This is a genomic window from Lysobacter capsici (assembly GCF_018732085.1).
In the GTDB taxonomy this organism is placed as follows: Bacteria; Pseudomonadota; Gammaproteobacteria; order Xanthomonadales; family Xanthomonadaceae; genus Lysobacter; species Lysobacter capsici_A.
Genome location: NZ_CP076103.1, coordinates 56,714 through 113,772, shown reverse-complemented (window position 1 = coordinate 113,772; position 57,059 = coordinate 56,714). Strand labels below are relative to the sequence as shown.

Here is a 57,059-nt window from a genome sequence, read left to right as displayed (position 1 = left end):
CGCGCACAGCACCAGCGCGATCGCGACGATCGGGCCGGACACTTCCTTCATCGCCTGGTGCGCCGCTTCCAGCGGGCTCAGGCCTTCCTCGATGTTGCGTTCGACGTTTTCCACCACCACGATCGCGTCGTCGACCACGATGCCGATCGCCAGCACCAGGCCGAACAGGCTCAGGGTGTTGATCGAGAAGCCCAGCAGGTACAACGCGGCGAAGGTACCGACGATCGAGACCGGCACCGCGATCAAGGGAATGATCGACGCGCGCCAGGTCTGCAGGAACAAGATCACCACCAGCACCACCAGCAAGATCGCTTCCAGCAGGGTCGAGACCACCGCCTTGATCGAGTCGCGCACGAAGATGGTCGTGTCGTACACCGCTTCGTACTTGATGCCTTCCGGGAAGCTCTTGGCGATGCGATCCATGTTCGCGATCACCTGCTCCTGGATGTCGAGCGCGTTCGCGCCCGGCGCCTGGAAGATACCGATGCCGACCGCGTTCTTGCCGTCGAGTTGCGAGCGCAGGCTGTAGTCGCCGGCGCCCAGTTCCAGGCGGGCGACGTCGGACAGGCGCACGATCTCGCCGCCGGCGCCGCTCTTGAGCACGATGTCGCCGAACTCCTTCTCGCTGCGCAGGCGGCCCTGGGCGTTGATCAGGGTCAGGAAGTCGCTCTTGGCGATCGGCTCGGCGCCGAGCTGGCCGGCCGAGACCTGCACGTTCTGCTCGCGCATCGCGCGGACCACGTCGCCGGCGGTCAGGCCGCGCGAGGCGACCTTGTCCGGATCGAGCCAGGCGCGCATCGCGTAGTCGCCGCCGCCGAAGATCTGCGCGTCGCCGACGCCGCGCAGGCGCGCCAGGGAATCCTTGACGTGCAGGCGGGCGTAGTTGCGCAGGTACAAGGTGTCGTACTTGCCGTTGGGCGAGGTCAGATGCACCACCATCAGGAACACGGGCGATTGCTTCTGGGTGGTCACGCCTTGCCGGCGCACGTCCTCGGGCAGTCGCGCCAGCGCCTGGCTGACCCGGTTCTGCACGCGCACGGCGGCATCGTCGGCGTTGGTGCCCGGGCGGAAGGTCACGGTGGTGACCAGCACGCCGTCGGAACCGGCGACCGACTTGATGTACATCATGTCTTCGACGCCGTTGATCGCTTCTTCAAGCGGCGTGGCGACGGTCTCGGCGATGACCTTGGGGTTGGCGCCCGGGTACACGGTACGCACGACCACCGAGGGCGGTACCACTTCGGGATATTCGCTGATCGGCAGGATCGGTATCGCGATCAGGCCGGCGGCGAAGATCACGATCGACAGCACCGCCGCGAAGATCGGTCGATCGATGAAAAATTTGGAAAAGTCCATGACGGATTCCTTGGTGCGGTGTTTGGCCGCATGAGTCCCCGGCCTGCGCCGTGGGGGCGCGGGCCTTGATTACGGAAACCTTGTGAGTGCGTTTGTTTTGGCCCGTCATTCCCGCGAACGCGGGAATCCAGAGACTTCAAACGTTCTCGCCCGAAAGGCCCTGGATTCCCGGGTTCGCGGGAATGACGGGGTGGGGCTTCGCGGTTTCTTGCTGTTCGAGCGTCGCCGCGGCGTTCAAGCCGCGGCGCGTCCGTCATCGGTGGTTACAAAGCCCCGGCCGCCGCGCCCGGCGCCGTCGGCACCGGCGCCGCGGCGCCCATGGCGATGGTCTTGGGCGACACCGGCATGCCCGGGAAGAACACCTTCTGCACGCCGTGGACGATGACCTTGTCGGTCGGCGCCAGGCCCGATTCGACCACGCGCAGGCCCTGGATCATGCGGCCGAGCACCACGTCCTTGCGCACCGCTTCGTTCTTGGCGCCGAGCACGTACACGTACTTGCGGTCCTGGTCGGTCAGCACCGCCTTGTCGTCGACCAGCATGGCCTTGAACTCGGCGCTGCCCTCGAGCTGCACGCGCGCGAACAGGCCCTGGGTGAAGATGCGGTCGGCGTTGTCGACCACCGCGCGGGCGCGGATGGTGCCGGTGGTCGGATCGACCTGGTTGTCGGTGAAGTCGACCGTGCCCTCGTGCGGGTAGCCGGTTTCGCTGGCCAGGCCGATGCGGACCGGGTTCTTGTTGCCTTCGCGCTGGCCCTTGCGCGCCAGTTCGTTGTAGCGCAGGTAGGTCTGTTCGTCGCTTTCGAAGTAGACGTACATCGGGTTCTGCGACACCACCGAGGTCAGCACCGTGGTGTCGGCCGTGGCGAGATTGCCGACGGTGACCATGGCGCGGCCGGCGCGGCCGTCGATCGGCGAGCGCACTTCGCTGAAGGTCAGATCCAGCTGCGCCGAGGCCACCGCGGCTTCGGCCGCGCGCACCGCGGCGTCGCCCTGGGTGGTGGCGGCGCGGCGGGTCTCGGCTTCTTCGCGCGAGATCGCCTTGGCTTCGACCAGGGTCTGCGCGCGCTTGTCCTGGGTCTGGGCCAGGCGCGCTTCGGCGCGCGCCTGTTCCAGCTGGGCCTGGGCGCGGTTGAGCTCGGCGCGGTAACGGCGCGGATCGATCACGAACAGCAGGTCGCCCTTCTTGACCTCCTGGCCTTCCTTGAACGCGACGCGATCGACGTAGCCGCTGACGCGGGCGCGCAGTTCGACCGATTCCACCGCGCTGACGCGGCCGGTGAAGTCGTCCCACTGGCGCACCTGCTTGCTCAGCACCTGGGCGACGCTGACTTCCGGCGGCGGCGGCGCGCCGGCTTCGGGGGTGGCGGCCTGGCTGCCGCAACCCACGGCGGCCAGGGCGATGACGACGCTCGCGGTCAACGCGAGCAGCGAGAGCCCGAGGCCGGGTCGGCCGGAGCGGGCGGGAGAGTTGCGAGTGCTCATCGGGGGGTGGGTTCCTGTTTGGGATTATTCGTGGTCAACGACTTGAGCAATGCGCGCGCGTCCTGCAGACAGCGTTGCGTTTTTTCGTCGGCGGGGCTGCCCGGATCTTGCGGACACGCATCGCTGGAAGCCGTTGTGGCCGTGATCGTCTTGGGCGTGCTGGTGCGGCTGGTAGTGGTGGAATACGAATCGGCGTCGGGACGGGGCGGGCTGGCGAGGGCGCTGGCGGGCGAAGGGGGGAGCCGCGCGGCGCTGCGCGGCGGCAGTTCCGGTGGGGGCTGGCGCAGCGCGTACGGCACGATCGCGCGCGGCAGCTCGCCGCTGACTTCGTGATCGATCAGCGCCATCACGCGCTGGCCGACCGACAGCGCGCTGGGCCATTCGGGGCAGGAATGGCGTTGGTTGAACTCGGTGCACACCGGCGAGTCGACCGCGAGCAGCTGCACGCGCACGGCCAGCTGACGCGCTTCGTCGTGCAGCACGCGCGCGAGCATGCGCAGCGCGGCCGCGCCGATCGAGCGGTGGCCGTAACCGGCCCACGGGTGCTCGCTGCCGGGACCGCCGATCAGCACGTAGGTGCCGCCACGGTCGTATTGCGCCAGCAAGGGCAACAGGTGGCGCGCCGCGGCGAGGTGGGGGAGGAGATCCTCGTCGAGCTTGCGGCGCAGGAAGTCGGCCGGGTTGTCGAGCAGGCGGCCGCGCTCGGCGCCGCCGCAGACCGCGGCGACCACGCCCGCCAGCGGCCGGTCGAGCTTGCGCAGGGCACGCGCGAGCTTGGCGCCGGCGGCGTCGCTGCTGACCGAGCCCGCGATCGTGGTCAGGTCGGCGTGGGGGTAGCCGGCCTTGAGCGCCTTGAGTTCGCTGTTCTGGCGAGCGACCGCGATCACCGGGCGACCGCTGTCGATCGCCGCCTGCACGACCCCGCGGCCGACGCCGCCGGTGGCACCGAGTACAACCAGTGGAGCTTTCATTGTCCCGCTCCCGGGACTTTTTCTCCCACTCGCGGGATGATCGCGTGACGCTTGTCATCCCGGGTGTAGTAGCTGAGCACGGCGCTGACCGCCGGCATCAACAGCATCGCCGCGGGCAGGGCGATGGTGAAGGCCAGCACCCAGGCCAGCATCCAGGCTTCTTCCGGGCCCTGGGAAAGGCCCTGTCGGAAAACGACCACGGCCAGCCCGATCAGGGCGGACATGGCCACCAGCATCAAAGGTAGAAAGGCGAAACGGGCTTGGCGGGGGGTCAACATGGCGGGGGACTCCATCGATCTGCGGCACAGAGTAGAGATGGGAACAGCACTTGATTAGCCATGGATTAAGGGAATAATTGTCCCGGCAACGGTCCAATATCCCGATCACCCCCTTGAAAGCCCCGGCACGGCCCCCTAACCAGAAGGGATCGAGAAGCAAACCGGGGCGATCCAGAGCCATCGATACCATCGACCGCGACACTGTCGGCCTGCGCAGGCCGCGGCGGCAGTGGCCGGGATCAGCGGACATCGATGACACGCGTCACCCCACACCAGGCCGGTCGGAACCGGCGGGCGCCACGCCACGGACAGCGATCCATCGCCCTGCATTGAACCGGCGGCCGCGCCGGCGCGATATCCGGATTCCCCTGCTTTGGCTTGTCGACTCACCGGCTCGCCGCCGCTGCCGTAACCGCTTCCGCTCCGCCGTCCCCGCAATCGACCCTCTTTCTTTCGTTCCGCCTTCGAAGCGAACCTGCGCAGCCGTCGCCGACTCGCGCCGCTAGTTTCGATCTCTACCAAGGAGGCCATTCCCCATGGCTCACGATCTCAACGACACCCTGATCTTCGTGAAGGTGGTCGAAGCCGGCAGCTTCATTTCCGCAGCGCGCGCGCTGCGCCTGCCCAAGACCACGGTCAGCCGCAAGGTGCAGGAACTGGAAACCCGCCTGGGCGCGCAGCTGCTGCATCGCACGACCCGCAAGCTCGGCCTGACCGAGGCCGGCAACCTGTATTTCGAACACTGCCAGCGCATCGCCCGCGAACTGGCCGAAGCCGAAAGCGCGGTCGGCCAATTGCAGGGCGGCCCGCGCGGCTGGTTGCGCATCACCGCGCCGTACTCGGTCGGCATCACCTGGATCGCGCCGCTGCTCGGCGAGTTCCACGCGCGCCATCCGGAAGTGCGGGTGGAGATGAACCTGAGCAACGAAACCGTCGACATGATCGACAAGGGCATCGACGTCGCCCTGCGCGTGGGCGAGCTGCCCGACTCCAACCTGATCGCGCGCCGGCTGGCGATCTTCCGCACCCAGATCTACGCCAGCCCGAACTACCTCGCCCGTCACGGCGAACCGCTGCACCCCGACGACCTGCGCCATCACCGCACCCTGGCGATGCCCAAGTCGCGGCGCAACAACGAGTACGTGTGGACGCTCAGCGACGGCGAACGCAACGTCGATTACGTGATCGACCCGGTCATGGTCGCCAACGACCCCGGCCCCTTGCGCGGCGCGCTGCTGTGCGGCGAAGCGCTGATGCTCGCGGCCGACGTCACCGTCAAGGCCTTCGCCGAACAAGGCTACGTGCAGCGCGTGCTCGCGGGCTGGACCGGGCCGGAATACGAGTTCAACGCGGTGTTCCCGCGCGGCCAGGTGCAATCGCCGAAGGTGCGCGCGTTCGTCGACTTCCTAGTCGAACGCCTGAACTTCGACGCCGACTACATGCAGGTGCTGTGCCCGGACGCCAAGCGCTTCCGCAAGGCCTCCGAAGAAGCCGAAGCGGCGATGGCGCATGGTTTGGCGAAGGAAGCGGCCAGCGAACCGCGCACCATCGCCGTGCCGGTGGTCGAAGCGATCGAGGCGATCACCGAGGCGGTCGACAAGCGCGCGGCGAAGGCGCCCGCGCGCGGGGTCAAGCGTAGCGAGGAGGTCGTCGAACGCAAGGACGATACGCCGAGCGATGAGGATGCGGCGTTGGTGTAATCAATCGCCTCGACGTATGCAGTGACCGTCGAGGTGTTCGCTCCGTCCTTGCCAAGGACGGAGCGAATCGGCCGCAAACCGTTCGACACACAACGGATCAATCCGAAGCCGGCTGATCCTCGGCGGCATTCTTGCCCTTTGCGGACTTGACCGGGGTGGCGCGCAACGCCTTGTTCGCCGCCTTCATGATCTTCTTTCGGGCTTCGTCCGCCTTTTCCCCTTCCATCACCTCGCGCTTGATCACTTCTTTGATCAATACATCCCTGATCTGATCGCTGTCGATACGGACATCCGGCGACACACGCCTGAGTTCGCGCCGAACGACATCGATCACCGCATCGGTCTGGAGCATCGCCCCCACGAAGAAGCGCGACAGCGCCTGCTTCTGAATGTGATATTCGCCCAGCATCGAACGTTGCCAGCCTTCCTTGCACCACAGATACAGAAGTTCGATATCGCTTTCCAGGCGGGGACTCAATGCGCAGAAATCGATCTCCAGCACCAACTCCTGATCGATCGGCTTGGCGAAGACCAAGTGATACACGCGCCAGGTGATGCCATTGGTGAGCAACACCCAATCCACGCCTTGATTTGCCGCGTAGTCGATGGCCTGCTTGACGTGCTGATCCTTCAGCTCAAGACCGATTGCCTTGACTTCAATCAGCGTCTGCAGCTGATTGTCGATCTTTATGGCGAGATCGCAGAACGTTCCGCGAATCGAATGCTCGGAGGTGACATCCGAGTATTTGTCGTATCCGAAAACATCCGCCAACATGTCCTTGATGATGGTTACCGTATCGGCTTCACCGACATCACGCGCCTTGGCTGCTGAAAGAATGGGCTGATATCGCTTCAGGCCCGCGACCAGCCGTTCTGAAACCTTCTTCGGAATTGCCGCCATTTTTCACCCCTTGTGATGTGTGCATCCCATTGCCTGGCAGCCTGCGAATCCACGACCGCCGCGTTGTAGAGCGCTCCGTCCATTCAATTCGCTTGCCCAATCATGACCAGCATGGTCGATCTTAGCCCCGAGCGCGGTTCTATGCGCCCTGCTGATCCATTACGCAACTACCGTCGCTATCGCTCCGCCAACCGCCACGCCAACCCCGACACCCGCGCCGCATGCCGCGACAGCGCCAGCCGCAGCACCGCTTCGCTGCCGGCGATGTGCAGCTCGTGGCGGGCGCGGGTCATGCCGGTGTAGAGCAGTTCGCGCGACAGGTGGCGCGCGTCCTGGCGCGGCAGTTGCAGCCAGACCGCGTCGAACTCCGAGCCCTGCGCCTTGTGTACGGTCATCGCGAACGCGCCGCTGTGCGCGGGCAAGGCCGAGGGATGGAAGGGGCGCACGCCTTCGCTGCCGCCGGCGAACCAGGCGACGGTCGCCGCGGTGGCCAGTTCGCGGCCGTCGGCGTCGCGCGGCCGCAGGCAGATGCCGATGTCGCCGTTGAACAGGCCGTGGCGATAGCTGTTTTCGGTGATCAGCAGCAGGCGGCCGTGGAAATACGTCGGACGATGCACGCCGGCCAGCGCTTCTTCGATGCGCGCGTTCAACGGCGCCGCGCCCTGGCCGCCGTCGCGCAGCGCGGTCAGCAGGCGCAGCCGCGCGGCGGCCTGCAGTGCTTCGAGCGGATCGTCGATCGCGGCCAGCGCGCGCCACGCCGGCAGCAGCCAGTCGCGGCCGGCGCCGGCCAAGGGATCGTGCATGTCTTCGTGGAACTGCACGCCGGCCAATGTCCCGCTGCGCAGCAAGGCCAGCACGGTGTCGGCGTCGCCGGCGCGGGTGGCTTCGGCCAGCGGCGCCAGATCCAGGCTCTCGGCCTGACGGTAGCCGCGACGCAGATGCACGCGGTAGGCGCTCAACGGCGCCGGGTCGGCCTGGATCGCGATCTCGCCGAGCAGCGGTCGCAAGGAATCGGCCAACGATGCCGGCAGACCGTCGTCGTCGCCGGCCGCATCGACGATCGCCGCGAGCACGTCGCCGGCTTCCACCGAGGGCAGCTGATCGCGGTCGCCGAGCAGGATCAGGCGCGCGCCGGCCAGCACCGCCTCGACCAGTTTGCACATCAACGGCAGGTCGACCATCGAGGCTTCGTCGACCACGATCACGTCGAACGCCAGCGGATTGCGCGCGTCGTGACGGAAGCGCGGGCTGTCGGGCACGCTGCCGAGCAGGCGGTGCAAGGTGCTGGCCTGGGTCGGCAAGGCCTCGCACAGGCTCGGGTCGATGCCGTCGAGCGCGCTCAATCGCAACGCCGCCGCGCGCAGGCTTTCGGCCATGCGTTCGGCGGCGCGGCCAGTCGGCGCGGCCAGCGCGATGCGCGGCGCGCTGACGCCGTCGAGGCGCGCCTGCGCGATCAACAGCAGCAGCACCCGCGCGATCGTGGTGGTCTTGCCGGTGCCGGGGCCGCCGGTGGCGAGCAGCAGCGATTGCAGCAAGGCCAAGGCGGCCGCGCGCGCCTGGCGGTCGTCGTCGCGTGCGTTCGGAAACAGGATGGCGAACAACGGCGCCAGCGCGGCCAGGTCGGTCGGCGGCGGCGCGAACGCGGCGATCCGACGCAGGCCGTCGGCGAGACGGCGTTCGTACTCGCGATAACGGCGCAGATACAGCAGGCCGCGTTCGAGCACCAACGGCGCATGCGCGCTCGCGGCGATGCCGGGCGCGGGCGTGGCGACCCAGCGCGAATCGGCCAGCAGCGCGAGCCATTGCTCCGGATCGGGCCAGTCGGTGGTCGCTTCGCTGAGCCACTGCGGACTGCGCGGATCGAACGCGGCATGGCCGCGCGCGATCGCCTGCGAGGCCAGCGCGGCGGCGGCGAGCACCGCGTCGGGCGTGTCGCGGTCGAGCCGGCGCAGCGCCTGCGCGAACGCATGATCGACCGTGCGCAGGCTGCCTTCGCGATGCAGCGCTTCGAGCAGGCTCATGTCGCGGCTCCGGCGAACAAGGCATCGACCGCGTCGACCAGTTCGCGCGCGGGTCGGTGCGCATACAGGCCGGCCTCGGGATCGGCAGGGTCGAGGCCGCGGCAGAACAGATAACGCACGCCGCCGAAATCGCGCGCGTAGTCGTACGCCTCGCCGAGGCGGAAGCGCAGCCAGCGGTGCAGGGCGACGGTGTAGATCAGCGATTGCAGGGTGTACTCGCTTTCGCCCATCGCCCGCTCGACCTGGATCGCATCGTAGGACGGCAGGCGGTTGGTCTTGTAGTCGAGCACGTAATAGCGGCCTTCGAAGGCGTAGACCAGATCGATCTTGCCGGTCATCAGCCCTTCCAAACGGCGACGCAGGCCGAACGCCTGGCGTTCGCGCAACCAGCCGTGCGCGTGCAGGGTCGCCAGCAAGCGGTCGACCGGCACCGACTCCAAAGCGAAATGGAACTCCATCTCGCTGCGCCGCTCGCGCTCGGGCAGTTCGCACAGGCGCGTGCCTTCCGGCAGCGCCGCGGTGAGCGTCAGGCCGACCAGCGAAATCAGCAGCGGCATACCGTCGTCGATGTCGGCGTCGGTGTAGCCCTCGCCGCGCAACGCCGAGGCCAGCCACGCGGCTTCGCCGTCCGGCGCGGGCGCGTCGGCGCTCCATTCGCGCCATGCGCCGAAGTCCACGCGTTCCAGCGCGGTGTGGACGACATTGCCGAAACGGCTGCCGGAGTAACGCGCATCGCCGGGCGTGAGCACGGCCGCGGCGATGTCGGGCTCGTCTTCGGCGCCGCGCTCGTCGGCCACCAGTGCGCCCTGGCCGGCGCCGTCGTCCTCGTTGGTCAACTGGGTGAAGCTGTAGACCCACCAGTCGCGCGGCACGCTGTGGCGCGCACGACGCGCCGGCGGCACCGCGCCGGCCGCGGGCGGCGGCAGCGGCGCGGGCGCGTGTTCGAGCGGCGCGTCGTCGATGACGATCTCGCCGGGATGTTCGCGCGCGAGCGCGTCGGCATCGGCCAGCATCGCCTGCAACGGCGACGCGTTCGCCAGGTACAGCGGCCCGCTCGCCAGCCACAAGGCGTGGCGCGCGCGGGTCAGGCCGACGTAGAGCAGGCGCGCGTCTTCCGAACGCGCTTCGACCGCCGCGCGTTCGCGCGCGCTGTCCCAATCGGGCGCGTTCGGATCGAACACTTCGCTTTGCACCTGCAATACGCGGCCGTGCAACGGGTCGGGGTATTCGCACAGGCGGCCGCCGCGCGGCTCGCGCCCGATCGCGACGAACGGCAGGAACACCAGGGCGAACTCCAGGCCCTTGCTCTTGTGCATCGTCAGGATCTGCACGCGGCGCGCATCGGACTCCAGGCGCAGTTGCTGTTTTTCGTCGCTGTCGTCGGCCTCGGCGATGCGCAGATGCAGCCAGTCGCGCAGACCGTGCAGGCCGAGCGAACGAGTATCGGCTTCCTGCAGGGTTTCGCCGAGTTGCAGCAGATTGGTCAGGCGGCGTTCGCCGTCGGCCAACGTGAGCAGGCGCGGCGCGTGTTCGGCGCACAGGTCGCTGACCAACGCGAGTGGCCCGTGCCGCTGCCAGCGCTCGCGCCAACCCAGCGCCTGCGTTTGCCACGCCGCCTGTTCGGCCTCGTTCAACGCGAGTGCGGCAACCCGTTCGCCGTCCAAGCCGATCAACACCGTCGCCAACGCCGCGCGCAGACGCCCGCCGTCGCCGGGATGCAGCAGCGCATCGAACACCGTCAGCAATTCGATCGCCTGCTCGGTCGCGAACAGGCTGCGCCGGCCGGCCGCGACCGCGGCGATGCCGGCCGCGATCAACGCCTGCTGGATGCGCGCGGCTTCGTCGTGGCTGCGCACCAGCACCGCGATATCGCCCGGTTGCAGCGCGCGGCCGTCGATGCTCGCGCGGCCCTCGCGCGCGTCGCGCAACCAGGCATGAATCGCGGCGACACAGGCGCGCACCGCCAGTTCGCGCGATTCGGGCGCGCTCCATTCGGGCTTCTTGCGCTCGTCGTCGGGCGCCGGCAGACGCCGGATCGTCAATGCCGGTGCGATCGCGTTGTCGCGTTGCAGATCGGCATCGGCGACCGCGCCGCCCGGCGCGACTTCGCGAAAGCGGATGCGCGCATCGACGAAGGCGCTGTCGCCGGCCTGCGCGTACAGCGCCGAGATCGCGCGCAGCACGCTGGGCCGCGAACGGAAGTTGTGATCCAGCGGTGGCGCGGCTTCGGCCAGCGCCGCCGCCGACAGATAGGTGTGGACATCGCCACCGCGGAAGCCGTAGATCGCCTGCTTCGGGTCGCCGATCAGGAACAGGCCGGCGGCCCGCGCGGGTTCGCCCAGGCCCGATTCGAGCACCGTCGCTTCGCCGAACACGCGTTCGAAAATCCGCCACTGGCGCACGTCGGTGTCCTGGAACTCGTCGACCAGCGCCACCGCGTACTGCTCGCGCAACCGCTGCGCCAACGCCTCGCCATGCGGCCCATCGAGCGCCAGCGCGACATCGGCGATCAAGTCGTCGAAGCTCTGCACGCGCCGGACCCGCTTGAGTTCGGCCAGGCGCACGCGTCCGGCCTCGCGGATATCATGGACCAAGCGCAGCGCCTGCCGCGCCAGCCATTGCGCGCGCTGCGCGGCGACGTCGAGATAGCGTTCGACCGCGACGAACAGCGGCGACGACGGCGTCTGCGCCTGCTTGCCCTTGTTGGTCTTCTCCGTGAGCACCGCCGGGGTCAGCCGGTCGATGCGCGGTTCGATCGGTTCAATCGGATCGCCGTTCGCGCACCAGCGATCCAGCGCTTGCCGCAGTTGTGCGGGCAAGGTCGCGCGCCAGGTTTGTCCGTTGAGCACCTTGGCCGCCATCGCCGCTTCGATCGCATCGAACGCGCGCGCGCCGTGTTGCTCGTACACAAGCCGCAGGGATTCGGCCGCGTCCTGCAAGGCCGGCAACGGATCGGGCGACAGCTCTGGCGCGGAAGGCAGCAACACCGGCGCGCGCATCAGCGCGCCGAGGTCCGATGCCAATGCGCGCGGCCCGCCGGGCCATTGCAGCGACAGCAGTTCGGCCTGGCCGGCGTCGTTGCCGAACGCGCGCCACAGGTCAACCGCGATCTCGTCGATCAGTTCGCGCTCGCTGCCGATCATCTCCGGCGCGGCGAACGGCTGGCCGGTTTCCAGCGCGTGCTCGGCGAGCACGCGCGCGCAGAAGCCGTGAATCGTGACCACCGCGGCCAGATCGATCTCGCGCGCGGCGCGTTGCAGGCGCGTGCGCAGCGCCGCGGCGCCTTCGCGCTCGGCCTGCGCTTGCACCAGTTCGCGGGTGATCGCGCGTTCGCCGTCGTCTTGCGCGGCGATCAGGGCCGGATCGTCGGCGGCGATGCGCGCGGCCAACAGCAGACGGCGACGCAAACGCTCGCGCAGCTCCTGGGTGGCCGCGTCGGTGAAGGTCACCGCGAGGATGTCGCCGATGCGCAGGCCGCGTTCGATCACCAGGCGGGTGACCAAGGTCGCCAGGGTGTAGGTCTTGCCGGTGCCGGCGCTGGCCTCGATCAGGCGCAGGCCGTCGAGCGGCAGGTCGAGGAAGGGATCGCGCACCGCGCTCATGCCTGTCCGCCTTCGTCGCGACCATGCACGACCGCGTCGAACACCAACTTGGCGATGTCGCGGAATTGCTCGCCCGAATCGGGATCGAGAAACGGATCGCGTCCGCGCAGCGCCAGCCGCACCGCGGCCGAACTCGCCTCGCCCCAACTGCGCGCGCTGCCGTGCCACTGCGCTTCGGCCTTGTTCCAGCCGGCCTTGTTCCAGGCGTTCGGGTCCTGCGCCGCGGCTTCGTACCACAGCCAACCCGCGCGCGGCAGGAACGGCAGCGGCATGCGCAGGCCGTAGTCGCGCAGACGCAGCAAGGCGCGCAACGCCGCCTTGGCCTCGCGCTGCGACAGCGCGCCGCGCAGATGCGGGCCAGGGCCTTCGGTGGTGTGGGCGAACTGCGCCAACGGGCGCGGATCGCCGAGCGCCGACAGCACCAGCCAATCCAGACCATGCGCGATCTGCGAGGGGCCGTGCAGGCTGTCGAAACGCAATCGCGCCAATCCACCGGCATACACATCGTCGAGCCGGCCACGCAGTTGGGTGCCGCCCAGATCGAGTTCGAACGGCAGCACCTGACCCTCGCCGTCGCGCCAGCGCGCGAACGCATCCGCGTATGGACGCACCTGACCGAGCAAGGCATCGAGCTGGCGCCGTCCCAACGGACCGGTCGGCAGCAGCGCGCGCGCGCGCAGGCTCGCCTGCAAACGTTCGCGATCGATCCGGCCGTCGCCGGCGATCAGGTCGTCGAACACCGCGCGCTGCAATTGCTGGCGCATCAGGCCCGGGCCGGGCAGCACCAGCGGTTCGACGTCTTCGCCGCTTTCGACTTCGTCGGGCAGGCGCAGGCCCAGGCGCTGGCGCAGGAACGCGCTCGGCGGATCGCGCAGGAACGCGCGCAGGTCCTGGTACGCGAGCGTCGGCGCGTCCACATCGGCCGGCATCGGCGGCAACGCCTCCTCCAGCCACGGGCCGAGTTGCGTGCGCGGGCCGTAGCCGCCGGCGTCGGCGGCCGGTCGCCATTCGCCGCGATAACTGAAGCGGCGCGGATCGATCTCGCCGCCGCGGCCGTCGGGATCGGCGCCGAACGCGGCCGGCGCGAACGGCTGCAGCGGTTCGCGCACCACGAACTCGCCGCGCGCGCGCGCCGGGTCGGCGTGATAGCGCGCGGCGACATCCAGCAACTCCGACACCAGGGTCGACGGCTCACGCGCGCTGCCGTCGCGCGGATCGGCGCCGAGGTAACTCAGATAGAACGCGTCGGACGCGGCGGCGAACAACTGCAGAAACAAGAAGCGGTCGTCGTCGCGCAACGAACGGTCGCCGTGGCGGCGCGCGGCGGTGCCCAGTTCGGCGGCGAGCCGGTTCATGCCGCCGGCCGGGTCGCGGCGCGGGTAATCGCCGTCGTTCATGCCAAGCAGGCAGATCACCCGGAACGGAATCAGCCGCATCGGCACCATCCGGCCGAAGCTGACCCCGCCGGTCAGCAGCGGCGCGCGGGTGTCGGCTTCGGCCAGGGTCGCGCGGAAATGCGCGCGCACCACTTCCGGCGGCACGGTCGCGTGGAAGTCGGCGTGCTCGGCGTCGCTGGCGAAGCGTTCGATCAGGCTGCGCAGGCGTTCGAGGGTGCGTTGGTCGGCGGGGTCGCGCGGACGCTCCGGCAACAGCGCGCGCAGCAGGCCGAGCAGGCGGTCGGCCCATTGCGCGGGCGTCAGCTCGGCGGCCAGGCCGCGTTCGAACCGCGCCAGCACCCGCAGCAGGCGGATCAACGCATCCAGCGCGTCGAGCGACGCGCCTTCGAGTTCGGCGTACGGCGCGATCCCGGCGACCAGGCTGTCGGCGGCCTCGCCGTCGCCGGCGGCGTGGCCGATCAGCAGGCGATCGAGCGCGAATGCCCAGGTGTAGGCGTCGTCGCCGGGCGCGTCGTGGCGGCTGCGATGGGCCGCGTCGATGCCCCAGCGCGCGCCGGCCTGACCGAGCCACAGGCGCAGCCGTTCCAGGCCGGCGCCGTCGAGCCCGGCCTGGTCGGCGATCGCCGGCGTCGCCAGCAGGTCCAGCACTTCGCCCAGGCCGAAGCGCGACACCGGCAATGCGAGCAGGCGCAGGAACACTTCAGCCAGCGGCTCGGCCGCGAGCGGGCTGACGTCGGCCAGCGCATACGGGATGAAGCCCGGCCGCCCGGCCAGGCCGCCGAACACCGCGGCGATGTGCGGCGCGTACGGGTCGATATCGGGCGCGAGCACCGCGATCTCGCGCGGCTGCAGCGGCGGGTCGAAGCGGCGGCCCTGTTCGGACTGCGGGTCGAGCAGGCCCTGCAGTTGATCGTGCAGCACCTGCACTTCGCGCAATCGGGTGTGGCAGGCGTGGACCTGCACGCTGGCGTCGAGACGGTCGACCTGCGCGCGCCACGGCGTCGCCGGCAGCGCGCGCCGGTGCAGCAGGTCGCGTTGCAGGCGTTGCAGCAGGGTGTCGCGCGAGGGGTCGTCGTGGCGGCTGTCTTCCGGATCGGCGTAGGCGGCGATCTCGCCGGAGGGATGCACCACCTCGTAGCCGCCGAGCACCGCCATGAAGTCGCGCCCGGCCGTGCCCCAGGCCTGCAGCAGCGGGTTGTCGTCCTCGCCGAACGCGGCGTCCTCGCCCTGGCGCAGGCGTTCGGCCAGGGTGCCCAGGTCGCCCCAGTACTTGCGAGTGGGGGTCGGCAGATAGAAATGCAGGGTGCCGGCGATCGCCTGGGTCGCGATCACCCGCAGCACGTCGGGCGAGACGTTGAGGGTGGCGAAGGCGAACAGGCGCGAGGGCAGCCCGCGCGGGATCTGCGCCGGGCCGCGCTCACCGCCGTCGTCGTTGAAGCGGCCCAGGTAGTCGTCGATGCGCCGCGCGCGGTAGCGGCGGCCGGCGGCGATGCGGCGCCACAGCGCGGCCTGGGCATCGTTGCGGTCGCGGCCGGCGTCCCAGGCCAGCAGCCAGTCGCGGCGCCAGGCCTGGTATTTCTCGAACAGCGAGGCGAGTTCGCCCGACAGCGACCACGACTTGATCGGGTCGTCGCCATCGAGGTACGCCCGCAGCGGCGCCAGCGCCGGTTCGCGCAGCTGCGCCGGCTGCGACAGCACGCCGTACAGGCGCCAGCGCATCGCCGCGGCGTCGAGATCGTCGCCGCGCTCGGCCGGATCGGTGTCGGGTTCGTTGGCGTCGAGCGCGCGCTGGACGAATTCGCCCGGGGTCAGGAATTCCAGGTTGGCCGCGATCCCGTACGCCTGCGCCAGCGTCGCCTGCAGCCAGCGGCGCATCGCGACCTGCGGGATCAGGATGGTGTCGGGGGTCAGCAGCGCCTGCCCGGGCGCGGGCGTGCGCAGTTCCTGCGCCAGCAGACCGGCGAGGACGTCCAGCGCATTGGAATGGTAGAGACGGAAATCGGGACGCGCGGGCATTGCGCCATCTTGCCGGAATGGGTGCCAAGACGCCTGGAGAGGGTGTGGCGATTGGGGGTTGGTTGGAGAGCAAAAGCAAATCCCCCACGGTCCTCCTTTTACAAAGGGACGGGACGGGACGTATTTGCAACGCCTGCGCCGCACAGACGAAGCAGGAAACTGGCGCGCTTCCGACAAGCCGCGCACGGTGGGTGCGCAGCGACCCGTCCCTTTGAAAAAGGGGGGCAGGGGGATTTGCTTTGGCTCTCAGCCAGCACGCCCCCACTTAAAACCGTTTTAATCGCCCCCCATCACCATCGCCCCCACCCACCGACCCCATCGGTCGAACACCCCGTTGCGGTACAGGCACGAGCCCGGCCGGCTAAGCTGCGACAATGACCGACGCTCCACCCCCGTTCAGCCGCAGTGGGCCAAGCTGCGCCGCTTCGCCGGCCCTTACCGGCCGCGGCGCTTACGTCCGCAGCCCTGACCGGCCCATGGTTCCGCCGTTCGCCCATTCCCGCACGGATCGCCGCCCCGCATGACGACGCCAACGCCCATCGTCCGCCTGACCGACCTCCGCCTCGACCGCGGCGGCCGCAGCGTGTTGCGCGGGATCAACCTGTCGGTACCGCGCGGCAGCATCGTCGCGGTGCTCGGGCCGTCGGGCAGCGGCAAGTCGACCTTGCTGTCGGCGTTGACCGGCGAACTCGCGCCGGCCTCGGGCACGGTCGAAGTGTTCGGCCAGGCGGTGCCGCAGAACCAGCGCGACCTGCTCGAACTGCGCAAGGGCATCGGCGTGCTGCTGCAGGGCAACGGCCTGCTGACCGACCTGACCGCGGCCGAGAACGTGGCCCTGCCGCTGCGCGCGCACACCCAGCTGCCGCCCGCGCTGATCCGCCGGCTGGTGCTGATGAAGCTGCACGCGGTCGGCCTGCGCGCCGCCGCCGACGCCTACCCGCGCGAGCTGTCCGGCGGCATGGCCCGCCGGGTCGCGCTGGCCCGCGCGCTGGCGCTGGACCCGCCGCTGATGATCTACGACGAACCGCTGACCGGGCTCGACCCGATCGCGTCGGGCGTGGTCATGAGCCTGGTCCGCCGCCTCAACGACACCCTCGGCCTGACCAGCATCATCGTCACTCACCACGTCCACGAGACCTTGCCGGTGGCCGACCACGCGATCGTGATCGCCAACGGCGGCATCGTGTTCTCGGGCACTCCGGCCGAGCTGGAACACAGCACCGACCCGCTGGTGCGCCAGTTCCTGCGCGGCGAGCCCGACGGCCCGATCGGCTTCGACGCCGCCCCCCGCACCTCGGAGGCCGCGTGATGCCTTTCATCGAAGCCACCCGCTCGCTCGGCCGCGCCGGCCTGTTCTCGCTGTCGGTGCTGCGCGCGTCCAAGCCGACCGCCGACTTCTTCCGCGAGCTGATCCGCGAAATCTACAAGATCGGCGCACGTTCGCTGCCGATCATCGCCGTTGGCGGTGCGTTCGTCGGCCTTTCGGTAACGCTATTGGGTTACCGCGCACTCGACACCTACGGCGCCGCCAACCAGGTCAGCGCCATGCTCGGCCTGGGCCTGTACCGCGAACTCGGCCCGGTGCTGACCGCGCTGCTGTTCATCGGCCGCGCCGGCAGCTCGATCGCGGCCGAACTGGGCCTGATGCGCGCGACCGACCAGATCACCGCGCTCGGCCTGATGGCGATCGACCCGATCGGCAAGGCGGTGGCGCCGCGGTTCTGGGCGGCGGTGCTGTGCGTGCCGCTGCTGACCGGGTTCTTCTGCAGCCTGGCGATCACCGCGAGCTATTTCGAATCGGTCCACGTGATCGGCCTGGAGGCCGGCACGTTCTGGCAGGTGCTCAAGGACAGCGTCGATTTCTACAACGACTTCCTGATGGCGTTCGTGAAGTCGGCGGTGTTCGGCGGGACCGCGGCGCTGGTCGCGGCCTATGTCGGTTTCCATGCCGAGCCGACCATCGAAGGCACCTCGGTGGCGACCACCCGCGCGGTGGTGAACGCCTCGCTGCTGGTGCTGATGTTCAATTTCGTGATGTCGGCGTTCTTGTTCAGATAAGCAATGCCTTCTCCCGTAAACGGGAGAAGCCTTCAGATGTCCCTTCTCCCGCTCGCGGGAGAAGGTGCCCGCAGGGCGGATGAGGGACACGGCGAGGTTGCAGCGCGAAGCGCGCGCCCTCACCCCAACCCCTCTCCCGCAGGCGGGAGAGGGGCTTCAGCGCTGCCGCGGGCCGAAACCCTTCGCAGCATCCACACCGTTCCATGCATACCGTTCCCACAGCCGCGTTGATCCACGCGGGCTTCATCCCCAAGGTGGTGCCATGTCCATCCGCAGTCCCCGCATCGAATTCGCCGTCGGCGCATTCCTGCTCCTCGCCCTGGCGTCGCTGCTGGTGCTGGCGATCGCCTCGACCAACGGCAAGTTCGGTTTCGGCGGCGATAGCTACAACATCACCGCCAACTTCACCACGATCGGCCCGCTGCGCCCGAACGCGCCGGTCAAGATCGGCGGCGTCACGGTCGGCCAGGTGACCGACATCACGCTCGACCCGGTCAAGTACCAGTCGGTGGTGACCCTGGCGATCAACAAGCGCTACACGCTGTCGGCCGACACCTCCGCGGGCATCCTCACCAGCGGCCTGCTGGGCGAGAGCTATGTCGGGCTGAGCCCCGGCGGCGACCCGGAAAACCTCAAGCCCGGCGACAAGATCTTCCTGACCCAGCCGGCGGTCGACCTGATCCAGCTGGTCGGCAAGTACATGTTCAGCGGCGGTGGCGCACAAGGCGGCAATGGCGGCGGCGCGGCCGCGGCCAAGCCCGCCGACGCCGGCGTTCCCGATTACCTCCAGGGCGAACAAGCCGCCCCCTCCGACGAGACCAAGAAATGAAGCGCTCCCTGATCGTTACCGTCCTCGCCTCGGCCCTGATCGCCGGCGCTCCCTCCTTCGCGTTCGCCCAGGCCACCGCGGCCCCGGGCCAGGCCGCGCCCGCCGCCGGTTCGCCCAGCGCGATGGTGCTGGCCAACAGCACCCGCATCCTGTCGACCCTGGAATCGCGCCGCGCCGAGTTCAGCAAGAACCGCGCCGCGCTGAGCCAGTTCATCACCACCGAGTTCAACCAGGTGTTCGACCGCGACTACGCCGCGCGCCTGGTCCTGGGCACCCACGGCCGCGGCGCGTCCGACGCCGATGTCGGCCTGTTCGCCGACGCGCTGACCGGCAGCCTGATGCAGCGCTACGGTTCGGCCCTGCTCGACTTCAACACCCGCCTGCAGGTCCGGATCAAGTCCGAGACCCCGCTGCGCGGCGGCGCCATCGTCAAGGTCTCCAGCGAGTTCCTGCGCCAGGGCGGCGAACCGGTGCCGGTGGACTACCTGCTGCGCAAGAACGGCGCACAGTGGAAGGTGTTCGACGTGATGGTCGAAGGCGTCAGCTTCGTGCAGACCTTCCGCAACCAGTTCGACACCCCGCTCAACCAGAAGTCGATCGCCCAGGTCGCCGCCGACATCAAGGCCGGCAAGCTGCAGGCCCAGGCGAGCGGCAACTGAGATGAGCGCGGCCGTGGCCAGCCTGCGCAAGGACGGCGACACCCTGGTGTTCGCGGGCGCGCTCGATCGCGCCGCGGCCGCCGCGTTGTGGCCGCAGGCGCGCGCGCTGGTCGCCGGCACGCGCCGGTTCGACCTGACGGCGGTCAGTTCGGTCGACAGCGCCGGACTGGCGCTGCTGGCCGAGTTGGCCGAGCAGGCGCCCGGCGTGGACGTGCAGGGCGACCCGCCCGGCCTGGCCGAGCTGCGCGCGGCCTACCGGCTCGACGCCTCGCTCGGCTTCGCCAGCTGATCCGTACCCGGGAACACACGTACGCGTACACGTTCACAGTTGCGGTCGCCGACGCCCACGGACGTGGCCTGGCCGCCCCCACCGATGTAACGGAAGACTAGACTGCCACCATGCGCCCCCACGCACTCCCCTTAGCGCTCGGCCTGATCCTGGCCGCGCTGCACTCCGCACCGGCCCTCGCGCAGGACGCGAGCCCGGATTCGTACAGCGCCGCGGGCTTGATCGCGCCGACTACGGCGATGGTCGCCGCCGAGGCTTCGCCGCCGGCGGTCATCGCGCCCGCCCCGGCCGAATCGGCACAGGTCGCGGCCTCGTCGCAGGCGCCGGTGCAGACCGACTCGGCGAACGCGTTGTCCGCGGCCGGCGTCGCCGCGAGCGCGCCGATCGATGCGGATGCCAATGCGCTTGCCGAGGCTTCCTCGCTGCAGTCGGTTTCGGCCGCGCACCCCGACGATTTTACGGTGGTGCCGCTCAACCTGGATCTGGACTACAGCCTCGCCCAGGTCGATCCCGCACCGCCGGCGCTCGACCCGGCCGCGGCCCAGCCGACCGACCCGGTCGCCGACCCGCGCACCGCCGCCGAGCGCGACTTCGACGACATCTACGGCACCTCGCAGGCCTACGACCCGGTCGCCGATCCCACCCTGCCGGCCCCGGCCAACGTGCCCGGCGCCTACGATCCGTGGGAGAAGTACAACCGCAAGATGCACCGCTTCAACATGGCGGTGGACAAGGGCATCGCCCGACCGCTGGCGCGCGCCTACACCAAGGTGGTACCGCGGCCGGTGCGCCTGGGCGTGAGCAACTTCTTCAACAACCTCGGCCAGCCGGTGTCGATCCTCAACGCGCTGCTGCAGGGCAAGCCCAAGCAGGCCGCGCAGTCGCTGGGCCGGTTCGCGCTCAACAGCACCCTGGGCATCGCCGGCATCTTCGATCCGGCCAGCGACGCCAAGCTGCCCAACCGCAGCGAAGACTTCGGCCAGACCCTCGGCGTGTGGGGCTGGAAGCGCTCGCGTTATCTCGAGCTGCCGCTGTTCGGGCCGCGCACCGTGCGCGACGCGTTCGGCGCGCTCGGCGACGCGCCGCTGAGCCCGCTGCGCCAGGTCGAACGCGACCGCATCCGCATCCCGCTGCAGGGCCTGCAACTGGTCGACGTGCGCGCCCAGCTGCTGCCGCTGGACAGCCTGCGCGAAGGCGCCGAAGACGAATACGCGCTGGTCCGCGATTCGTGGACCCAGCGCCGCGACTATCAGATCTTCGGCGACCGCATGGACAAGAACAGCGACGACCAGCTGCCCGACTATCTGCAGGACGACAGCAACCCGAGCGTCCCGGCCGATGCGATGCCGGTGATGCCGACCGACGGCGGACACTGAGCGCCGCACGGCGTCGCCTCAAGCCTTGGATGTACGAACGGCCCGGATGCGAATCCGGGCCGTTTTGTTTTGCCGTTTTGTTGTTGTCGGGCGCGCGCTTTTCCCCAAGGCCGACGCTCCCGAGGCTGGGCTTGCCTCCTGCCTAAGCTGGTTTTCGCTCCCCCGAAGCAGCCCCCTCTCCGAAGCTGGCCCTCCCTCTCCCGAAGCCGGCCTTTCCCCCCTTTGAAAAAGGGGGGCAGGGGGGATTTGCTCTTGCTCTGCGATCGCCGCGCCAACCAGCAGCCAAAGCAAATCCCCCACGCCGCAAGCGATGCCCGTTCCATGGTTACGCAAGGCGCTCGCCCCCTTTTTCAAAGGGGGCAATGGATCGCGGCTTCGTCATGCAGATCGCTTGACCGTCGCCGATGGCGACAGGATTTCGGACTCACACACGCCACCGGCACCATCAGCGCCGAGGGCTTTTGTGGGAGGGCCTTCAGGCCCGACGCTTTTCGCTCCGCGGCGACGAAGTTTCGAAGCGACCGGAAACAAGAGCGTCGGGGCTGAAGCCCCTCCCACAAAAGACAGCCCTCCCACAAGAGACCTCGACAGATAGCTCAGACCTCGCTGCGGTCTTCGCCGACGCTGTCGCTATCGCCGTTGCTGTCGCTGCCGTTTTCGTCGGTCTCGAGGTCTTTTGTGGGAGGGCCTTTAGGCCCGATGCTTTTCGCTCCGCGGCGACGAAGTTTCGAAGCGACCGGAAACAAGAGCGTCGGGGCTGAAGCCCCTCCCACAAAAGACAGCCCCCCCCACAAAAGACCTCGACAGGCCGGTCAGACCTCGCTGCGGTCTTCACCAACGCCGTTGCTGTCGCCATCGCCATCGCTGCCGTTTTCGTCAGTATCGCCACGCTCGCTCGCACCATTCGAATCGTCGGCATCCGCGCTCAACAGCCCCGCCGCGCCCTCGATCGGCCGCGGGCCGTCGGGTTCGAGCCCATCGTCGCTCGCCGCATCGTCGGCCGACAACTCGACCAGTTTCGCCGGCAACGCGCGGGTCGGCTTGACCCCCATGTCGCGCAGCATCTCGGCCTGGCGGATCACGCTGCCCTTGTTGCGGCTGAGTTTGTCGCGCGCGCTGTCGAAGCTGACCTTGGCCTGGTCGATGCGGTCGCCGACTTTCTCCAGGTCGGCCACGAACGAGCACAGCCGGTCGTACAGCTGCGCGCCGCGCTTGGCGATTTCCTGGGCGTTGCGGTTCTGCGCTTCCTGTCGCCACAGATGGGCGACGGTGCGCAGCACGAACAGCAGGGTCGACGGGCTGACCACCAGCACGTTGCGCTGCCAGCCGTCCATGAACAGATTGCGGTCGTGGGTGACCGCGAGCATGAAGGCCGGTTCGATCGGCACGAACATCAGCACGAAATCCAGCGAACGCAGGCCGTACAGTTCCTGATAGCGCTTGTCCGACAGGCCGCGCATGTGCGTGCGTACCGAGTCGAGATGGCGCTTGACCGCGCGCGCGCGCTGCTCCTCGTCCTCGGCGCTGGCGTACTCCTCGTAAGCCAGCAGCGAGACCTTGGAGTCGATCACCAGATGCCGGTCTTCGGGCAGGTGGATGGTCACGTCGGGCCGGCGCTCGCCGTCCTCGGTGCCGTGGCTTTCCTGGACGTCGTATTCCTCGCCCTTGCGCAGGCCGGCCGATTCGAGCACGCGTTCGAGGATCAACTCGCCCCAGGCGCCCTGGGTCTTGCTCGAGCCCTTGAGCGCGGTGGTGAGGTTTTTCGCGTCTTCGCTGAGCGATTGGTTCAGCGCCATCAGCTGCCGCACCTGTTCGCCCAGCGCGGTGCGGTCGCGAGTTTCGTTGTCGTAGACGGTCTCGACCCGGGTCTGGAATTCGGCCAGCTTCTGCTGCAGCGGATCGAGCAACAGGCCCAGGTGGCTGCGATTCTGCTCGGTGAAGCGCTTGCTCTTTTCTTCCAGGATCTCGTTGGCGAGGTTCTTGAACTGGGTGGTCAGTTCGTCGCGCACGTCCTTGAGCTGGGCGATCTTTTCCTGCGACTGGCTGCGCTCGGCGTCGAGCTGGGTGCTCATGCGGCTGAGTTCGACGCTGCGCCGCTGCAGCTCGGCAGTGGCCGCGTCGCGCAGGCGTTCGGCGTCGTGCAAGTCGGCGCGCAGGCGTTGCAGGGCCTGCTGTTCCTTTTCCAGTTCGGTGGTGGCGCGGCCGATGGCCTCGCGCAGCTGGCCGCTGTCGTGGATCAGGCGGTCGCGCAGGTCCTCGAGTTCGTCCAGGCGCCCCTGCAGTTCGGGAATGCGCGCGCTGCGCTCGAGCAACTGCGCGCGCTCGGTGTTGGCCGCGTTCAATTGCGCGCCCAGCTCGCCGCGCGCGGCCTCCAGCGTGCGCGCGGCGCCGGCGCGCGCGAGCAGCCAGGCGAGCGCGGCGCCGATCAGCAACGCGAACACGATGGCGAACACGGCGGCGGTCAGGGGCATGGGGACTCTGCGGAAAAGCGGGAGGGGCGACGGCGTGGCCGGCGGCGCGGCGATGGGCCGCTGGGTGGGGGCAGGCGCGAATCGGGCGCCGGCGGCCTTAGTTTAAGGGGCCAGTCTAAGCGGGTGAGTCTCAGCATCTGCGACGCAGGGGTAGCGATGGCTGGATCGGGTCGGCGCGGGTGGGGCGTTGGGTCTTTTGATTGCCGCGCTGCGATTGTGTCGGTTCTCGATGCAGGACGCGGCCCATGAGGATTTCCTTCGGTCGCGGGCCGCGGCCGCGAAACCGCGCCTGCGAGGCATGCGCGGTTTCGCGGTCGCGACTTGCCTCGCTCCTACAGGGGGAGCGGTCGCGGCCAGGGTGGCGGTCGCAACCGGTGCGGCGCGCGTGGGCGAGGCTGGGTGACCGTTCCAGTGCCCGGAATAAACGTGACTTCAATCACATTTGACCACTCGGCCACGCCGCCTGTGTTCCGTACGGCACCCGATTGCGCATATCCAATGTGCCAATCTTGCCTGCCCACCGGTTCGGCACCTGCCGCCCCGTCCGTGCAAGGACCGTTCGCATGAACCCGCAAGATCCCAGGCTGTACGCCGATCCGCGCGGCGTCTGGCGCGACGACGGCGCCGGACGCATCCACGGCATCCGCTGGACCGACATCGACGGCATCGACGGCTACGCGATCGACGCGAACGAGCGCCGGCTGATCTTCGTCGAGGTCGGTACCGCGACCGGCGAGCGCCTGGAGCTGCGCACCGATTGGCCGGGTTACCGCGAAGTCGCGATGGCGATGAGCGTGCATCTGCCCGGGCTGGACGTGGGCGCGCTGCAGCGCCTGGAGCAGACCCGTCCCGAAGATCCGCCGACGATTCTGTGGTGGAAGGACTGAGCGGAAACCGACGCCGGCGTCCGATCGGTTCGATCTGTTGCCCTCCGATCGCGCGTGCGCCTACTCTGCTGCGATCACGCAAGCGCGCAGGGACACCCGGCCATGACGGCTTCGTCTTCCCGATCGTTGAACGATGGTTCTCACGGCCACGGCGCGCGAACGCCTTCGCTGCTCAAGTCGCTGCTGTATGCCGCTTGCATCGTGGTGGCGGTGGCGCTGGTCGTCGTGGTCACTTCGGCGACACCCGGCGCGTTCGACGCACTCCTCGGACCACCGCGCGCGGCGACGGCCGCGGAACAGCGCGCGATTCTGATCGCGGTTATCGATCACCGCCAGCTCGCCAAGCCGGCGACACGGGACGCTCACGGGGCGCAACGCCGCCTGGCACTGGTGAACACCACGGCGGCCCTTTGCGGCCAGCCTCGACAACGACTGGAACCTTGTGCCGAGCTCCCGTCGCAGTTGGACAACGCCCTGACGAACTCTCACAACCTGTCCGACGCGATGATCGATGCGTTGCCGCGCTTCAATGCCGAGCAAACGCCGCTGGACACCCGCACGCTGCCCGGCGTCGTTCCGGTCGACCGGGAGCGCGTAGCGGCCGACCTCGCGAAGGGGTTCTCGCCGGAGTTCCAGCAAGCGTACCCGCAGGTCGACGGCATCGTGCGGGTCAGCCGGCCGGTCGTGTCGGGACGCGGCGATCAGGCCTTGCTGTATGTCGAGACGGCGTCCGATTACCAGGGCGGCAATCAACTGGAGTTGTTCGCGCTCGAGCGAGGGCAGTGGAAATTCGTCGACGTCGTCGGTGTCGGCAGCTCGTGGATCCGCTGAACCGGTGAGCTTGACCCAAGATGCAACTCATCGACCAACGCGATTGGGCCTGGACGCTGTACGCCGACGGCGAGCGGCGCTATCTGTCGGTGCTGTGCGGCACGATCGCCAGTTATGAACTCACGCTCGAACTCGATGCCGGCGAACGCGCGCGGATCGGGGAGACGGGGTTTCTGGATGCGTTGGCGCGCGAGGTGGCGTACCGGCCGGACAGCTACAAGGCGCGGCATATGACGGGGTTTCGCGCGCCGGATTGATCGGTCTGCTCCCTCTCACCGCGTACTGCTCCCTCTGCTGCTTCTGCCGCGTACTGCTCCTTCTGCTGCGTACTGCTCCTTCTCCCGCTTGCGGGAGAGGGTTGGGGTGAGGGGCCGCGGCGTCCAGCGAAAATCAACAGCATTCGCGCCGTCGGCGCTTATACCCTCACCCTAGCCCTCTCCCGCAAAGCGGGAGAGGGAATACCTGCATCGCAAGCGGATTGCTGCGCGAAACCCCGCGCGCAACCCACCTCACCTCAATCCAGCACCCGGCAAAACACCGCCTTGAGGTACCGCGACTCCGGCACCTGCGCCAGCCACGGATGGTCCGCGCCCGCGCCCGACACCTTCAGCACCTGCACGGTGCGGCCGGCATAGAACGCGGCCCGGCGCAGCATGTCGAGGAACTGGTCTTCGCTGACCAGGCCCGTGCAGGAGAAGGTCGCGAACAAACCGCCGGGCTTGACCACGCCCAGCGCCAGCTTGTTCATGTCGAGGTACTTCTTCAGCGCGGCGATCACCTGCTCGCGGTCGCGGGTCATCTTGGCCGGATCGAGGATCACCACGTCGAACTGCTCGCCGGCGTTACCCATGTCGCGCAGGTACGGGAAGATGTCGGCCTGGACGAACTTGACGTTGGCGCCGTTGAGCTTGGCGTTGCCCTTGGCGATGTTGAGCACGTCGGCGTCGATGTCCACGCCGATCACTTCCTCGGCACCGCGCACCTTGGCGTAGACGCCGAAGCCGCCGGTGTTGCAGCACAGGTCGAGCACGCGCTTGCCGGCGACCTGCTGCGACAGCCACTCGCGGTTCTCGCGCTGGTCGGCGAAGAAACCGGTCTTGTGCGCGCCAGCCGGATCGGCGCGGAACTTGATGCCGTACTCGGTGATGGTCGACGGCGGGACCGCCTCGGTGCCGCGGAAGTCGAAGCTTTCCTGCTTCTGCACGTGCTCGTCGGCGAAGGCGTAGAAGCGGCAGCCGGGGAACTGCGCGCGCAGCGCGTCGTAGATCCATTCGCGATGGCGGAACGCGCCGGCGCTGAAGTATTCGACCACCAACAGATCGCCGTAACGGTCCACCACCAGGCCGCTGATCCCGTCGCCCTCGCTGTGCACCACGCGCCAGGCGTCGCTGACCTCGTCGAGCTTGAGCACGTCGCGGCGCAGCGACACGGACGCGGCAATCTTGCGCGCGAACCACTCGGCGTCGACTTCGACGTCCGGGTCGTTTTCGAGCATGCGCAGGGCGATGCGCGAATGGCCGTTGTAGAAGCCGCGGCCGATCCAGACGCCGTCGACCCCGACCACGTTGACGATGGCGCCGGGTTTGGGCCGCTGGGCGGGCTTGTCGACCAGGCGCTGGAAGATCCAGGGGTGGGTGGATTTCCAGGCGTTCTTGAGGCGTACGGTGGGGATTTCGTTATTCATCGGCCCATTCTACCGGGGCGGGGCGATTCCTCTCCGGCCGCGTGGGCCTTCGAGCGCACCGGGGCGGGACCGGGCCGGTTGTTGACGCAGGCCACATTCCCGTGGGTGGGACAAAGAAGCCCGCCCGGGCCGGCTTGCAAAGGTCGCCGGCGGTGCCAATCTGGTTTTCATGCAACTGCCCACCGAAGCCCCCATCCCCGACACCCCGGCCCAGCGCAAGGCCGACCGCCGCCGCCTGCTGCGCGCGCTCAACGCCAGCCTGGCGTTCGTGCTGTTGCTGGTGGCGGTGTTCGCCGCCCAGGGCAGCTTCGACGTGCGCGCCTTCACCGTGCAGCCGTGGTCGCTGCACGGTCTGATCGGGCTGCTGACCGCGCCGCTGCTGCACGGCTCGGTCGAGCATCTGGCCGCCAATGCGACGTCCTTGCTGCTGCTCGGCACCCTGGCCGGCGCGGTCTATCCCAAGGCGACGGTCCGCGCGCTGCCGATCGTATGGCTGGGCTCGGGCATCGGCGCGTGGCTGCTCGGCGATCCGGGCAGTTATCACCTCGGCGCCAGCGGCGTGACCCATGGCCTGATGTTCCTGGTCATGACCCTGGGCCTGTTGCGCCGCGACCGGCCCTCGATCGCCGCGGCGATGATCGCGTTCCTGCTGTACGGCGGCATGCTGCTGACCGTGCTGCCGCGCGAGATCGGCGTGTCCTGGCAGGCCCACCTGGGCGGCGCGGTGGCCGGCGTGATCGCCGCCTTCGTGTTCCGCCTACGCGACCCGCTGCCGCCGCGCAAGCGCTACAGCTGGGAAGACGAGGACGAATCGATGGTGCCGGCGCACGAGGAACTCGAGCCGCCGAGCCCGCGCGAGGTGCCGGTGCTGTGGAATCGCCCGGATCACCAGACCGGCGTGGTGCTGCGGTTTCCGCCGCGCAACGGGCAGGAAGAATAAGCACGCCGCCGGCGATCCGATCGCGATGACTCGCGCGACGCGCCGGCCTGCGGGCCCCGACTGCGGGCAGCGCGCCGTCATCCGGGCGGCGTCGTTTCACGCTTTGCGGCGTATGCGCCCGATCGTCCGGAGCGAGCGTCTGCCACCGGTCACCCAGGCGCGCTAGAGTGATGCGGTGTCCATGGGGATGGACCGCCGCGGCGCATCGATGCGCTGCGCGCTTCGTCTCCAGGCTGCCGCGCCCGTCGGGGTCGCGGTTTCCCGTCGCCTTCGGAGCCCTCGCCATGCGCCGTCCTACCGCACCGCTCGCTTTCGCCGCCCTGCTGCTCGCCTGTCCGCTCGCCTACGCCGGGAGCGCCTGCATGATGCAGGGCCAGATCATGGGTCAGGTCATCAACGAGTGCACTCAGACCGAGATGAACCTGTCCGAAGGTCAGCAGAAGGTGCAGTGCAGCGGCCAGGCGCCCGGGCTGGAAGGCATGGGCGGCCAGGTCGACATGCGGCTGGTCGCGTCCTGCCCGAGCGGCGCCGGCGGCGTATGCGATTCGCCGCGCGGCGCGCCGGCGAAGATCTTCTACTACCAGCGCACCCCCGATCAGCTCGCCGCCTTGCAGGCCGCGTGCGAAAGCCAGCGCGGCCGCTGGTCGAAGCAGTAACCGCACGGCAGCAGGGCGCCGCTGCCCGGCGCCTGGAACAACGGGAGTAAACGCAATGCCGCAACGGAAGCAGCGCCCGGACGCGTCGAGCGGTCGTCATCGGCGGCAGACGCGAGCATGCGCATGAACCCGGGTTCGATCCCGCTGTGCGTGGCCGCGCTGATCGGCCTGGGCGCGGCCGCGCCGGCCCACGCCGCCGACGACGCGCCGTCGTTCGACCGCCCCGGCATCGCGTTTTCCACCGCCACCTTGCCCAAGGGCGGTTTCGCCTGGGAGCAGGGCCTGCCTGATTTCCAGCGCGACGACGACGGCGGCACCCGCAGCACCCAGTACAACGCCAACACCACCTTGCGCCTGGGCCTGAGCGACACGGTCGAGCTGCAACTGGCGACCTCGCCGTACAACTATCTGCGCGAACGCGACAGCGACGGCGGCCGCCGCTCGCGCCACGGCGCCGGCGACACCGGGCTGGCGTTGAAGGCCGCGCTGCCGTCCTCGCACGACAAGTTTTCCTGGGCCGTGCTCGGCGCGGTCACCGCCGCCAGCGGCGCGCGCGATTTCAGCAACGGCGCCACCCAGTACACGCTCGGCACCACCCTGGGTTACGACTTCAGCGAGCGCGTGTCCGGCGCGCTGTACTTCAACCTGGACCGCAGCGACGGCGAGGACACCTGGACCTGGTCGCCGAGCGTCAGCGTCGCCGTGAACGACCGCGTCGGCGTCTACCTCGAAGCCGGCCTGTCGCACACCGATCACCAATCCACGACGTCGGTCGCCGGCACCGGCGTGACCTGGATGGCGACCTCGCGCGTGCAGCTCGACGCATCGCTGGACTGGGGGCTGGACCGCGACAGCCCCGACCTGCAGGGCGGGATCGGCGTGGCCGTGTTCTTCGACTGATCGATCCATTGCACGACCACCTCGCAGGAGCGCTTCGACACCCCCATGGAACCCAACCTCTACGCTCCGCCGACCGCCGCGGTTACGCAGCCGGCCGGGCCGGCCGATCGCAGCGACGATTTCCTGATCGTTTCCGCGCGCAAGTTCTGCATCCTGTTCTTCGCCACCTTCGGCCTGTACCACTTGTATTGGTCGTACATGCACTGGACCCGCTACCGCGCCGCCAGCGGCGAATACCTGTGGCCGCTGGCGCGCACGGTGTTCGCGATCTTCTACACCCACGCGCTGACCGCGCGCATCGACGGGGTGCTGCGCAAGGCCGGGCGCAGCTATGCGTGGGCGCCGGGCGCGATGGCGACCTTGTACGTGATCGCGCAAATCGGCAACACCGTGCTGGACCGGCTGAGTTCGCGCGCCATCGGTTCGCCCTACACCGACGTGCTCGGCGTGCTGGGCCTGCTGCCGCTGGGCTGGAGCCTGCTGCAGATCCAGCGCGCGGCCAACGCCGCCTGCGGCGATCCGCGCGGCGAATCCAACGCGCGCCTGACGGCGGCGAACTACGCCTGGATCGCGTTCGGCGCGGCGCTGTGGGTGCTGATCTTGTTGGGGGTGGCGGTGGCGTTCGGTTTCGGCCAGGACAACACCCTCGACGTGTCGATTCCCGAGTCGGCGTTGAACTCGTAAGCGGCCGGCGACCTGCATGGCCTTGACCGCCGCGGGTCCGGCCTGGCGCCGATGGCGCGAGCGCATGCGCCATCGCGATTCACCACCGGTACGGGGCGAAAATAATTCCCGCGCGCCAATCGCGCTCGGCCGACGGCGACGTCGCGGACGACGCGCGCTCGCCCGCGTTCGGGCCGGCGTCGCTGTCCGCTGCGGGCGCGCTGGCCACGTGGTCGGCGCTGGCGCCGGCTGGTTGGGTGGATGGCGTTCCTTCGCCCGGGTCGGTGTCGTTGCCGGCGGCCGGCTCGGCCGGCGTTGCGGGATCGGGCGTATTCATGCGGTCGGTCGTTTCGATGCTCCAGGACTCGGCGTGCGCGTCCTGCCCATGCACGACGCGGCGTTGGCGTCCGTGCCGGGGTAGGTGCGACGCGTGCGGTGCATGGGCAAGCCGCATTCCCCAGTTCGCAACGCGTGGCGAAAACCCGACATCGGACGGCGGATTTCGTGAGCGACTGCCTGGCTCAACCTGGCCTGAGCGAACAGCGTCGGGGCTCAAGCCCCTCCCACAACAGACATCGCAGGTTTCGCCGGCTTTTGTGGGAGGGGCTTGAGCCCCGACGCCTTTGGCTCCGATCGCCTCGCAACCGACCTCCATCGCGACTCATGCAACAGCGCGGTCGCCATCGTCCGAACCCGACACGCCGCAACCGCCCTCACCGCCACGGCTCGTCACAACTGTCGTGCCGACATGCGCAACCACCGTGACCATCGTATGCTTGGGCCGTCAGGAGGACCCGACTTGGCGGACGAGCAAACGAAAGGAGACGTGACCCGTCTGCTGCATGCCTATCGCGCCGGCGACGCGTCCGCGCGCGATGCGTTGTACGCACTGGTCTACGGCGAACTCAAGGGCATCGCGATCCGTCGCCTCGCGCGCATGGGCCGCTCGATCATCGACCCGACCGAACTGGTCAACGAAGCCCTGCTGCGCCTGCTCGACGACCGCATCCAGGCGCAGGACCGCCAGCATTTCTTCCGCATCGCCGCGACCGCGATCCGCTGCACCCTGATCGACGTGATCCGCCAGCGCCAGGCCGAGAAACGCGGCGGCGACGTGGTGATCACCGCGTTCGATCCGGCGCGCGAATCGGCGCCGCACGGCCCGACCCCGGACCAGCGCTGGCTGGAGGTCGAAGACGCGCTGGTCGCGCTCGACAAACCCTATCCGCGCCAATGCCGGGTGATCGAGCTGGCGTTCCTGGTCGGGCTCAAGCAGCAGGAAATCGCCGACGCCCTGGCGATCAACGTGCGCACGGTCGAACGCGACCTGCGCTTCGCCAAGGCCTGGCTGCGCGAACAGCTCGCGCCATGACCCCGGACCAGTTCGCCCGGATCGAACACGCCTTCCATGCGGCGCTGGCCCGGCCGCCGGGCGAGCGCAGCCAGTACCTGCTCGACCACGAACCCGATCCCGAGGTGCGCGCGGCGGTGCAGCGTCTGCTCGACCGCGTCACCGCGGACCACGGCGATGGCGACGGCGAGGCACCCGCCGATCCGCTGTCGGACCGGCTGGCCGCGGCCTTCGCCGCCCAGGCCGCGGCCGGCGCGCCGCCGACGATCGGCCCGTACCGGCTGCTGCACGAACTCGGCGCCGGCGGCATGGGCACGGTGTTCCTGGCCGAACGCGAGGCCGGCGACGGCGTGCAGCGGCTCGCGCTGAAACTGCTGCACGGCCTGCCGACCCAGTCCGCGATCCGGCGCATGGCGCGCGAACGCGGCCTGCTCGCGAGCCTGGACCATCCGCTGATCGCGCGTCACATCGACGGCGGCCTGACCCAGGCCGGCCAGCCGTATCTGGTCATGGACTATGTCGAAGGCGTGCCGCTGCACCAGCACCTGGCCGAGGCGCCCGGCGCGCTGCGTGCGCGCCTGCAGTTGTTCCTCGGCCTGTGCGACGCGGTCCAGCACGCGCATCAGCGCCTGGTGCTACACCGCGACCTCAAGCCGTCGAACATCGTGGTCCGCCCCGACGGCCGGCCGGCGCTGCTGGATTTCGGCATCGCCACCCTGATCGCCGGCGACGGCGACGACCCGGCCCAGACCGCCACCGTCGCCTTCACCCCGGGCTATGGCGCGCCCGAGCAACGCCGCGGCGAGATCGCCACCACCGCCACCGACGTGTTCGGCCTGGGCGCCCTGCTGTTCGACCTGCTGACCGGGCGCAAGCTGTCGGACCTGCGCGGCCGCGACGGCCCGGTGCCGGCGCCGAGCCGCCACGTCGACGACGCCGCGCTGCGCCGCGGCCTGCGCGGCGACCTCGACCGGATCGTGCTGACCGCCTGCGCCGAAGACCCCGGCGAACGCTACGCCACCGTCGCCGCGCTCGCCGACGACGTGCGCCGCTACCTCGACGGCCTGCCGATTTCGGTCGCCGGCGGCGGCCCGCTGTACCGGCTGCGCAAGTTCGTCGCCCGCCACCGACTGGCGACCGCGGCGGCGTTGCTCGCCGCGGTCGCGGCCGGGCTGTTCGTGTGGCGGCTGGAAGTGGAACGCCAGCGCGCGTTCGCCGCCGAGCGCGTCGCCCAGGCCTCGCGCCTGCGCGCCGAGCGCGAAGCCGGCTACACCGAGGCTTCGCGCCAGTTCCTTGCCTCGGTGCTCGCGCAGACCTCGCCGAACACCCTGCGCGGCGAACCGATCACGGTCTCGGCGCTGCTGGCGCGCGCGGCCGAGCAGTTGCAGGCCGACACCCGCCAGGACGACGCCACCCGCGCGGTCGCCTGGCTCACCATCGCCGAGGTCTACGACGCCACCCACGACCCCCGGCCCGGCCTGGCCGCGGCCGAACGCGCCGGCGCGCTGCTCGCCAGACACTCGCCGGCCGACCCCGAACTGCATGCGCGCCTGCTCAGCGTGCGCGGTTCGCTGCTCAGCGCACTGGAGCGCCACGACCAGGCGCTCACGACCCTGCACGAACTCGTCGCCCTGCGCGAACGCCAGCGCGCCGAGCCGCCGGTGCTGACCCAGGCCTACCTGGACTACATCGAGGCCGCGCTGCAGGCCGGCCGCGACGATGAAGTCGAGACCTATGCGCGGCGCGGCCTGGCCGTGCTCGACGCGGCCGGCGACAAAACTTCCGAACAGCGCGCCGGCCTTCTGCTCGCCCTGGTCGCACCGCCACTGCGCGCCAACGACCTGGTCGAAGCCGAACGCCGGCTGCAAGCCGCGCAGCGCCTGGCGAAGACCGCTTGGGACGCCGACAACCTGAGCTGGTTCCACCTGCACCGGCTGACCGCGCAACTGCGCGAGGAGCAGGTGCGCCACCCCGAAGCGCTGGCCGAGGGCGAGCAGGCGCTGCGCATCGCCTACCGCGTCTACGGCGAACGCAGCCGCTTCACCTTCGAGGTCGAGAACGACCTCGCCAACACCTTGAACGTGCTCGGCCGCAGCAAGGAAGCGATCGAACACTACGAGCGCGGCCGCGCGATCGCGCTGGCGATCGGGCTCGACCCGCAGACCGTGGCGATGCTGGAAATCAACATGGGCGGCGTCTACGGCGAATCGCTCGCGCAATACGACCGCGCGGTCGAGATCGAAACCAGCGCGCTCGAACGCCTGCGCGACCAGCACGAGCCGATCGCGCTGCCGTGGCGCGCGCGCGGTCACATGGTGCGCGCGGTGGCCTACAGCCGGCTGCAGCGTTTCGATCAGGCCTACGCCGATTTCGACGCCGCCATCGCCCTGCAGCGCCAGGCCCGCGACGGCGACCGCGCGATCGGCACGCAGCTGCGGCTGGTGCAGACCCTGGTCATGAACAAATTGTTCGATCGCGCCCAGCGCAATCTGGACCAGGCGCGCGCCGAAGTGAACGTGGCGACCCAGCCCGAGGACATCAACTACCTGCCCGGGATCGCCTCGCTGGCCGCGCAGATCGCGATGGGCCGCGGCGACCTCAAGCAGGCGGCGGTGTTCGCCGACGAAGCGCTGCAACGCGCCGCGCAGAGTCCGGCCTACAAGAACCCGGTGATGCTGTCGAAGATCCAGTTGCTCGCCGCCGACGTGGCGCTGCGCCAGGGCCGCCGTCCGGACGCGCGCAAGCTGCTGGAGCAGGCGATCGCGCTGATGCGGCTGAACTTGGAAGCCGATGCGCCGCCGTTGCGCGAGGCCGAAAAGAAACTGCGCGAAGCCTCGTTGTGAATTTTTCAGCCGCGAACGCCGCGCCTTATTCGGCCTGGCGATCGCCCGAATCGTGCGCACCGCCATGCGCATGGCCGAGCCCCGACAACTCGCCCAGCTGCAGGCGCCCATCGACGATGCGCAGTTCGCGGAACAGGTTGTCGCCGAACAGATCCGAGCCCTGCAGATAGTCGACCCCGGCGTCCTGGTTGGGATTGTCGATCGAAAATCCCATCCGCCACGCCAGCGCACGCGCCAGATCGTTGTGGCTGAGCCAGTCGCCGTTGCCGGCCAGCGGCGCCTGCGCCGCGCCGCGGCCGCGCACCAGCATCGGCACCTGGGCGATCTGCGGCGTGAGCACGTTATGCCCCCACACGCCGTCCTCGCCGAGCATCTGGCCGTGATCGGAGGTCACCACGAACAGGCCGTCGCCGTCGCCGCGTTCGAACCGTCGGTACAGCTTTTCGACCAGCGCGTCCTGATAGACGATCGCGTTGTCGTAGGCGTTGACCAGGCGCGCGCCTTCGATCGACCCCTCGCCGTCGGGCCAGCGGCGGTAGGTCGCGCCGTGCCGGCGATAAGCGTCGTGGTAGGGAATATGCGCGGTGCGCAGCATCATCACCACCAGGCGCGGCCGGTCGGGCGTCACGACGTCGAGCATGTCCAGTATCGCGTCGTCGCCGAGCGCGGCGATCCGCGCCGCGTCGCTGTCGCGGGTGCGGACCACGTCGATGCTCGGCGCATCGATCTCCTCGAGCAGGTCGCCGTGCTGGGTCGACAGCCAATAGGTGCGGTAACCGGCGCGCTTGGCCAGGCGCAGCACATTGGCCTCGTGCGAGCGCAGCTGCGCGATGTTGCCCGGCTCGCGCACGCCGTTGAACAACAGGCCCAGCGAGGCGCGGGTCGACGCCGCGCCGGCGATGCCGCGGTGCCAGCGCGCCTGGCCCTGGGCGACCCAGCGCGACATATTCGGCGTGGTCGCGCGCGCATACCCGGCCAGGCCCCAGTGATCGGTGCGGGTCGAATCGAAGATCACCAGCCACACATCGCGCGGCCGCTCGCGGGCCGCATCGGGATCGTCGCGCGCGACGACGGTGTAGGCCCGATAGCTCAGCACATTGCGCCGCACCGACTTGCCGACCAGATTGGCCCCGCAATAGCTGAAGGCCAGCAGCGAGTTGTGCAGCGAACTGCGCTCGGGCCGCGGCATGAACCGCTTCATGGTGTAGCGGCCGGCGTTGTAGAACTGCAGGCCGAACACCAGCGCGACGATCAGCAAGGCCCCGCGCAGGCGCGGCAGCGGCAACCGCGGCAGGCCGAGGTTGAACAGCGCGAACGCCAGCGCATACGGCACCCCGCCGGCGAACAAGGTCGGCCAATGGGTCGCCGCGCCGGCGCGCACCGCCTGCGCGATGTCTTCGATTTCGTGCGGGATCATCGCCACGTCCAGCGGCGTGAGCGCGCGGCCGATCGCGGCGATATGGCACAACTGGAACAACTGCATGCCCGCGAACGCACCGATCACCGCGTTGGCGACCCAGCGGCTGCCGCCGAGCCACAGGCACATCACGATCGTCATCAGGCCCGCGACCCAGGCGGGCTGCAACTGCGCCCGGTTGTTCGGACTGACCCACTGCTGCAGGCGATCGTCGAGCAGCAGCAACGCCGTGGTCGCCGCGCTGACCAATACCAGCATCGCGACGCGCCGCCCCGCACCGGTGCGCGATGGCGTGGGCAAACAGGTGCGGGAGGCGGGAGTGTGCATCGCGTCGCGGGCCATGGGTCGATTGATCGCGGACACTAGGCAGGCGCGCAGCCGTGCAAGTTAAGGAACAGATAAGCGGCGACATTGAGGACCGATCGTGGTGACCTTTTTACCCATCGGGTCCGTCGTTTTTTCGACTACCGTGAATCGGCATTCATCCGCGGCGCGAACGCATTTCGAAACAATCCGCGCCACCTGCGTGCGTTTCGCGATCTCCCCAGCCACGCCGCGAAAAAGTTTTGTAACGCGATGTAAGCGCGTGTAACCACAGCCACGGATCGGCCGTTTGCACGCCCTCAACACGCCCATAGGCGGCGAACTGCGCCGATGCGGTGGTCCCCGACGCCCGCTGACGGCGCCGTCCGTCGACGAATGGGCCACCCCCGGGCACACCGCCCGCCCCGCGTGCTAGCGTCGCTGCGCGCCCGCGCCAGGGCGTCCAGCCATCGCCGGGAGCCGCCGCATGTCGCGCACGCCGTTCCAGTACCGTTGTCTGCTTTCTCGTTCGTATCGCATCGCTCTGGTGGTTCTCGCGCTGCTGCTCGCGGCCTGCCAGCGCCCGGCGCCGTTGCCGGCGGCCGACGGTTTCGACGAAACCGCCAGCGCGCATGCGCGCCGGATCGAAGCCGATGTGCGCTTTCTCGCCGACGACCTGCTCGAAGGCCGCGAAGCGGGCACGCGCGGCTTCGACCTGGCGTCGCTGTACCTCGCCCAGCGCATGCGCGCGATCGGCCTGCGCCCGGCCGGCGACGATGCAAGCTATTTCCAGCGCGTGCCGCTGCTGCGCGCCAGCCGCGAAGACGACGGCGGCCGCCTGATCGTGCAGCGCGACACCGGCACGGTCGAATTGAAATTTCGCGAACAGTTCCTGCCGCAGCTCGATTTCGACCGCGCCCAATCGCAAGTGACCGCGCCGGCCGTGTTCGTGGGCCAGGCGGTGCATGCGCCGGAACTCGATCACGACGATTTCGCCGGCATCGACCTGCGCGGCAAGATCGCGGTGCTGATGCACGGCGCGCCCAAGCGCTTCGATACCGACCGCCGCGCGTTCTACAGTTCGTTCCGGGAAAAATTCCGCGCCCTGGTCGAACGCGGCGCGGTCGGCGCGGTGATCGTGGCGACGCAGGACGAAGAAAAACGCCAACCGTGGGCGCGCGGCGCGCAGAACTGGGCGGGGCCGGGCATGCGCCTGCGCGGCAGCGACGGCCGCGCGATCGACACCTTTCCGCAACTGGCGGTGATCGCCAACGTCGGCGCGGCCAGCGCCGACGCGGTGCTCACCGCCGGCGGACACAGCGCGGCCGAGCTGTTCCGCGACGCGCGCGAAGGCACGCTGCGCGGCTTCGACCTGCCCGGCACGATCACCCTGTCGGCGCGCAACTGGATCGAGCAGACGCAGTCGCGCAACGTGGTCGCGTTGCTGCCCGGCACCGACGCCGCGCTCAAGCGCGAGCACGTGGTGTTCAGCGCGCATCTCGATCATCTCGGCATCGGCGCGCCGGTCAAGGGCGATGCGATCTACAACGGCGCGCTCGACAACGCGCTGGGCGTGGCGATCATGCTCGAAACCGCGCAGCAGCTCGCTCTGGCGAAGACGCCGACCAAGCGTTCGCTGCTGTTCGTCGCGCTCACCGCCGAGGAAAAGGGCCTGCTCGGCGCGGAGTGGTTCGCGCAAAACCCGAGCGTGCCGCGCGATTCGCTGGTCGCCAACATCAACATGGACATGCCGGTGATGCGGGTGCCGACCCGCGACGTGGTGCCGATCGGGGTCGAACATTCCAGCCTGCAGGCGGTGCTCGCTCAAGCCGCGGGCGAAGTCGGAGTCGACCTAACCCCCGACCCGTCGCCGGAGGAAAGCATCTTCATCCGCAGCGATCAGTACGCCTTCATCCGCACCGGCATTCCCGCCGTGTATCTGACCGGCGGCATGGTCGCGCGCGACGCCGGCGTCGATGCGCGCCAGCAGTTCCGCGCCTTCCTCGCCGATCATTATCACCAACCCGACGACGACGCCGAACAACCGATCCAGTACGCCGACGCCGCGCGCCTGGCGCAGCTCAACGCGCGCATCGGGCAACTGATCGCCGATGCGGCGCAGCGGCCGCGATGGAACGACGGCGATTTCTTCGGCCAGCGATTCGGCGGATTGGATGCGGGTAAGCCGGAGGCGGATGCGACACCGGCGACGGTGCCGTCGCCATCACAGTAGGATCGTTTCGCAAGCGTTGTCGCATACAGCCAACTTCGCGCGCGCTTCGATGTTAAGTATCGCTGCGATCTGAGCCGAAAGCGTCTTGGCTGAAGCCCCTCCCATAAAAGACTTCGTTGCCACGAGGCTTTTTGTGGGAGGGGCTTCAGCCCCGACGAACGAAGCGACACAGCGCACACGATCGCGAGACGCACAGAACCGGTTGAAAACAACACGGCCTCCCGAGCGAGGTATCCGGTAAGCGATACCACGCATCGCACAAAGCCGCCGTTTAACCTATGCCCCGTGGCTATACTCGAACCATGACTGCGACCACCGCCAAAACCCTCGGCCTGCTCGGCGGCATGAGCTGGGAATCGACCCTGCCGTACTACCGCGTGATCAACGAAACCGTGCGCGAACGCCTCGGCGGCCTGCATTCGGCCAGGCTGCTGCTGTACAGCGTGGATTTCGCCGAAGTCGAACGCCTGCAGCACGCCGGCGACTGGGACGCGGCCGGCGCCCTGCTCGGCCGCGCCGCGCGCAGCCTGCGCGACGGCGGCGCGCAGCTGCTGGTGATCTGCACCAACACCATGCACAAGGTCGCCGACGCGGTCGAAGCCGCCAGCGGCCTGCCGCTGCTGCACATCGCCGACCCGACCGGCGAGGCGATCCGCGCGGCCGGTTTGACGAAGATCGGCTTGCTCGGCACGCGTTTCACCATGGAGCAGGCGTTCTATCGGCAGCGGCTGATCGAACGTCACGGGCTGGAAGTGATCGTGCCCGACGACGACGGTCGCGAGCTCGTGCATAAGGTGATCTACGAAGAACTGTGCCTGGGCCGGATTCGCGACGAATCGCGTGAGGCGTACCGGCGGATCATCGCCGGACTGGCCGCGCGCGGCGCGCAGGGCGTTATCCTCGGGTGTACCGAAATCGGCTTGCTGATTGGTCCGGCCGATGTGGACATTGGGCTGTTCGATACCACCGCGCTGCATGCGCGCGCGGCGGCGCTGGCGTCGATTGGTTGAGTCGGGAATCGGGAATCGGGAATCGGGAATCGGGAATCGGGAATCGGGAATCGGGAATCGGGAATCGGGAATCGGGAATCGGGAAGAGCATAGCGCTCCTTGATTGCCCGTTACGCAAGCTATCCGAAGCAACGTACTTTCCAGTCCCAGCGCCCCCACCTATCGTCATTCCCGCGAAGGCGGGAATCCAGGGCCTTTCGTCCGAGAACGCTTGAAGTCACTGGATTCCCGCCTTCGCGGGAATGACGATCTGAAAATTTCCGGGCAGATGAAACAACGTCAACGCAGACGTCCAGTTGTCGAAAATCTCACCGCATCACCGACCCAGACATATCCACGCCCACGCCCACGCCCACGCCCACGCCCACGCCCACGCATCGATTTTTCGCCGCCTTCGGCTAATAACGCAACGTCTTGCGCTTCGATCAACAGCGCAATGTCTCGACCCATCGTGAGCGGTCACACGATCACGCCAGCTGCAAGCTCGAACAGCGAAGCCACGATCCTCTGCCCCCTTTGACAAAGGGGGCCAGCGCCCGGCGCAAGTTGAAGGACCGATGGTGTTGGCAGCGCGGGGGATTTGCTGTTGCTGTTGCTGTTGCCTTGATGATCGGCCGCGATCCGCGAGCAAAAGCAAATCCCCCCTGCCCCCCCCTTTTTCAAAGGGGGAAATCCTTCGGGATGAATTTGTCAGCGTTTGCGGCGATGCCGCACTTGGCGGCGCCAGCGCGCTTGGGGGTTACCTCCACGCCCGATGGCATCGGCGCATTTTGCCGCGCCACGCGGGCCGATGCGCGCGCGTTCGCCGCGCGATCGCTTCCGCAAAGGTGGCGTCCCACCCCGCATGCAGCGACACTGCCCGCCTATCGATCACAAGGAGTCCGCGATGAACGACCGTCCCAACCCCGGCTGGTGGAGTCGCAACTGGAAATGGTTCGTGCCCACCGGCTGCCTGACCGTGATCCTGATCGCCGCGCTGCTGCTGTTCGGCCTGATCGGGCTGGGCATCAAGGGCGTGTCGAGCCTGATGGGCTCCAGCGAACCGGTCCGCCACGCGATCGCGCTGGCGCAGGCCAATCCGGCCGCGGTCGCCGCGCTCGGCACGCCGCTGGAACCGGGCATGATGATCAACGGCACCCTGCAGACCGACAACTCCAGCGGCCACGCCGATCTGTCGATGCCGCTCAAGGGCCCGAAGGGCAGCGGCCGCGTCTACATCAAGGGCGAACGCGAGGCCGATCGCTGGACGTACTCGCTGATCGAGTTGGCGATCGACGCCAGCGGCGATCGCATCGACCTGCTCGGCGGCACCGGCGCCGCAACCGATCCGGACAAGGACACGAACGACCGCCTCGAAGTTCCGCCCGACATCGACCCGCCGCCGATCGAACACTCCGAGCCCGCCGACGCGCCGCAGCACGAGCAACCCAGCGAAACCGCGCCCGAGCGCGGCGCCCACGCGGGCTGATCCGACGCCGCCGCTGCCGTCAGCGCGACGGCAGCGGCAGGCCCTTGAAGGCCTTGACCGTGCGCAGCACCAGGCTGGAATTGATGTCGGCGCCGCCGGCCTGATTGAGCAGGCGGTCGAGCAGGAAGCGCGACAGATGCTCCAGGTCGCGCACCACGATCTGCAACAGATAGTCCATGTCGCCGGTCAGCGCGTAGCAGGCGACCACCTCGTCCCAGGTTTCGACGAATTCGGCGAAGGCGCCGACCGCCTCGCTGTCGTGGCGGCCCAGGCGCACCCGCACGAACGCCTGCAGGCCCAGATCCAGCCGCACCGGGTCGAGTTCGGCGCGGTAGCCCGAGATCACCCCTTCGCGTTCCAGCCGCTGCACCCGGCGCAGGCAGGCCGAGGCCGACAGGTGGACGCGCTCGGCCAGCTCGGCGTTGGTCAGGCGGCCGTTGCGCTGCAGTTCGGCCAGCACGACGATGTCGGTACGGTCCAGTTCGACGGTGGCCATTCGCAGCGCCTTTTTGGCTTATGACGCAACAATCTTGCGTCAGATCGCCTCAAACACGCAACAACGCAAGCTCATTGCGCCCAAGCGCGGTTAAAGTCGCTAGACCCCGGCCTTCCACTGCCCGGGCCCAGGAGCGACACCGCCATGAATCCCGCCACCCCGCAACGCGTCGAACACCAACTCACCGACAAGGGCTATGTGCCGGTCTATACGACCGCCGTGGTCGAGCAGCCGTGGGCGTCGTATACGAGCGCGGACCATGCGGTGTGGGCGCAGTTGTTCGAGCGCCAGCAGCAGGTGCTGGTCGGCCGCGCCAGCGACGAGTTCCTGACCGCGCAGCGCGCGATGCAGATGACGCCCGACCGCATTCCCAAGTTCGACGACCTCAACCGGGTGCTGCGCGCGCACACCGGCTGGGAGCTGATCGGCGTGGAGGGCCTGCTGCCCGAGCTGACCTTCTTCGATCACCTGGCCAGCCGCCGTTTCCCGGTGACCTGGTGGATCCGCAAGCCCGAGCAGATCGACTACCTCAGCGAACCGGACCTGTTCCACGACCTGTTCGGCCACGTGCCGCTGCTGATGAACCCGGTCTTCGCCGACTACATGGAGGCGTACGGCCGCGGCGGGGTGAAGGCGCACGCCATCGATCCCGAAGCGCTGGTGCATCTGACCCGGCTGTACTGGTACACGGTCGAATTCGGCCTGATCAAGCAGGCCGACGGGCTGCGCATCTACGGCAGCGGCATCGTCTCGTCCAAGAGCGAATCGATCCACAGCCTGGAATCGCCGGCGCCGAACCGGATCGGCTTCGATCTGGAGCGGGTCATGCGCACGCGCTACCGCATCGACACCTTCCAGAAGACCTACTTCGTCATCGACAGCTTCGAGCAGCTGATGCGCGCGACCGAGCCGGATTTCACTCCGATCTACCAGCGCCTGGCGGCGCAGGAGTCGATCCCGGCCGGCGAGGTGCTGGAAACCGACAGCGTGTTCCAGCGCGGTAACGGCGAAGGTTGGCTACAAGACGGCGACGTCTAAGCCCCGTTTCAAACTGTAGGAGCGGCGCGAGCCGCGACCGCGACACCGCAGCTACGACGTCGGTAACGGCGTAGGCGCGATGTCGCGGTCGCGGCTCGTGACCGAAGGAAATCCAGTAGGACGCCGCTCCTACAATCGCCTTCGTCGCGCTACGCTATGGCGCCATGAACGACGACAACCCGAGCAAGACCCCGCACATGGGTGCGGCCTCCACCCGCGGCGACACCGCGGCTTCCAACCCGCAGATTCCCTACCAGCAGATCCGCGCCGTCCACGACGGCACGACGATCCGCGTCTACCAGGCCTATTGCGACCAGATCGCCGATGCTGCGCTCGCCCACGGCCGCTTCGTCGCGCCGTTTTCGCGCTCGCGCATGACCTGGATCAAGCCCTCCTTCCTGTGGATGATGTACCGCGCCGGCTGGGGCTACAAAGACGACAACCAGCGCCGCATCCTCGCCATCGACCTCGACCGCGCCGGTTTTGAATGGGCGCTGGCCCACAGCTGCCCCTCGCATCCCGATCCGTCGATGAGCGCGCAGGAATGGAAGCGTTACAAGGAGGCCACGCCGGTGCGCATCCAGTGGGACCCCGAACGCAGCCTGCGCCTGGGCGCGCTGCCGCACCGCGCGATCCAGATCGGCCTCAGCGGCGAGGCGGTGCCGCTGTATGCCGATCAGTGGACTCGCCGGATCGAAGAGGTGACGCCGCTGGCGCATCGGATTCATGCGCTGGTCGAGGCCGATCGCATGGACGAGGCCAGGGCACTGTTGCCGGTGGAGCGGCCGTATGCGGCGACTGTCGAGGTTTAATTCGGGTTGTGAGTGGCGCGGCGATCTGAGCGGAAAGCATCGGGGCTGAAGCCCCTCCCACAAAAGATTGCGCTGCAGCGAGGCGGCTGGATGCTTGGCCTCTCCAAAAAAAAGCCGCGCCGTGGCGAAGCCTTTTGTGGGAGGGGCTTCAGCCCCGAGGCTCTGCGTCCCGATCGCAGTCAAGCCCACATCTTAGCCAACCCTAAATCAGCCGACGCGATCCAACCTTCAAGCCACCCCAACCACCAGATCCGTCTGCGGCGCACGCCGCAATCCGATCACGAACCGCGCCGCCCAGCCGATAAAGAACCCGGCGCTGAAGCCCGACACATACAGATCCCAGCCCATCGCGCTGTCGCGCATCTGCGGGTGGGTCGCGGCGAACACCTGCAAGGCGTAGTGGCCGAAGAAGATCGCCAGGTTGCGCAGCAACGGCAACACGCTGCCGGGCTGGCGCACCAGGCGATTGCGATGATCGAACTGCAAACGCTCCGGCGACAGCGACCACGCCCCCAACGCGGCGCCGACCAGGGCGCCGAGCAGCCAATGCGCGGCGATCTCCATCGGCGCGCCGCTGCGCGCGGCCAAGCCCGACAACCCCCAGACGATGAAGATCGCCGGCACCGTCCACACCCGCGCCAGCAGCGTGGTGTGCGGCCGCAGGCGCTTGGCGCCGAGCCAGATCAGGACGAAGAACAGGGCGAACACCCAGATCGGGGTGCCTTGCAGGATGGCGTTCATGGCGGGACCTCGGCGGCGGAGCGTGGCGACGGTGGCGGCGGGTTCCGTCCAGCGCGGAGGCGATGGACGGGGACTCGCTGCGGTAGGTCGCTATGCTCGTTCGCGCGGCGCCCGCGCCCCAGTCCCGGCGGTCACCGATTCAACCTGCCGGAAGTCACTCGCGGCCGGCGCGAGTGGGCGCCGGCCTGAACTGCGTCCGCGCGATGCGACGCGACCGGCGCCTTAGCGTCCGATCGCGTCGCACACGAACCGCCGTATCAGGCGATTGCCGCGCGCTCCTGCGGCGCGGCGCGCGCCGCCGACGAAGTCGCCAGCAACTGCGTGGCCAGCTCGCGCGCCGCCTTGCGCAACTCGGGCACCGCGGTGATCTCCCACAGCTGCGCGCGCAGCAGCGGCCCGATCGCGAACAGCCCGCGCACCGCACCGCCCTTGGCGTCGAGGATTTCGAAGCGGTCGGAGGTCTTCAGGCCCAGGCCCAGCGGATCGGCCGCGACCAGACCCGATTCGCGCAAGTGCGCGATCAACGGATGAGTGCTGCGTTCGACGTCGGTGTCCAGGCCGGTGGCGCGGATCAGCAGGTCGTAGCGCTCGTTGCGCAAGGTGTTGCCGCCGCGTTCGCGGATCAGCGCCTCAACCGCGTCGTCGCCGCGGCGCGCGCGCAGCAGGCGGCCGGCGCGGATCTGCAGCTGGCCGCTGTCTTGCAGCGCCTGCAGCTCCTGCGCCAGTTGCGGCGCGATCCGATGCCGCGCCACTTCCCAGTACGAACGCAGATGGCGCAGGAAACTCGCGCGCTGCGGCGTGGGCATGCCGTGCCAGAACGATTGCAGATGCGGCCGCAACGCATCGATCAGGCTGCGCCAGTCGGCGACCACCGGCGACAGGGTGCGCAGTGCGCGCAATAGTTCGCGCGGTGCATGCGTCTCCAGCGCCTGCAGCACCGCCGGCGGCAGCGCGATGGCTTCGGGCGGATATTCGCCGTGCGCGCGCGGCAACAGCCCGTGTCGCGACAGCGCGACGATCGGCCCGCGATGGCCGCGCCGCTGCAAGGTCACCACCACGTCGGCCATGGTCAGGCCGGTGCCGACGATCAGCAGCCGCGCATCCGGCGCGATCGCATCGATCGCGCCGTCCTGCCACGGCCAGCCGAGATAACTGGGATGAATCGCCAGGCGCGGCCCGACCCCCGGCAGCGGTTGCGGCGGCAGCGCGCCGACCGCGAGCACTACGCGGTCGCTGACGAAATCGCTGCCGTCGGCCAGATGCACGCGGAACCCGGCCGACGCGCGTTCCACCGCGATCGCTTCGTGACGGATCTGGCTGAAGCCCGCGGTGCTGCCGGCGACCGCGGTCTGCAACTGCGCGTGCAGGTACTCGCCGTACAACAAGCGCGGCAGATAACTGCCGCGCGCGCGATCGGTCAGATTGAGCCAGTCGGCGAAACCGCCGGGCTGGTCGGGCGTCGCGCCCAGATCGCTGGCGCGCACATTGAGCAGATGCTCGGGCCGCGCCTCGCCGTAGGCCACGCCGCGGCCGTAACTGTCGGGCACGCCGACTAGGCACAACTCCACGCCCGGCCCGGCCTGCCGCGCCAATTCGCTGGCGAGTGCGCTGCCGCTGAAACCCGCTCCGACGATGGTGATCCGCATGACTGGGCTCCGCGACGCGATTGAGGAGTGACCGTTCTAGTGGATCGCGTGAGTGCGTGCGTAAAGGCGGGGTTAGCGGTTCGTAAAGCGGCGCCAACGAAGCGGAACTTCGTCATGACGAATCGGCATGATGGGTGACGTGAAACTGTAATGAGGGTTGGGGTTTTTCAATCACCGCGAACAGTTCCCTCTCCCGCAAGCGGGAGAGGGAGACAAGCGGCGTGCGCTGACTTACTTAGGCCCCGCCAACTGCCTGGCCTGCCCATACGGCCAACCCTTCAACGTCCCGTGCTTGATCCAGTCCAGCTGCATGCGGATATACCCCTCCGCGATGCGGGTATGCTTACGCTCGCCCTTGGCGTCCTTCTCGAATTCCAGGATGCCGTGATCGGCCTGCGGAAACACCACCGAGGTGATCGGACGGCCGGCTTCGCCCAGCTCGGTCAACCGCTTCTGCGTCTCGGCCGACGGCGCCTCGACATCGTCGCCGCCGACGATCCACAGCTGCGGCGTCTTCAGGCTGCGCAGCACCGGCATCGGGTCGTAATCCCAGCTCACTTCGAAATCGAACTTCGCCAGCTCGGCCAGCGCTTGCTCTCGCGTATGCGATGCGATCAGACCGCTGTACTCGCCCTTGAGCGCCTTCCACCACGGCTCGCCCTGGTACTTCGTGCGCAAGGCATCGAGTTGGTCGTATCCGCGCTTGCCGCTGGTCGACGCGATCAGACCGGTCGCGTCGCTCACTTCGCGCGCCTTGCGCAGGGTTTCCGCATCGCCGAAGCCGGCCGCGCGCAGATCCAGCGCGACCTGATCGCGATCCTCGGACAACACACCGTCGGCCAAGCCGAAGCCGACGAACACGAAGCTCGCCTGCGGCGTCTTGCTCGCCGCCAGCGGCGCGACCCAGCCGCCCTGGCTGCCGCCGTGGAACCCGATCCGGCCGATCCGCTTGCGGCCCAAGCGCTGCGCTTCGTGCAACGCGGCGGAAGCGTCGTCGGACAAATCGTGGAAGTTCTGCGAGTACTTGCCGCTGGAACCACCGGTGCCGCGCTTGTCGTAGACGAACACGCCCACGCCTTCGGCCGGGAACATGTACTGCTGGAAATACGCATCCACGCCGGAATAGTTTTCCGAACCATGCACCAGCACCACCACCGGCACCTTGGTCTTGCCCTGCGGCAACACCAGCCGGCCGCGCAGGTTCACGCCCTTGCCTTCGAATTTGGTGTCGACGATGTCGAACTTGAGTTTCTTGCCGGTATGGCCGTCGTAGCGGATGCCTTCGTCGCTGCAATCGCCGAACGACACCGCCACCGGATCGGGCTGATCGGTCCAGCCGCGGGTGCCGACCCAGCGGCCGTTTTCCCAGCTCAGCTTGCCGACCCGGCCGTCGAACGCACGCCAACGCAATTGCGTGGGCTTGTCCATCTGGGTGACCGCGACCACGCTGCCGTCGTCGAGCCGGTAGGCGCCGACGTGGCAACGCTGATCGGAAGCCGCGGCGGTAGTGGCGGCGGTCGCGGCGGGTTCGGCCGCATGCGCACTGAACAGGGCGCCGACCAGCAGCGGCGCGGTCAGCCATTGGGCGGGACGAACGATGACTCGGTTCATATCGTGGGCCGTGACGGGAGGACTGCCTTTGTGATGCAAGCTTCGCCGCAACGGTTGCAGCTTCGACCCGACCATCGGCACAACCGTCGCCACTGTCGCTTTCGCGCGGGATGTGCTTCGCGGGTCGTGCCGCGTTTACGCGGGCTCGGTCTTCGCGCGCGCCGCCACCGGTCGCGGCGCGGTGTTGTCGGGTGCGGGCCTGGCGGTCGCCGCGCGGCCCCAGCGCCGATCGGCCCACCACTTGGCCCCGATCGCGGTGACCAGCGGGCCGAACCACGCCAGGTAATGCAGCGCCGCGCCGTCGACCATCGGCAGCAGGCGCGGCAGGCCGATGCCGAGGAAGGCGATATGCACGGCGATGCCGTTGCCGATCATCGCGGTGTAGTGCTCGATCAGCCACCAGCGCGGTCGCGCGGCCAGCTGTTCGCGACGGCGGCGCTTGCGCAGCATGTCGAAGCCGATGTACAGGCCGATGGCCGAGAAGCCGATCAACAGCGGCGCGCGGATGCTCGTGCCCAGCGCCAGCATCGCCGCGCCCGATGCGATCGACAGCGCCGCCAGCGCGGTGAAGACCGCGCCGGTGTAGCGGCGCACGTCGCGCTTGTCGACGATCGCGCGCCAACTGGCCCAGGTGCCGGTCGCGGTGATCACGATCAGATAGCCCAGGAACGCGGCGGTGGTCGGATGGCCCCGATGCAGCGCGTACAGCGCCATCGGCACCGCGGTGATCACGATGCCGGTCATCGCCAGCAGGAACACCTGCCCCGCGCGGCGATGCAGCGTGCCGCCCTTGCGCGCCAGACCGGCCGTCCAGAAGCCGATCAGCGCCGCCGCACCGATCGCGATGTGCAGGTATTTGACGATTGCGTAAGCCGATTCCATGTCGTCCGCTCCGTTCCCGGCGGATCGGGCCGGGGCAGGGTCATGCTCGACCGGACGCGGCGTCGCGGCAGGTCCCGGCGGTCACCACCTGCACCTGCCGGAAGTCACTTTCGACGCGCGAACCATTGCCAGCGCGGTGGCCGCGCCGCAGCATGCGCGGCATGACCTCGCTGCTGCGCCAGACCCTGCTGCAACCCATGAACCTGCCGGCGGTGTTGACCTGGCTGGCGGTGGCGTTGTCGCTGCGCTTCAACGACGACAAGGGTTCGCCGGTGCTGTGGACGGCGATGGTCGTGTTCGCGATCTGCTTTCTCGCCCACGATGCGTTCAAGGCGCGCCATGCCCGCTGGCGGGCGTTGCTGTTCGCGCTGGAAACGGCCGGCGCCTTGACGGTGTGCCTGTTCGCCTCGCGCGGCGGCGCCGCGCCGGCGCTGCTGGTGATCCTGGTCGCGCAGCTGGCCATGGTCTATCCGCCGCGCGTGCTGATCGCGCTGGCGATCGCGATCAACTTGGCGCTGTACCTGATTCTGCTGAAAGCGGGCAGCCCCGCGCCGGTGGTGATCACCATCATTTTCGCCGGCTTCCAATCCTTCTCCGCGCTGATCGCGCACTACGCGCGCAGCGCCGAACAGGCACGCGACCGCCTCGCCCTGGTCAACGCCGATCTGCTCGCCACCCGCGCCCTGTTGGCCGACAGCGCGCGCGACGCCGAGCGCCTGCGCATGGCGCGCGAGCTGCACGACGTGGCAGGGCACAAGCTCACCGCGATGATGTTGAACCTGCGCGTGCTCGCGGCCGAAGCCGAGTTCGCGCAACGCCGCGAGGTGTTGCTCGCGCAGCAACTGGCTGGCGAACTGCTCGGCGACATCCGCGGCGTGGTCCAGGCGCTGCGCGATACGCGCGGCCTGGACCTGGCGACCGCGCTGCGCGCGCTGGCCGCGCCGATCCCCAAGCCGGCGCTGCACCTGGAGATCGCCGACGACGTGCAGGTGACCGACCCGGCGCTGGCCGAAACCCTGCTGCGGGTGGTGCAGGAAGCGCTGACCAACAGCGCGCGCCACGCCGAAGCCGAGCGGGTCACGGTGCGGATCGACCGCGATGCGGCCGCGTTGCATCTGCGGATCGAGGACGACGGCCGGGTCCGTGGCGCACTATGCGAAGGCAATGGCCTGTCGGGCCTGCGCGAACGCATCGCCGAAGCCGGCGGCCGCGCCGGCATCGAGATCGGCCCGCGCGGCGGACTGCGCATCGATGCGAGCTTTCCCTTGCCCACCCGCACTTCCACGAGCCCCGCATGACGCCTTCGACCCCGATCCGCCTGGCCCTGGCCGACGACCAGATGCTGGTGCGCGCGGGCCTGCGCGCGTTGCTCGAACGCCTGGGCCTGACCATCGCGTTCGAAGCCGACGACGGCCAGGCGCTGCTCGATCAATTGGTCGACACTCCGGTCGACGTGGTGCTCAGCGATATCCGCATGCCCGGCGTCGACGGCATCGAAGCGCTGGTGAAACTGCGCGAACGCGGCGACCGCACCCCGGTGCTGCTGCTGACCACCTTCGACGACAGCGACCTGCTGCTGCGCGCGACCGAAGCCGGCGCGCAGGGTTTCCTGCTCAAGGATGCCGCGCCCGAAGACCTGCGCGATGCGATCGCGCGCGTCGCCGCCGGCGAAACCCTGCTGCAGCCGGTCAGCACCGAGCCGGTGCGCGCGCGCTACCGCTACCACGCCGACGACGCGCCGCGCGCGCTGTTCACCGAACGCGAGGTGTCGGTGTTGCGACTGATGGCCGGCGGCTATTCGAACAAGGAAATCGCCCGCGCGATGTTCCTGGCCGAGGGCACGGTCAAGAATTACGTCTCGGTGATCCTGGAAAAACTCGATACCCGCGATCGCACGCGCGCGGTGCTGAAGGCGATCACCTTGCGGGTGATTTGATTTTTTTCGATCGCGCGCGATCCGGGCCGGCGCATCGCTTCCGCGATTCGGTGACTCGATCGCGGCGCCCGGATCAAACCGACGGGTCGCGTTCCAGCTGCGCCCGGATCAGGGCCTGGATGTCGTAACCGAAGATGGTCAGCCCTTCGATGTTGGCGTCGTCGATCGACACGCCGGCCAGATTCACGTTGGCGAACGTCGCCCCGGACAGGTCCACATCGCTGAAGGTCGCGCCGGCCAGCGAGCAATCCTCGAACCTCGCGGCCAGCAGATTCTGGTGGCCGATCGCCACGCCGGCCAGGTTCACGTTGGCCCATCGCGCATCGCGCAGATTGACGTTGGCGAACGTCGCCCCGGACAGGTCGACATCGTTGAAGGTCGCACCGGCCAGCGAGCAGTCCTCGAAGGTCGCGGTCTGTAGATTCTGGTGCTCGAACTTGCGTTGTTCGGTCATGACGAAGCGGTCCTGGCGTGCGGGGCGGGCAATCGGGCCGTGGCGGAGCCACGGGGGGCTTGGCGCGATGGTGCTCGCCCCGGCGAACGGGCGCAATGCGAGGCCGATGAGCGCGACCACGACGGCCCCGCGGCAAGGAATCGGCCCATCGCAAAGTTTTTTCGCCCGCCATGTCACGGGCCGGCGGGGTGGATCGTCACTCAGGTATAGCCACTTCACCCACCTGAGAGGACACCGCCATGAGTACCACCGAAGCCGTCAAGTACGAACGCGAAATCCCCGAGATCCTGACCCAGCTGGGCAAGGTCCACACCGCCATCCAGGGCGCCATCGAGGCCAACAGCCTGCCGCGCGCGATCTACCACCTGATCCAGCTGCGCGCCTCGCAGATCAACGGCTGCGCCTACTGCATCAAGATGCACCTGCGCGAGGCGCGCGCCGACGGCGAGAGCAACGACCGCCTGGACCGCCTGATCGTGTGGCGCCACGTCGAGGACTTCAGCGCCGCCGAACGCGCCGCCCTGGCCTGGACCGAGGCGCTGACCACGATCGATGCGAGCGCCGATTACGCCGACTTGCGCGGTGAACTGCGCGCGCATTACGACGACAAGCAGATCGGCACGATCACCTCGGTGGTGATGATGATCAACCTGTGGAATCGCCTGCAGGTGTCCAAGCACTGAGCAAGCACTTGCCCTGCTCCCTCTCCCGCTTGCGGGAGAGGGCCGGGGTGAGGGTCCGCATCAGCCGCGCAACTCCATCCACCGAGCCAGCGCGCAGCAATCGGCCCAGACCGTCGAACGTGCGCAACACCGACCACGCGCGCAGAAGCCGCATCCCCCAAGCCCTATCATTCCCCCGCCTTCTTCACCGCACCGACCATGACCGCTTCCGACGACGCCCGCCTGTTCGCCCAATCCGCGCCGATGCTCACCGGCCTGGCCTATCGCATCCTCGGCTCGCGCGCCGACGCCGAGGATGCGGTGCAGGACACGTTCCTGAAGTGGCAGGCCAGCGACCGCGACACGATCGACAACCCCGGCGCCTGGCTGACCACCGCCTGCACCCGCCGCTGCATCGACCTGCTGCGCTCGGCGCACCGCACCCGCGTGGACTACGTCGGCTCGTGGTTGCCCGAACCGATCCACGCCGAAGCCGCCGGCCAGCCCGAGCAGCAACTGTCGCTGGCCTCGTCGCTGTCGACCGCGTTCTTGCTGCTGCTCGAACGATTGACCCCGAAGGAGCGCGCGGCCTACCTGCTGCACGAAATCTTCGATCAGCCCTATCCGGACGTGGCGCGCATCCTCGACCTCGAGGAAGCGGCCTGCCGCAAGCTGGTGCAGCGCGCGCGCGGCCATGTCGAACAGGCCAAGGTCCGCCACGTCACTCCGGCCGAGCAGCAGGATCAGTTGCTGGCCGCGTTCGAAACCGCGATCAGCGAAGGCCGCACCGCGCCGCTGGCGGCGCTGCTGTCGGAGCAGATCACCCTGCGCGCCGACGGCGGCGGCAAGGTCACCGCGCTGGCGCAGGCGCTGCACGGCCGCGACGCGGTGCTGGGCTTCATCGAGCAGGTGCTGCACCCGGCCTGCCGCGACGACCGCTGGACCTTCGTCGACCTCAACGGCGCGCGCGGCGTGATCCTGGAACGCGCCGGCCGCATCGAGGCGGCGGTGAGCTTCGGCTACGACGAGGACGATCGCTTGCGCGACATCTTCATCATGCGCAACCCCGACAAGCTGGCACGGTTGGAGGCGGTGGCGATTCGGTGAGGACGGGTGCGGCGTGGCTTTGGGTTTGACGGCGACGATGACTTGTCGCAACGCCAAGCCGCCACGCCCTCCACTCCCTGCGCCACAGTTCCCTCCTTTGGAAAAGGAGGGTTAGAGAGGATTTGCACTTAGCTTCAACTTCGCGTGAAAAGCAAATCCCCCGCGCAGTCGACTGTCGCCAGACATCGAACCGACGCAACGCGCCGCCCCCTTTTTCAAAGTGGGCTGATTGACGCGAGCCGGTTCTTCAGGTTTGGCGACTTATGCGCGACGGCTCATCGCCTAGCCAAGCCGCTGCGTCCTCCACTCCCTGCGCAACAGTTCCCTCCTTTGGAAAAGGAGGGTTAGGGAGGATTCGCTTTTAGCTGCAACCTCGCGCGAAAAGCGAATTCCTCGCGCGGCCGGCCGTCGCGAAACAACCGACGTAACACGCCCCCCTTTCATCGCCTCAGCCGTTGTCCAAACCGCGCGCACCCACCGCAATCAGATACGCGTCCAGGTCGCGCTGCTTCAGCTCCTGGAACACCTCGCCGGTGGGTTCGTGGCTGACGATGCGGTCCGGACGGAAATTGCGGAAGTCGTCGCGCAGGCGGCACCACGCGCCGAGGGTCCAGGTGCCGCCCCAGAAGGTCAGGCACAGCGGCTCGACTTCGCGTTCACTGGCGCGCTGCTGTCCATCCAGGTACCACACGCGCAGCACCGAGCGCTGGCGCACCGCATCGTGCAGCGCATCGATCAGGCCGCTGGATTCGATCCGGTTGTCGAGTTGCGGCGCGAAGATCCGCGTGCGTTCGCTGCGCGCGCGTAGCTCCGGCGGCAGCACCGCTTCGATCTTGAGCAGGGCCGCGGTCGCACCTCGGCCCAGGCGTTCGCCGCCGAAGGCGCGCACGAACCGGCTGCCGACCACCAGGGCTTCGAGCTCGTCGGGACTGAACATCAGCGGCGGGATATCCGCGCCCTTGCGCAACAGGTAGCCAACCCCGGCCTCGCCTTCGATCGGCACGCCGGAGCGTTGCAGGTCGGCGACGTCGCGGTAGATCGTGCGCAGCGACACTTCCAGGGTCTGCGCCAAGTGCTGGGCGGTGATCGCATGGCGGCGGCCGCGCAAGGCATGGATCAGCAGGAACAGTCGGTCGGCGCGGCGCATGCGGCATGATCCCGCGCCGCGCGCGCCGGCTCAAGCGCTGTGGTGTGCTCGTCCCAGTCCGTCGCGGCTCCGTTGCGGCGCGCCGAGCGTCGCAAACCCCACCGCGCGCTCATCCGCGCAACTCCGAACGCGCGGTCGGCGACAGCCGCAGCCATTGCGGCGCCTGCCTGAGATCGCCGAGCAAGGCGTCGGCCAGCAGCGCGCGCCAGCGCGGATCGGCCTGCACGCGCGTGGTCACGCTCGCGTCGGCAGGACTCGCATCGGCATGACCGGCGAACCACACCAGCACCGATTCGCCCTCGCGCACCGGCAAACGCGCGAAACCGTTCGGCGAAGGATCGGTCACGTACACACCGTGCAGCTGCGCGCCGTGTTCGCTCAGCAGCGGCGCGAAACGCTGGCGGAACAGCTCGGCGAAGCCGTCCTGCGCCGGTGCATTGAGAGCGCAGATCCCGATCGTAACCACGGCATCGGGCATCGCGCGGCTACCGCGGGGTTCGCGCGCCTGCGCCGCGGCCGCGAAGCCCGCACCCGGCCACGCCGGCTTGAGCATCAGCACGTCGTCGTTGTCGAGCAAGGTCGCGTTGGCCGCGTCGCGGTGGCGCTTCCAGGTCGGCCCGAAGTAGAACGCGCCCAGCGAGGCCGCGCGCAAGGCGTGATTCGGAAAGCCGCGCACCCAGGTGTAACGGTCGTCTTGGTCGAGATCGCGGAACTGGCCGATCACGTGCATGCCGACCGCTTCCTGCGATTCGATGAATTCGTTTTCGAACAACTCGATCAGCTCGTCGCGACGGCCCGGCTGCATGCGGTACTGGCGCAGCTCGATCACCGTGTCTTCGTGCAGCAGGCGGCCTTGCTCGTCGCTGCGGTGCATCCACATATGCCAGTTGGTTTCCCAGCTGTTGCCGCCGTCGACGGAGAACTGCTGATGCCAGTGCGCGGTGTTGGCGCTGATGTCGCTCCACACGAAGCGGGCCAGCACCGGTCGGCCGTCGTGCTCGAGTTCGCCGTTGAACACGCCGATGCCGTCCTGGAAACCGCCGCTGACTGGCGGTTCCAGTACGCCGTCGTGATTGCCGGCCCACCAGATGCTCCATTGCCGCTGTTCGATATTGAACAGGCGCAAGGTCATGCCCTGGAAGGTGTCGTGCGCGCCGGGCCGGTTCCAGTCGCTGAGGAAGGCGTCGACATTGCCCAGACTGCCCAGTACCGGCTCGCAGGTCTGCTGCGCGGGAAAGATTTCCCAGTCGTCCGAACCCGCCAGGCGCTGGGTCAGGCGTTCGTTGCGCACCTGCCAGCGGCCGTGCAGGAAGTCGAAATCGTGGCGTCCGTCGTGGCGCGCGGAGGTGTCGTTCATGGCGTGGGTCTCGTGGCGATGCAGTGTTTCGGGTGTGTCATGCGATCCGGGTCATCTGCATGACCCAGTTGGTTTCCCAGCTGCGGCCGCCGTCGGGCGACAGCGCCTGTTCCCAATGCACGCTGTCGGCGTGGATGCGCGACCACGTGGCGCGCGAGGGCAGCATTGCGCCTTCATGCGCTTCGAGCCCTTCGAACACGCCCACGCCGCCCTGGAAGCCGCCGGTCAACGGCGCTTCGAGCACGCCGTCGCGGTCGCTGGCCCAATACACCAGCCACTGACGGGTCTGCGGCCGATACAGGCGCAGGGCGAAGCCTTCGATGCCGCCGTTCCAGTCGGTGCGGTAGCGATCGACGCTGCCCAGGCCGCCGAGCACCGGCCGGCATTCGTCGGTGGCGTCGAATTCGATCCAGTCGCGGCTGCCAGTCAAGCGCTTGGCCAAGCGGCGGTTGTGGACCTGCCAGCGGCCGAAATAGAAATCGAAGTCGTGGCGGCCGTCGATGGCCGTGGGGGTCGCGTCAGCCGTGGCTTGGCCGGCGGCGGTCTGGGCCGGCGCGGCGGCATGCAGGCGCGAGGCCAGGGCGGCGATGGGCGCGCCGGCGCTCAATTGCAGGATTGTTCGTCGTTGCCGGTCCATCGCGCGCTCCCCACCGTGCCGATCGCACCTGGGCAGGATGGGCGGGGGCTGCTGCCAGCTTGTTGTCAGTAGGGATGGGGGGTGGGGTGGAATCGCAAGATCGGGACAACGTTGCGTTTGCGGTTAAAAGCAAATCCCCCCTAGCCCCCCTTTTTCAAAGGGGGGAACCGATAGGTGGGTTGCACTACGTCGTGGCAGATCGCCGCGATGCATTCCCCCCTTTGAAAAAGGGGGTTAGGGGGGATTTGCTTTTGCGGTCAGATCGCTACGTTCCCACCACCGGCGCAGCCGGAAACCGCACGCACACCTCGAATCCACGCCCCGGCCCACGCGGGTCCTCGGCGGCGCGCTCCAGCCCCAGGCCGCATTCGATCTTCGCGCCGTGGGTCTGGGCGATCCGCGCCACCAGCGACAGACCGATGCCGCTGCCGCCCTCGGGGCTGCCGGGCGCGCGATAGAAACGATCGAAGATGCGTTCGCAATCCTCCGGCGCCACGCCGATGCCGTTGTCGGCCACGCGCAACACCACCGTGCCGTCGACTTCGGCCGTACACGACACCGCGACCTGACCGTCGGCGCCGGCATGGCGCACCGCGTTGTCGATCAGGTTGCGCAGCAGGATGCCGAGCTGATCGACATCGCCGAGCAACCGCGCCGGGCCGGCGCGCAGGCTGATGCGCTGGCGGCGCTCGCGCGCGAGGGTCTCGAAATCGCGGATCACCAGCACGATCAGGTCGGACAGGTCCAGCGGCGCGAGCCGTACCGTCTCCGCGCCGGCATCGAGCCGGGCCAGGTCCAGCAACTGCTCCGACAAGCGCGCGCTGCGCTGCACGCCGGCGTTGAGCCGCAGCAGCGCGGCGTTCTTCTCTTCCAGGGTGGTCGCGCGCAGCGCCAGCTCGGCATGGGTGCTGAGCACCGCCAGCGGCGTGCGCAACTCGTGCGCGGCGTCGGAGATGAAGCGGCGCTCGTGCTGGACCGCGGCGTCGACGCGTTCGAGCTGATCGTTGAACGCATCGACCAGCGGCCGGAACTCGGCCGGCAAGGCCTGGGTCGGCAACGGGGTGAGGTCCAGCGGCGGGCGGCCCTTGAGGGTGTCGCGCAAGGCGGTGATCGGGCGCAGCGACATCCCGATCACCTTCCACGTCGCCAGCCCGAACAGCACCAGGATCAGCGCCGCGGCGAGCAGGCTGCCGACGATCCAGCCCTGCAGTTCCTGGATCGCCATGCGCTTGGTGCGCCCGACCTGCACGATCAGGCCGCGGCGCGGGTCGCTGAGCGTATACACCTGCCAACGCTCGCCATCGATCATGCGCCGCGCGAAGCCGTCCTTGAACGCGGGATTCAACGGCTGCAACGGCGCCGATGCGGAATACACCACGTTGCGGCCCTGCGCCCACACCTGAAAACTCATCTTCTGGTCGGCCGCGACCGGCGCGACGGCGCGCTTGGGATCGCGCGAGGGCAGGCGTTCCAGGCCTTCGGGCATCGACGCGAGCACTTGTTCGGCGATCTCGCGCAGCGAGTTGTCGAGCATCCCGGAATGCTCGCGGCTGAGTTGCCACACCTGGCAGGCCAGCCACACGAACCACGCCAGCAGCACGGTCTTGAGCAGCACCCAGGTCAGGGTCCAGCGCAGCGAACGGCCGCCGTCGAAGCGCACGTCGTGGCGCTCGTGCCAGGCGCGGTGGCGCGCTTCGAGTTCGCACCAGCGCGCGCGCCGGCTCTCCTCGTGCTCGCTGGCCGAGGGTGCGGACGCGTCGGCGTCGCGCGTCGCCGGCGTGTCGCCGCCGAGCGCGCTCATGCCGACACTCCGCCGATGCGATAACCGTAGCCATGCACGGTCACGATCAATTGCTCGCCGAGCTTGCGCCGCAGCTGATGCACGTACACCGCGATGGTGTTGCTCTCGATCGTGCCGGAGCTGCCGTACACCGATTCT

Annotated in this window: 47 protein-coding genes and 3 pseudogenes (2 of these 50 running past the window's edge); 26 read left to right on the top strand and 24 right to left on the bottom strand. The window is 68.7% G+C overall.

Annotation, left to right across the window (positions count from 1 at the left end):
- From KME82_RS00485 to KME82_RS00470, 4 genes are all read right to left on the bottom strand, one after another.
- Positions 1-1,356 carry the 5' portion of an efflux RND transporter permease subunit gene (locus KME82_RS00485; RefSeq protein WP_215496790.1) on the bottom strand. 1,815 nt of this gene lie to the left of the window's left edge, so the window shows 1,356 of its 3,171 coding nt (coding positions 1-1,356); its start codon is at positions 1,354-1,356; the stop codon falls past the left edge of the window.
- Positions 1,357-1,619: 263 nt separating this feature from the next.
- A complete protein-coding gene (locus KME82_RS00480) occupies positions 1,620-2,840 on the bottom strand; it encodes an efflux RND transporter periplasmic adaptor subunit (protein ID WP_215496789.1) in 1,221 nt (406 codons plus the stop codon).
- The gene (locus tag KME82_RS00475; RefSeq protein ID WP_215496788.1) at positions 2,837-3,811 is read right to left on the bottom strand and encodes an SDR family NAD(P)-dependent oxidoreductase; all 975 of its coding nucleotides are present in this window, start codon (positions 3,809-3,811) and stop codon (positions 2,837-2,839) included. Before KME82_RS00475 ends, KME82_RS00480 begins: the two co-directional genes overlap by 4 nt.
- Positions 3,808-4,089 (bottom strand): DUF2798 domain-containing protein, encoded by a 282-nt coding sequence (locus KME82_RS00470; protein ID WP_215496787.1) that lies wholly within the window; start codon positions 4,087-4,089, stop codon positions 3,808-3,810. The genes KME82_RS00475 and KME82_RS00470 overlap by 4 nt, the downstream gene beginning before the upstream one ends.
- Before the next feature lie 536 nt (positions 4,090-4,625).
- Between KME82_RS00470 and KME82_RS00465 the strand changes: the two are divergent.
- A pseudogene (locus KME82_RS00465) lies at positions 4,626-5,585 on the top strand (LysR substrate-binding domain-containing protein); the annotation flags it as partial.
- 301 nt (positions 5,586-5,886) lie between these two features.
- Here KME82_RS00465 and KME82_RS00460 read toward each other — a convergent pair.
- From KME82_RS00460 to recC, 4 genes are all read right to left on the bottom strand, one after another.
- The gene (locus tag KME82_RS00460) at positions 5,887-6,690 is read right to left on the bottom strand and encodes a type I restriction enzyme HsdR N-terminal domain-containing protein (protein ID WP_215496785.1); all 804 of its coding nucleotides are present in this window, start codon (positions 6,688-6,690) and stop codon (positions 5,887-5,889) included.
- Positions 6,691-6,866: 176 nt separating this feature from the next.
- Complete coding sequence (gene recD / locus KME82_RS00455) at positions 6,867-8,711, bottom strand: exodeoxyribonuclease V subunit alpha (RefSeq protein ID WP_215496784.1); 1,845 nt, start codon at positions 8,709-8,711, stop codon at positions 6,867-6,869.
- Positions 8,708-12,313: an exodeoxyribonuclease V subunit beta gene (recB, locus tag KME82_RS00450; RefSeq protein WP_215496783.1), complete on the bottom strand. Its 3,606-nt coding sequence runs from the start codon at positions 12,311-12,313 to the stop codon at positions 8,708-8,710. Before recB ends, recD begins: the two co-directional genes overlap by 4 nt.
- Positions 12,310-15,726, bottom strand: a complete 3,417-nt coding sequence (gene recC / locus KME82_RS00445; protein ID WP_215496782.1) for an exodeoxyribonuclease V subunit gamma — start codon at positions 15,724-15,726, stop codon at positions 12,310-12,312. Before recC ends, recB begins: the two co-directional genes overlap by 4 nt.
- Before the next feature lie 520 nt (positions 15,727-16,246).
- Here recC and KME82_RS00440 point away from each other — a divergent pair.
- From KME82_RS00440 to KME82_RS26915, 7 genes are all read left to right on the top strand, one after another.
- Entirely contained in the window at positions 16,247-17,035 is a 789-nt protein-coding gene (locus KME82_RS00440; protein WP_215496781.1) for an ABC transporter ATP-binding protein, read from the top strand.
- Entirely contained in the window at positions 17,035-17,784 is a 750-nt protein-coding gene (locus KME82_RS00435) for an MlaE family lipid ABC transporter permease subunit (RefSeq protein ID WP_215496780.1), read from the top strand. Before KME82_RS00440 ends, KME82_RS00435 begins: the two co-directional genes overlap by 1 nt.
- 262 nt (positions 17,785-18,046) lie before the next feature.
- Positions 18,047-18,613, top strand: a complete 567-nt coding sequence (gene mlaD / locus KME82_RS00430; protein WP_215496779.1) for an outer membrane lipid asymmetry maintenance protein MlaD — start codon at positions 18,047-18,049, stop codon at positions 18,611-18,613.
- Positions 18,610-19,272, top strand: a complete 663-nt coding sequence (locus KME82_RS00425; RefSeq protein WP_215496778.1) for an MlaC/ttg2D family ABC transporter substrate-binding protein — start codon at positions 18,610-18,612, stop codon at positions 19,270-19,272. Before mlaD ends, KME82_RS00425 begins: the two co-directional genes overlap by 4 nt.
- A gap of 1 nt (position 19,273) precedes the next feature.
- Positions 19,274-19,561 carry an STAS domain-containing protein gene (locus KME82_RS00420; protein WP_215496777.1) on the top strand — a complete coding sequence of 96 codons (288 nt, stop codon included), beginning with the start codon at positions 19,274-19,276 and terminating at the stop codon, positions 19,559-19,561.
- A 110-nt stretch (positions 19,562-19,671) separates the two neighbouring features.
- Positions 19,672-20,937: an MlaA family lipoprotein gene (locus KME82_RS00415; RefSeq protein ID WP_345777960.1), complete on the top strand. Its 1,266-nt coding sequence runs from the start codon at positions 19,672-19,674 to the stop codon at positions 20,935-20,937.
- 310 nt (positions 20,938-21,247) lie between these two features.
- The gene (locus tag KME82_RS26915; protein WP_430538768.1) at positions 21,248-21,532 is read left to right on the top strand and encodes a DUF6053 domain-containing protein; all 285 of its coding nucleotides are present in this window, start codon (positions 21,248-21,250) and stop codon (positions 21,530-21,532) included.
- Position 21,533: 1 nt separating this feature from the next.
- Here the strand turns inward: KME82_RS26915 and KME82_RS26910 are convergent, their stop codons facing one another.
- Positions 21,534-21,710, bottom strand: coding sequence for a DUF6053 domain-containing protein (locus KME82_RS26910; protein WP_430538874.1), 177 nt, complete (start codon positions 21,708-21,710; stop codon positions 21,534-21,536).
- A 39-nt stretch (positions 21,711-21,749) separates the two neighbouring features.
- Positions 21,750-23,408: a DNA recombination protein RmuC gene (gene rmuC, locus KME82_RS00410; RefSeq protein ID WP_215496776.1), complete on the bottom strand. Its 1,659-nt coding sequence runs from the start codon at positions 23,406-23,408 to the stop codon at positions 21,750-21,752.
- Positions 23,409-23,971: 563 nt separating this feature from the next.
- Between rmuC and KME82_RS00405 the strand changes: the two genes are divergently transcribed.
- From KME82_RS00405 to KME82_RS00395, 3 genes are all read left to right on the top strand, one after another.
- A complete protein-coding gene (locus KME82_RS00405; protein ID WP_056109442.1) occupies positions 23,972-24,295 on the top strand; it encodes a hypothetical protein in 324 nt (107 codons plus the stop codon).
- Between the two features lie 102 nt (positions 24,296-24,397).
- Entirely contained in the window at positions 24,398-25,126 is a 729-nt protein-coding gene (locus tag KME82_RS00400; RefSeq protein ID WP_215496775.1) for a hypothetical protein, read from the top strand.
- Positions 25,127-25,146: 20 nt separating this feature from the next.
- Positions 25,147-25,383: a hypothetical protein gene (locus KME82_RS00395; RefSeq protein WP_215496774.1), complete on the top strand. Its 237-nt coding sequence runs from the start codon at positions 25,147-25,149 to the stop codon at positions 25,381-25,383.
- A 257-nt stretch (positions 25,384-25,640) separates the two neighbouring features.
- Here KME82_RS00395 and KME82_RS00390 read toward each other — a convergent pair whose 3' ends face one another.
- Entirely contained in the window at positions 25,641-26,810 is a 1,170-nt protein-coding gene (locus KME82_RS00390; RefSeq protein ID WP_215496773.1) for a class I SAM-dependent rRNA methyltransferase, read from the bottom strand.
- A 169-nt stretch (positions 26,811-26,979) separates the two neighbouring features.
- On the opposite strand from KME82_RS00390, the gene KME82_RS00385 reads away from it, so the two are divergent.
- The 4 genes from KME82_RS00385 to KME82_RS00370 all read left to right on the top strand — a co-directional run bounded on the left by KME82_RS00385 (position 26,980) and on the right by KME82_RS00370 (position 29,990).
- On the top strand, positions 26,980-27,750 hold the full coding sequence (locus KME82_RS00385; protein ID WP_215496772.1) for a rhomboid family intramembrane serine protease: 771 nt from the start codon (positions 26,980-26,982) through the stop codon (positions 27,748-27,750).
- A gap of 284 nt (positions 27,751-28,034) precedes the next feature.
- Positions 28,035-28,406 (top strand): hypothetical protein, encoded by a 372-nt coding sequence (locus KME82_RS00380; protein ID WP_215496771.1) that lies wholly within the window; start codon positions 28,035-28,037, stop codon positions 28,404-28,406.
- 123 nt (positions 28,407-28,529) lie between these two features.
- Positions 28,530-29,306 (top strand): transporter, encoded by a 777-nt coding sequence (locus KME82_RS00375; RefSeq protein ID WP_252255561.1) that lies wholly within the window; start codon positions 28,530-28,532, stop codon positions 29,304-29,306.
- 45 nt (positions 29,307-29,351) lie between these two features.
- Positions 29,352-29,990, top strand: coding sequence for a hypothetical protein (locus KME82_RS00370; RefSeq protein ID WP_215496770.1), 639 nt, complete (start codon positions 29,352-29,354; stop codon positions 29,988-29,990).
- Positions 29,991-30,069: 79 nt separating this feature from the next.
- Here the strand turns inward: KME82_RS00370 and KME82_RS00365 are convergent, their stop codons facing one another.
- The gene (locus KME82_RS00365; RefSeq protein WP_215496769.1) at positions 30,070-30,306 is read right to left on the bottom strand and encodes a hypothetical protein; all 237 of its coding nucleotides are present in this window, start codon (positions 30,304-30,306) and stop codon (positions 30,070-30,072) included.
- A gap of 489 nt (positions 30,307-30,795) precedes the next feature.
- On the opposite strand from KME82_RS00365, the gene KME82_RS00360 reads away from it, so the two are divergent.
- Positions 30,796-31,341 (top strand): ECF-type sigma factor, encoded by a 546-nt coding sequence (locus KME82_RS00360; RefSeq protein WP_215496768.1) that lies wholly within the window; start codon positions 30,796-30,798, stop codon positions 31,339-31,341.
- Positions 31,338-34,163, top strand: a complete 2,826-nt coding sequence (locus tag KME82_RS00355; RefSeq protein ID WP_215496767.1) for a serine/threonine-protein kinase — start codon at positions 31,338-31,340, stop codon at positions 34,161-34,163. The genes KME82_RS00360 and KME82_RS00355 overlap by 4 nt, the downstream gene beginning before the upstream one ends.
- Before the next feature lie 25 nt (positions 34,164-34,188).
- Here the strand turns inward: KME82_RS00355 and KME82_RS00350 are convergent, their stop codons facing one another.
- The gene (locus KME82_RS00350) at positions 34,189-35,838 is read right to left on the bottom strand and encodes a phosphoethanolamine transferase (RefSeq protein ID WP_215496766.1); all 1,650 of its coding nucleotides are present in this window, start codon (positions 35,836-35,838) and stop codon (positions 34,189-34,191) included.
- A 532-nt stretch (positions 35,839-36,370) separates the two neighbouring features.
- On the opposite strand from KME82_RS00350, the gene KME82_RS00345 reads away from it, so the two are divergent.
- The 3 genes from KME82_RS00345 to KME82_RS00335 all read left to right on the top strand — a co-directional run bounded on the left by KME82_RS00345 (position 36,371) and on the right by KME82_RS00335 (position 40,594).
- Positions 36,371-38,116 carry a M28 family metallopeptidase gene (locus KME82_RS00345; RefSeq protein WP_215496765.1) on the top strand — a complete coding sequence of 582 codons (1,746 nt, stop codon included), beginning with the start codon at positions 36,371-36,373 and terminating at the stop codon, positions 38,114-38,116.
- A gap of 302 nt (positions 38,117-38,418) precedes the next feature.
- Positions 38,419-39,126, top strand: a complete 708-nt coding sequence (locus KME82_RS00340) for an aspartate/glutamate racemase family protein (RefSeq protein WP_215496764.1) — start codon at positions 38,419-38,421, stop codon at positions 39,124-39,126.
- A gap of 886 nt (positions 39,127-40,012) precedes the next feature.
- Complete coding sequence (locus KME82_RS00335; protein WP_215496763.1) at positions 40,013-40,594, top strand: cytochrome c oxidase assembly factor Coa1 family protein; 582 nt, start codon at positions 40,013-40,015, stop codon at positions 40,592-40,594.
- A gap of 19 nt (positions 40,595-40,613) precedes the next feature.
- On the opposite strand, the gene KME82_RS00330 is transcribed toward KME82_RS00335, so the two are convergent.
- A complete protein-coding gene (locus tag KME82_RS00330; protein ID WP_036103411.1) occupies positions 40,614-41,090 on the bottom strand; it encodes an Lrp/AsnC family transcriptional regulator in 477 nt (158 codons plus the stop codon).
- 144 nt (positions 41,091-41,234) lie between these two features.
- Here KME82_RS00330 and phhA point away from each other — a divergent pair, with 144 nt between their 5' ends.
- Positions 41,235-42,128 carry a phenylalanine 4-monooxygenase gene (phhA, locus tag KME82_RS00325; protein WP_215496762.1) on the top strand — a complete coding sequence of 298 codons (894 nt, stop codon included), beginning with the start codon at positions 41,235-41,237 and terminating at the stop codon, positions 42,126-42,128.
- Positions 42,129-42,325: 197 nt separating this feature from the next.
- On the top strand, positions 42,326-42,940 hold the full coding sequence (locus KME82_RS00320) for a DUF4291 domain-containing protein (RefSeq protein WP_215498909.1): 615 nt from the start codon (positions 42,326-42,328) through the stop codon (positions 42,938-42,940).
- A gap of 228 nt (positions 42,941-43,168) precedes the next feature.
- Here the strand turns inward: KME82_RS00320 and KME82_RS00315 are convergent.
- From KME82_RS00315 to KME82_RS00300, 4 genes and pseudogenes are all read right to left on the bottom strand, one after another.
- Positions 43,169-43,684, bottom strand: a pseudogene (locus KME82_RS00315) (DUF6622 family protein); the annotation flags it as partial.
- A gap of 254 nt (positions 43,685-43,938) precedes the next feature.
- A complete protein-coding gene (locus KME82_RS00310; protein WP_215496760.1) occupies positions 43,939-45,327 on the bottom strand; it encodes an FAD/NAD(P)-binding protein in 1,389 nt (462 codons plus the stop codon).
- A gap of 231 nt (positions 45,328-45,558) precedes the next feature.
- Positions 45,559-46,938 carry an alpha/beta hydrolase family protein gene (locus KME82_RS00305; RefSeq protein ID WP_215496759.1) on the bottom strand — a complete coding sequence of 460 codons (1,380 nt, stop codon included), beginning with the start codon at positions 46,936-46,938 and terminating at the stop codon, positions 45,559-45,561.
- A gap of 135 nt (positions 46,939-47,073) precedes the next feature.
- On the bottom strand, positions 47,074-47,820 hold the full coding sequence (locus KME82_RS00300) for a hypothetical protein (protein ID WP_215496758.1): 747 nt from the start codon (positions 47,818-47,820) through the stop codon (positions 47,074-47,076).
- 94 nt (positions 47,821-47,914) lie between these two features.
- Between KME82_RS00300 and KME82_RS00295 the strand changes: the two are divergent.
- Positions 47,915-49,118, top strand: a pseudogene (locus KME82_RS00295) (sensor histidine kinase).
- Complete coding sequence (locus KME82_RS00290) at positions 49,115-49,756, top strand: response regulator (protein WP_215496756.1); 642 nt, start codon at positions 49,115-49,117, stop codon at positions 49,754-49,756. Before KME82_RS00295 ends, KME82_RS00290 begins: the two are co-directional and overlap by 4 nt.
- A 73-nt stretch (positions 49,757-49,829) precedes the next feature.
- Here KME82_RS00290 and KME82_RS00285 read toward each other — a convergent pair whose 3' ends face one another.
- Positions 49,830-50,210, bottom strand: coding sequence for a pentapeptide repeat-containing protein (locus KME82_RS00285; RefSeq protein WP_215496755.1), 381 nt, complete (start codon positions 50,208-50,210; stop codon positions 49,830-49,832).
- A 239-nt stretch (positions 50,211-50,449) separates the two neighbouring features.
- Between KME82_RS00285 and KME82_RS00280 the strand changes: the two genes are divergently transcribed.
- Positions 50,450-50,893, top strand: coding sequence for a carboxymuconolactone decarboxylase family protein (locus tag KME82_RS00280; protein ID WP_215496754.1), 444 nt, complete (start codon positions 50,450-50,452; stop codon positions 50,891-50,893).
- Positions 50,894-51,091: 198 nt separating this feature from the next.
- On the top strand, positions 51,092-51,979 hold the full coding sequence (gene sigJ / locus KME82_RS00275; protein WP_215496753.1) for an RNA polymerase sigma factor SigJ: 888 nt from the start codon (positions 51,092-51,094) through the stop codon (positions 51,977-51,979).
- Positions 51,980-52,427: 448 nt separating this feature from the next.
- Here the strand turns inward: sigJ and KME82_RS00270 are convergent, their stop codons facing one another.
- The 5 genes from KME82_RS00270 to KME82_RS00250 form a co-directional block, all read right to left on the bottom strand.
- Complete coding sequence (locus tag KME82_RS00270) at positions 52,428-53,126, bottom strand: helix-turn-helix transcriptional regulator (protein ID WP_215496752.1); 699 nt, start codon at positions 53,124-53,126, stop codon at positions 52,428-52,430.
- Between the two features lie 109 nt (positions 53,127-53,235).
- On the bottom strand, positions 53,236-54,483 hold the full coding sequence (locus tag KME82_RS00265) for an NIPSNAP family protein (RefSeq protein ID WP_215496751.1): 1,248 nt from the start codon (positions 54,481-54,483) through the stop codon (positions 53,236-53,238).
- Positions 54,484-54,520: 37 nt separating this feature from the next.
- Positions 54,521-55,120 (bottom strand): hypothetical protein, encoded by a 600-nt coding sequence (locus KME82_RS00260; RefSeq protein ID WP_215496750.1) that lies wholly within the window; start codon positions 55,118-55,120, stop codon positions 54,521-54,523.
- A gap of 265 nt (positions 55,121-55,385) precedes the next feature.
- Positions 55,386-56,921, bottom strand: a complete 1,536-nt coding sequence (locus tag KME82_RS00255; RefSeq protein ID WP_215496749.1) for a sensor histidine kinase — start codon at positions 56,919-56,921, stop codon at positions 55,386-55,388.
- Positions 56,918-57,059 carry the end of a response regulator transcription factor gene (locus tag KME82_RS00250; protein ID WP_036103392.1) on the bottom strand. 524 nt of this gene lie beyond the right edge of the window, so 142 of the gene's 666 nt are visible here — the last part of the coding sequence; the start codon falls outside the window, past its right edge; its stop codon occupies positions 56,918-56,920. Before KME82_RS00250 ends, KME82_RS00255 begins: the two co-directional genes overlap by 4 nt.

Excerpts from the sequence above, each read along its gene's own strand:
- KME82_RS00480 (WP_215496789.1), bottom strand. The coding sequence starts at position 2,840 with ATGAGCACTCGCAACTCTCCCGCCCGCTCCGGCCGACCCGGCCTCGGG.
- KME82_RS00475 (WP_215496788.1), bottom strand. The coding sequence starts at position 3,811 with ATGAAAGCTCCACTGGTTGTACTCGGTGCCACCGGCGGCGTCGGCCGC.
- KME82_RS00470 (WP_215496787.1), bottom strand. The coding sequence starts at position 4,089 with ATGTTGACCCCCCGCCAAGCCCGTTTCGCCTTTCTACCTTTGATGCTG.
- KME82_RS00460 (WP_215496785.1), bottom strand. The coding sequence starts at position 6,690 with ATGGCGGCAATTCCGAAGAAGGTTTCAGAACGGCTGGTCGCGGGCCTG.
- recD (WP_215496784.1), bottom strand. The coding sequence starts at position 8,711 with ATGAGCCTGCTCGAAGCGCTGCATCGCGAAGGCAGCCTGCGCACGGTC.
- recB (WP_215496783.1), bottom strand. The coding sequence starts at position 12,313 with ATGAGCGCGGTGCGCGATCCCTTCCTCGACCTGCCGCTCGACGGCCTG.
- recC (WP_215496782.1), bottom strand. The coding sequence starts at position 15,726 with ATGCCCGCGCGTCCCGATTTCCGTCTCTACCATTCCAATGCGCTGGAC.
- KME82_RS00440 (WP_215496781.1), top strand. The coding sequence starts at position 16,247 with ATGACGACGCCAACGCCCATCGTCCGCCTGACCGACCTCCGCCTCGAC.
- KME82_RS00435 (WP_215496780.1), top strand. The coding sequence starts at position 17,035 with ATGCCTTTCATCGAAGCCACCCGCTCGCTCGGCCGCGCCGGCCTGTTC.
- mlaD (WP_215496779.1), top strand. The coding sequence starts at position 18,047 with ATGTCCATCCGCAGTCCCCGCATCGAATTCGCCGTCGGCGCATTCCTG.
- KME82_RS00425 (WP_215496778.1), top strand. The coding sequence starts at position 18,610 with ATGAAGCGCTCCCTGATCGTTACCGTCCTCGCCTCGGCCCTGATCGCC.
- KME82_RS00420 (WP_215496777.1), top strand. The coding sequence starts at position 19,274 with ATGAGCGCGGCCGTGGCCAGCCTGCGCAAGGACGGCGACACCCTGGTG.
- KME82_RS00415 (WP_345777960.1), top strand. The coding sequence starts at position 19,672 with ATGCGCCCCCACGCACTCCCCTTAGCGCTCGGCCTGATCCTGGCCGCG.
- KME82_RS26915 (WP_430538768.1), top strand. The coding sequence starts at position 21,248 with ATGCCCGTTCCATGGTTACGCAAGGCGCTCGCCCCCTTTTTCAAAGGG.
- rmuC (WP_215496776.1), bottom strand. The coding sequence starts at position 23,408 with ATGCCCCTGACCGCCGCCGTGTTCGCCATCGTGTTCGCGTTGCTGATC.
- KME82_RS00405 (WP_056109442.1), top strand. The coding sequence starts at position 23,972 with ATGAACCCGCAAGATCCCAGGCTGTACGCCGATCCGCGCGGCGTCTGG.
- KME82_RS00400 (WP_215496775.1), top strand. The coding sequence starts at position 24,398 with ATGACGGCTTCGTCTTCCCGATCGTTGAACGATGGTTCTCACGGCCAC.
- KME82_RS00395 (WP_215496774.1), top strand. The coding sequence starts at position 25,147 with ATGCAACTCATCGACCAACGCGATTGGGCCTGGACGCTGTACGCCGAC.
- KME82_RS00390 (WP_215496773.1), bottom strand. The coding sequence starts at position 26,810 with ATGAATAACGAAATCCCCACCGTACGCCTCAAGAACGCCTGGAAATCC.
- KME82_RS00385 (WP_215496772.1), top strand. The coding sequence starts at position 26,980 with ATGCAACTGCCCACCGAAGCCCCCATCCCCGACACCCCGGCCCAGCGC.
- KME82_RS00380 (WP_215496771.1), top strand. The coding sequence starts at position 28,035 with ATGCGCCGTCCTACCGCACCGCTCGCTTTCGCCGCCCTGCTGCTCGCC.
- KME82_RS00375 (WP_252255561.1), top strand. The coding sequence starts at position 28,530 with ATGAACCCGGGTTCGATCCCGCTGTGCGTGGCCGCGCTGATCGGCCTG.
- KME82_RS00370 (WP_215496770.1), top strand. The coding sequence starts at position 29,352 with ATGGAACCCAACCTCTACGCTCCGCCGACCGCCGCGGTTACGCAGCCG.
- KME82_RS00365 (WP_215496769.1), bottom strand. The coding sequence starts at position 30,306 with ATGAATACGCCCGATCCCGCAACGCCGGCCGAGCCGGCCGCCGGCAAC.
- KME82_RS00355 (WP_215496767.1), top strand. The coding sequence starts at position 31,338 with ATGACCCCGGACCAGTTCGCCCGGATCGAACACGCCTTCCATGCGGCG.
- KME82_RS00350 (WP_215496766.1), bottom strand. The coding sequence starts at position 35,838 with ATGCTGGTATTGGTCAGCGCGGCGACCACGGCGTTGCTGCTGCTCGAC.
- KME82_RS00345 (WP_215496765.1), top strand. The coding sequence starts at position 36,371 with ATGTCGCGCACGCCGTTCCAGTACCGTTGTCTGCTTTCTCGTTCGTAT.
- KME82_RS00340 (WP_215496764.1), top strand. The coding sequence starts at position 38,419 with ATGACTGCGACCACCGCCAAAACCCTCGGCCTGCTCGGCGGCATGAGC.
- KME82_RS00335 (WP_215496763.1), top strand. The coding sequence starts at position 40,013 with ATGAACGACCGTCCCAACCCCGGCTGGTGGAGTCGCAACTGGAAATGG.
- KME82_RS00330 (WP_036103411.1), bottom strand. The coding sequence starts at position 41,090 with ATGGCCACCGTCGAACTGGACCGTACCGACATCGTCGTGCTGGCCGAA.
- phhA (WP_215496762.1), top strand. The coding sequence starts at position 41,235 with ATGAATCCCGCCACCCCGCAACGCGTCGAACACCAACTCACCGACAAG.
- KME82_RS00320 (WP_215498909.1), top strand. The coding sequence starts at position 42,326 with ATGGGTGCGGCCTCCACCCGCGGCGACACCGCGGCTTCCAACCCGCAG.
- KME82_RS00310 (WP_215496760.1), bottom strand. The coding sequence starts at position 45,327 with ATGCGGATCACCATCGTCGGAGCGGGTTTCAGCGGCAGCGCACTCGCC.
- KME82_RS00305 (WP_215496759.1), bottom strand. The coding sequence starts at position 46,938 with ATGAACCGAGTCATCGTTCGTCCCGCCCAATGGCTGACCGCGCCGCTG.
- KME82_RS00300 (WP_215496758.1), bottom strand. The coding sequence starts at position 47,820 with ATGGAATCGGCTTACGCAATCGTCAAATACCTGCACATCGCGATCGGT.
- KME82_RS00290 (WP_215496756.1), top strand. The coding sequence starts at position 49,115 with ATGACGCCTTCGACCCCGATCCGCCTGGCCCTGGCCGACGACCAGATG.
- KME82_RS00285 (WP_215496755.1), bottom strand. The coding sequence starts at position 50,210 with ATGACCGAACAACGCAAGTTCGAGCACCAGAATCTACAGACCGCGACC.
- KME82_RS00280 (WP_215496754.1), top strand. The coding sequence starts at position 50,450 with ATGAGTACCACCGAAGCCGTCAAGTACGAACGCGAAATCCCCGAGATC.
- sigJ (WP_215496753.1), top strand. The coding sequence starts at position 51,092 with ATGACCGCTTCCGACGACGCCCGCCTGTTCGCCCAATCCGCGCCGATG.
- KME82_RS00270 (WP_215496752.1), bottom strand. The coding sequence starts at position 53,126 with ATGCGCCGCGCCGACCGACTGTTCCTGCTGATCCATGCCTTGCGCGGC.
- KME82_RS00265 (WP_215496751.1), bottom strand. The coding sequence starts at position 54,483 with ATGAACGACACCTCCGCGCGCCACGACGGACGCCACGATTTCGACTTC.
- KME82_RS00260 (WP_215496750.1), bottom strand. The coding sequence starts at position 55,120 with ATGGACCGGCAACGACGAACAATCCTGCAATTGAGCGCCGGCGCGCCC.
- KME82_RS00255 (WP_215496749.1), bottom strand. The coding sequence starts at position 56,921 with ATGAGCGCGCTCGGCGGCGACACGCCGGCGACGCGCGACGCCGACGCG.